The following is a 57,671-nucleotide window of genomic DNA, read 5'->3' on the forward strand; positions in this document are numbered from 1 at the left end:
GGTCGTGAACCCGCCGGCGCGGATGATTTCCACCATCGCGAGCGTCAGTTCCTCGATCGAATTGGGGAATTGGTCGGTGTCCCAGCCGTTCTGCGGATCGCCGCGATTGGCGTCGATCGAGCCGAAGATGCCGAGCGCGCCCGCGGTGGCGATCTCGTGCTCGAACGTGTGGCCCGACAGGGTCGCGTGATTGGCCTCGATGTTGACGCGCACCTCGTTCTCGAGCCCGTAGCGCTTGAGGAAGCCGTACACCGTCGCGGTGTCGAAGTCGTACTGGTGCTTCGTCGGCTCGTGCGGCTTCGGCTCGATCAGGATCGTGCCTGTGAACCCGATCTTGTGCTTGTGCTCGACCACCAGGTTGAGGAAGCGGCCGAAATTGTCGAGCTCGCGCTTCAGGTCGGTGTTGAGCAGCGTCTCGTAACCCTCGCGACCGCCCCAGAGCACGTAATTCTCGCCGCCCAGCCGGTGCGTCGCTTCGAGCGCGTCGCGCACCTGCATCGCGGCGAAGGCGAACACTTCCGGGTCGGGGTTGGTCGACGCGCCGGCGGCGTAGCGCGGGTGGCTGAACGCATTGGCGGTGCCCCACAGCAGCTTGCGGCCCGACGAGGCCTGCAACTGCTCGAGATGGTCGACGGCCTCGGCGAAGAACCGGCGATGCTCGGCGACGTTCGCGGCATCGGCCATCACGTCGACGTCGTGGAAGCAGTAGAAGGGGATGTCGAGCTTCTGGAAGAAGTCGAACGCCACCTCACGCTTGGACGCGGCGGCCGCGCTGTCGTTGGCGCCGGCGTGCCACGGGCGGTTGAACGTGCCGCCGCCGAACACGTCGGAGCCCGGCCAGCAGAAGGTGTGCCAGAAGCAGGCGGCGAAGCGCAGGTGCTGCTCCATCGTCTTGCCCATGACGACCCGGTTCTTGTCGTAGTAACGGTAGGCGAGTTCGTTGGTGCTGTCGGGACCTTCGAACGTGATCTGAGGAATGTCGGCGAAGAAATCGGACATGGAGACTTCCTAGGACTTGGATGTGATACGAGGATAAGCGTCGCGAAACGCGGCCTTTTTCTCGGCCAGCGCCGCGACGAGGGCAGGGTCGGGCTTGATGCTGTGCGACACGGGCGGTGCGGTGCAGACGGTTGCGGGATCGCCGCCGTCGACGCCGAGCTGCGCCAGCCGCGCGGCACCGAGCGCGGGGCCGACCTCGCCGCCGTGGAGATAGACGAGCTCGACCTCCATCGCGGCGGCGAGCACCTGTCCCCAGTAGCGCGACCGCGCGCCGCCGCCGATGACCGACAGGCGCTCAACCACCGTGCCCGCCTCGCGCAGCACGGCGAGCCCGTCGGCCAGCGCGAAGGCGACGCCCTCGAGCACCGCCTGCGACAGGCGTCCGGCGTCGCTGTCGTGATCGAGCCGCAGGAAGGCGCCGCGCACCGCGGGGTCGTTGTGCGGCGTGCGCTCACCCGACAAATACGGCAGGAACAGCTCGGGTCCGCTCGCCGGCCCCGCCGCCTCGGCGCGCGCGAACAGCTCGGCGGCGCCCGCCGCTCCGGTGAGGCGCGCGACCCAGTCGATGCACGACGCGGCCGACAGATGTACCGACATCTGGTGCCACAATCCCGGCAGTGCGTGGCAGAAGGCGTGAACGGCGCGCGCCGGATTGGGGCGGAAATCGTCGGTCGCGACGAAGATTACGCCGGAGGTGCCGAGCGACAGCAGCGCGTCGCCGTCCGACACCACGCCGACGCCGACCGCGCCCGCCGCATTGTCGCCGCCGCCCGCCGCGACCGGGACGCGCGGCATGCCCCAGCGCTCCGCCACGTCGGCGAGCAGCGTCCCGGTGATCTGCGATCCCTCGAACAGCGCGGGCATTTGCGCCTGCGTCAGCCCGCAGGCGGCGAGCAGTTCGTCGCTCCACGCGCGCGCGGCGACGTCGAGCCACAGCGTGCCCGCACTGTCGGACAGGTCGGACGCCTTGTCGCCGGTCATCAGCAGCCGGACGTAATCCTTCGGCAGCAGGACGGTGGCGATCTGCGCGAACACGTCGGGTTCGTGGCGGCGGACCCAGGCGAGCTTGGGCGCGGTGAAGCCGGGCATCGCGATGTTGCCGGCGATCCGGCGCAGATCGGCCACCGCGCGTTCCAGCTCGGCGCACTCGGCGGCACTGCGCCCGTCGTTCCACAGGATCGCGGGGCGTAGCGGTTGATCGTCGGCACCCAGCAGCGTCGCGCCGTGCATCTGCCCGGCGAGCCCGATGCCGCGCACCGACCGCCGGATCGCCGGATCGATCGCGCGCACCGCGGCCTCCGTCGCGTTCCACCACGCCGCCGGGTCCTGTTCGGACCACAAGGGCTGCGGGCGCTGGACGGTCAGCGCCGCCACGCCCTGCGCCGCGACGCTGCCCGCCTCGTCCAGCACCACGGCCTTCACGCCGGAGGTGCCGATATCGATGCCGAGGAACATCAGTTCAGGAACGGGTCGCTGGTGGGGATCGAGCCGTCGGGCGCGAACTTCAGCTCGGTGACCTTAACGTTGCGCAGGTGGTTCTTATTGCTCAGCTGCGTGTCGGCGTAGAACAGCCACCATTTGCCGCCATGCTCGATGATCGAGTGGTGCGTGGTCCAGCCCTGCACCGGCTTCAGGATGTGGCCCCGGTAGGTGAACGGGCCGTAGGGGTTGCTGCCGGTGGCGTAGTTCAGGAAGTGCGTGTCGCCGGTCGAGTAGGTGTAGTAATAGGTCTTGCCGCGCTTGAAGACCCAGGAGGCTTCGAAGAAGCGCCGTTCATGGTCGCCGCCGAGCACGGGCTTGCCGCTCTCGTCGAGGATCTGCACCTCACGCGGCGTCTCGGCGAAGCTCTTCATGTCCGGGTTAAGCCGGGCGATCCTGCCCGAAATCGCGGGCTTGTCGTCCTGCATCAGGTCGGTGTCGGACCCGTTCGAATCGAATGTGCCGTTTTTCCAACGCTGCAGCTGTCCACCCCAGATGCCGCCGAAGTACATGTAGCTCTTGCCATCGGCATCGGTGAACACCGCCGGGTCCATCGAGTAGCTGCCGGCGATCGGCTTGGGATCGGCCTTGAACGGGCCGGTCGGGCTCTTGGACGTGGCGACGCCGATGCGGAACGTGCCGAGCCCGTTCTTGTCGAGCTGTTTGTCACGCGCCGGGAAGTATAGGTAATAGGTGCCGTTCTTGTACGCGGCGTCGGGCGCCCACATCTGCTGCGACGCCCAGGGCACGTCTTTCACGTCGAGCGCGACCGGGCCGACCGTCACAGGGCCGCCGATGCGGTCCATCGACAGGACGCGGTAGTCGCGCATCGCATACTGGTTGCCGAGATCGTCGTCGGGCGTTGCGACCTCGATGTCGTGGCTCGGATAAACGTAGATCTTGCCGTTGAACACGTGCGCGGACGGATCGGCGGTGTAGATGCTGGTGACGAGCGGCTGGGACCGGTAGCGCTTGCCCTCGGGGCTGCGCGCGCCGGGTCCGTAGTTGAGCTTGGTGGTCTTGGACCCATGCTTGGCGGGTGCCTGCGCGATAACCGCAGCGGAGGTGAGGGTGGCAGTGGCCGCGCACAGCAGCAGCAAGCGGGAACGCATCAAGTTATGGGTCCTCTCTGATAAAGCGATCTTCTGACGAGACCTGTCCGCGTCGGAGCGTTAGATAGCGCTATCATAGCCGTTCGCGCGCTTGCCGCAAGACACAATCCATTGCCCGGAGCGCGTGAACGGAGGGTGTCGAAACGGGCCGGCGGCGCGCGTGCATGGGACCTTTGCCACCGATCGCGTTTGCGTTACCGATGCGCGATGCAGCCTTCTTCACCCCCTGCTGGCAAGGTTTCTCGGCGCGCGGGTGGAGCACCCACGATCAGCGACGTCGCCCGGCTCGCCGGCGTGTCGCCGATGACGGTCTCGCGCGTCATCAACGGTGAGAGCAACGTGCGCCCGACGACGCGCGATCAGGTCAATGCCGCGATCACCACGCTCAACTACGCGCCCAATTCCGCGGCGCGCAGCCTGGCGGGCGCGGGCCAGATCAGGATCGGGCTGTTGTACAGCAACCCGAGCGCCGGGTTCCTCAGCGAGTTCCTGCTCGGCAGTCTCGACCAGGCGGCGCGCAGCGACGTGCAGATCGTCGTGGAGAAGTGCGAGCTCGGCGAACATGAGATCGAGGTGACCAAGCACCTGATCGCGGGCCGGATCGATGGCATCGTCCTGCCGCCGCCCTTGTGCGAGGCGCGCGCCGTGCTGGACCTGCTGGCCGAGGCGAGGATACCGACCGTGTCGGTAGCGAGCGGGGTGCCCTCCGACGAAGTGCTGGCTGTACGGATCGACGACCGCGAGGCCGCGCTGACGATGACGCGGCATATCATGGCGCTGGGGCATCGCCGCATCGGCTTCATCACCGGCAACCCCAATCTGTCGGCCAGCGAGCGTCGACTGGAGGGCTACGCCGCCGCGCTGGAGGAAGCGGGGATCGCGGTCGATCCTTCGCTGATCGCGCACGGCCTCTATACCTATCGCTCCGGGCTCGACGCGGCGGAGGAGCTGCTCGGGCTGGCGGACCCGCCGTCGGCGATCTTCTCGTCCAACGACGACATGGCGGCGGCGACCGTCGCGGTGGCGCACCGCCGCGGGCTCGACGTGCCGGGCGACCTGACGGTGTGCGGCTTCGACGACACCACCTTGTCGACGACGATCTGGCCCGAGCTGACGACGATCCATCAACCGATCGCCGACATGTCGCGCGCCGCGCTGGAATTGCTGCTGTCCGAGATTCGCGGCGCGCGCGGGCTCGATGCGTCGCTGCGTCATCGCTGGCTCGATTACACGCTGATCCGCCGTCAATCCGACGCGGCGCCGCGCCAGCGACCCAGGCACCATCCCGCTTGACGAACCGTGTTTTGATGGTAGCGATAACAGCTTAGGGGTGGGTGGCGAAGCAGCGATGCCCCGGCAGGAGAGTATCGCGTGCAGCGTCAACCGGTCCGTCCCTTCCGCTCCCGCGACTGGTTCGCCGACCCGTCGCGGTCGGACATGACCGCACTCTACCTCGAACGCTTCATGAACTATGGGCTGACCCCGGCCGAGCTGCGATCGGGACGGCCGATCATCGGCATCGCGCAGACTGGCAGCGACCTGTCGCCGTGCAACCGTATTCACCTGGACCTCGCCCGGCGCGTGCGCGACGGCATCCGCGACGCGGGCGGGATCGCGATGGAGTTCCCGGTCCACCCGATCTTCGAGAATTGCCGCCGCCCGACCGCCGCGCTCGACCGCAACCTCGCCTACCTCGGGCTGGTCGAGTTGTTGTACGGCTACCCGATCGACGCGGTGGTGCTGACCACCGGGTGCGACAAGACGACGCCGTCCGGGATCATGGCGGCGTCCACCGTCGACATTCCCGCGATCGTGCTGTCGGGCGGGCCGATGCTCGACGGCTGGCACGACGGCGAGCTGGTCGGATCGGGCACGGTGATCTGGCGCTCGCGGCGCAAGCTGGCGGCGGGCGAGATCGACGAGGAGGAGTTCCTGCAACGCGCCACCGACAGCGCGCCGTCGGCGGGGCATTGCAACACCATGGGCACCGCGTCGACGATGAACGCGGTGGCGGAAACCTTGGGCCTGTCACTGACCGGGTGCGCGGCGATCCCCGCGCCCTATCGCGAGCGCGGGCAGTACGCGTACGAGACCGGCCGGCGCATCGTCGACATGGCGTACGAGGATCTGCGCCCGTCCAAGATCCTGACGCGCGCGAGCTTCCTGAACGCGATCCGCCTCGTCACCGCGATCGGCGGATCGTCGAACGCGCAACCGCACATCCACGCCATGGCGCGCCACGCCGGCGTGGAGATCACCGCGGCGGACTGGTCGGAGGTCGGCTACGACCTGCCGCTGCTGGTCGACGTGCAGCCGGCCGGGCGCTTTCTGGGAGAGCGCTTTCACCGCGCGGGCGGGGTCCCCGCGGTGCTCGCGGAGCTGCTCGACGTGGGCAAGCTCGACGGCGATTGCCTGACCGTCACCGGGCAGACGCTCGCGCAGAACATCGCCGGCCGCACCGCGCGCGACCGCGAGGTGATCCGCGCCTTTGACGCGCCGCTGATGGAGCAGGCGGGCTTCCTGGTGCTATCGGGCAATCTGTTCGACGTCGCGATCATGAAGACCAGCGTGATCTCGCCCGCCTTCCGCGATCGCTACCTGCGCACTCCCGGATCGGAGGACGTGTTCGAGGCGCGCGCGATCGTCTTCGAAGGATCGGACGACTACCATCACCGCATCAACGATCCCGCGCTCGACATCGACGAGGGCTGCATCCTGGTCATCCGCGGCGCCGGACCGATCGGCTGGCCCGGATCGGCCGAGGTCGTCAACATGCAGCCGCCCGATTACCTGATCCAGCGCGGCATCACCGCGCTGCCGACGCTGGGCGACGGGCGGCAGTCGGGCACGTCGGACAGCCCTTCGATCCTCAACGCCAGCCCGGAGAGCGCGGTCGGCGGCGGGCTGTCCTGGTTGCGGAGCGGCGACACGATCCGCATTGACCTGAAGGCGGGGCGCTGCGACGCGCTGGTCGACGAGGCGGAGATCGCGCGCCGTCGCGGCGGTCCGCCGCCGCCGGTGCCGCCGAGCAACACGCCATGGGAGGAATTGTACCGCGAGAAGACCGGGCAGCTGGGCGACGGCGCCGTGCTCGAATTCGCGGTGCCGTACCGCGGGATCGCGGCGCGCACGCCCCGGCACAATCACTGAGGTTCAACAATCGGGCGACACGGCCGACAACAACGGCACACGGGAGAGGGACGATGACCGACACGCGCATGATGGGGGCGGATACTCCGCGGGAAGGGGAGGCGATGGTCAACCACGGCTTCATCGCCGCGATCGTCGCGGTGGCGACGATCGGCGGCTTCATGTTCGGCTACGATTCGGGCGTGATCAACGGCACGCAGAAGGGGCTGGAGGCGGCCTTCGGGCTCGGTCGGCTGGGGATCGGCGTCAACGTCGGCGCGATTCTGGTCGGCTCGGCGGTGGGTGCGTTCGGCGCGGGGCGGATGGCCGACGCGATCGGTCGCCGCAACGTGATGATGGTGTCCGCCGCCCTGTTCCTGTTCAGCGCGCTGCTGGCGGGTGCGGCGACCGGATCGGCAATCTTCATCTTCGCGCGCATCATCGGCGGATTGGGCGTCGGCGCGGCGAGCGTCATCTCGCCGGTGTACATCTCCGAAGTGACCCCGGCCTCGATCCGCGGCCGGCTGTCCAGCGTGCAGCAGGTGATGATCATCTCCGGCCTGACCGGCGCGTTCGTCGCCAATTTCGTGCTCGCGCGCTACGCCGGCGGCTCGACCGCGCCGTTCTGGCTCGGCTACGCGGCGTGGCGCTGGATGTTCTGGCTGCAGGCGATCCCGGCGGCAGTCTATTTCCTCGGGCTGCTGGTCATTCCGGAGAGCCCGCGCTTCCTGGTCGCCAAGGGGCGCGACGAGCAGGCGCGCGCGGTGCTGACGCGACTGTTCGGCGCGGGCGAGGCCGATCGCAAGGTCGTCGAGATCCGCAACTCGCTCGCCGCCGACCACCACAAGCCGAAGCTGAGCGACCTGGTCGACAAGACCACGGGCAAGATCCGCCCGATCCTGTGGGCGGGCATCGGCCTGGCGGTGTTCCAGCAGCTCGTCGGCATCAACGTCGTGTTCTACTACGGCGCCGTGCTGTGGGAGGCGGTGGGCTTCACCGAGGACAACGCGCTGCAGATCAACATCCTGTCTGGCGTGCTGTCGATCGCGGCGTGCCTGTTCACGATCGCGACCGTCGACCGGATCGGGCGCAAGCCGCTGCTGCTGGTCGGATCGGCCGGGATGGCGGTGACGCTGGCGATCGTCGCCTACGCCTTCTCGACCGCGGTGACCGACGCGGCTGGCGCGGTGTCGCTGCCGGGCAACAACGGGCTGATCGCGCTCGTCTCCGCCAACCTGTACGTCATCTTCTTCAACGCGAGCTGGGGCCCGGTGATGTGGGTGATGCTCGGCGAGATGTTCCCCAACCAGATCCGCGGATCGGGGCTGGCGGTGTCTGGCTTCGCGCAGTGGATCGCCAATGCGGCGATCTCGGTCAGCTTCCCCGCGCTGGCGGTCTCGCCGGGGCTTGCGGTGACCTACACCGGCTACGCCTTCTTCGCGGCGGCGTCGTTCTTCTTCGTGCGCGCGATGGTCAACGAGACGCGCGGGCGCGAGCTGGAGGACATGGCCGGCTGAGCGACGGTCGACCGGGCGGATGCTCGGTCGACACAGAAAGGGGCGCCGCGGTGATCGCGACGCCCCTTTTTTTCGTGCAACTCGCTCGCGGTTTAACCGGGCAGATGCGTGATCTGATAGGCTGGCTGGCCCGCGACCTGCGCGTCGAAGGCGAAGATGTCGCCGGCGCGCGGCTGGCGCGCTAGCTCGTCGGGCGACAGGCCCTTGGTGGCGGTGGTGGCGTAGGCGGTGCGCCCGTCGGGGCCGCCGATCACGATCTTGGTGACGTTGGACGCCGGCAGGCGCACCTCGGCGTCGAGGCGCCCGTCGGGCGCGTAGCGCCGCACGCACCAGCCGCCGAAGAAGGACACCCAGACGTGACCCTCGGCATCGACGATCGGGCCGTCGGGATAACCATCGCGCGAGACGTCGAGCTGCACGAACGGCCGCGTCGACGCGATGCTGCCGTCGTCTTCCAGCGCGCAGGCGTGGATGACGCCGCCTAGCGTGTCGCAGTGATAGAGCGTGCGTCCGTCGGCTGTGACCGCCGGGCCGTTGGTGATGACGATGCCGTCGATCACCGGCGCGACGCCGACGGCATCGGCGCGGTAGATCCGACCGCTCGGCGCCAGCTCGGCATCGTCCATCGAGCCGAACCACAGCCGCCCGCGCGCGTCGACCGTGGAATCGTTCAACCGGTTGCCGGGCAGGTGTGCCTCGTGCGCGACGACGAAGGTGAAGGTGCCGCTCGCCGGATCGAAACGGTGCAACCCGCTCTGCAACCCCGCGAGCATCCCGCCATCGGCGAGCGGCTGGACCCAGCCGACCTGGCCCGGTGCGCTCCACGAGGCGTGGTCGCCGCTCGCGGGATCGAAGCGGTGAACGCGGTGCTGCTTGATGTCGACGAACCACAAGGCGTCGTCGAACCAGATCGGACCCTCGCCCAGCGTCGCGCCGACGCGCAGCACCGGCTCGGCGGTGTAGCTCAGCGCCATCCGGCGTCGACCCAGTAGTTGTGACCGGTGCACATCCGGGCATCGTCTGAGGCGAGGAACAGCGCCATGCCGGCGATGTCCGACGGCTGGATGCGGCCGTTCAGGCACTGCGCGGCGACGATCTCCGCCTCGCCCTCGGGCGTGTACCACTTCTCCTGCCGCGGGGTCTGCACGTTGCCGGGGATGATCGCGTTGACGCGGATGTTGTCGCGGCCGAGGTCGCGCGCGAGGCTGCGCGTCATGCCCTCGATCGCCGCCTTGGCAGTCTGGTAGAGGATCAGGTCGGCGAGCGCCAAATGCCAGCTGATCGAACCGAAGTTGACGATCGCGCCGCCGCCCGCGTCCTTCATCGCCGGGATCACCGCCTGCGCCGCGAAGAACAGGTGACGCAGGTTCACGTTCATCCGCTCGTCCCAGTAAGCGGGCGTGACCTCGGCGACATCGTGCCGGTCGTCGTTGGCGGCATTGTTGACCAGCACGTCGACCCCGCCCAGCCGCTCGACCAGCGTCGCAAACGTGTCGCGCAGCGCGTCGAGGTCGGTTAGGTCGAGCGGGAGGAAGATTGGTGCGTGCGCGGCGTGGCGTGACAGCCGCTCGACCAACGCCCTGCTGTCGCCCTCGGCCACGTCGACGAACGCGACGCGTGCGCCCTGTGCGACAAAGGCTTCGACGATCCCAGCACCGATCCCGGATCCGCCGCCGGTGACGATCACGCGCCGGTCGCGCAGCGATGGGTAACGGGCGCCGGTGTGTTCGTCGTTGCTTGGCAAGGAAAGCTCCTGGGTCATGCGGACAACAGCCCGCGCTGCGCGAGGTTGCGGAAAAGGGCTACGACGCCGAACGTCCAGGGCGGGGCGGCCTTCGACGTGGTCACGGTGTTGACGAGCCGACCGAGGCCGGGCGCGCTGATCGACACGGTGTCGCCGACCTTATGAGTGAAGCCGCGCCCAGGTTCCTCGCGGTCTTTGGTCGGGGCGAACAGCGTGCCCAGGAACAGCACGAACCCGTCGGGATATTGATGCTCGCTCAGCGCCTGTCGCACCAGCTCCAAGGGATCGCGGCTGATCTGGCCCATCGAGCTGGAACCGTCGAGCACGTAGCCGTCGTCCCCCTCGATCCGCAGCGCGACTTCGGCTCGGCGGACGTCGTCCATCGTGTAGCGCTCGTCGAACAGCCGGATGAACGCGCCGAGCGAGCACGACGCATTATTGTCCTTCGCCTTGCCCAGTAGCAGCGCCGAGCGGCCCTCGAAGTCGCGCAGGTTGACGTCGTTGCCGATCGTCGCGCCGACCGCGTTACCATCGGGTGCGACCAGCAGCACGATCTCCGGCTCGGGGTTGTTCCAGGTCGAGTCCGAGCGGATGCCGATCTCCGCGCCCCAGCCGACCGTCGACAGCGTCGGCGCCTTGGTGAAGATCTCCGCGTCGGGACCGATCGCGACCTCGAGGTACTGCGACCACAGGTCTTCCTCGATCAAGGCTGCCTTGAGCGCCGCGGCCTCGTCGGTGCCGGGCACCACCTGCGCCATGCCGCCGCCGATCCGTTCCTCGATCCGCGCGCGCACCGCGGCCGCCGCGCCCGCGTCGCCGCGCGCGCGCTCCTCGATCACGCGTTCCAGCGCGGACACGGCGAAGGTCACGCCCGCAGCCTTTACGCAGTGCAGATCGATCGGGCTGAGCAGGCGCGGCACCGCGTCGACCGAGAGACCCAGCGCGTCGAGCGCGCCGATCGGTTCGCCCGCGGCCGGGTCGAGCGCGCCGCGCGCCGCCAGCTCGGCCACCGTCGGCGCGACCATCGCCATGTCGTGGACAATCCCGTCCGAGACGATGACCGGCGTCGGCCCGTCGCCGCGGTCGATCCGCCCGAGCCAGCGGCCCGCGCGCCAATCGGGGCCGAGCGCGTCGGCGGGGTCGAAAACGAGAGTATCAGTGCTCACGGCTATCTCCGAGCTGGGATCAGCGATCGATGGGGGTGGCGAGGATCAAACTTCGGATCGGCGACGGTGCGGCGCTTCGCCGCGGCGGCGTGGCAGCGGTGACGCGCCGCTCCGCGGCGATGCGCCCACGACGCCCCCGAACCGCGCGGGCCGGACGTGCGTCGTCGAACAGCGTCAGCGACACCGCTTCTCCCATCGCGCGATAGCCCGCCTCGGACGGGTGCAGGTGATCGCCCGAGTCGTACGCCGGCGCCAGGCGGTCGGGACGCGCGGGGTCGCGCATCACGCGGTCGAAATCCACCACCGCGTCGAACGTGCCCGAGCGGCGGATGAAGCGGTTGATCGCCTGGCGATCGGCCTCGGTCGCGGCACCCGGGTGATAGTAATCATTGCCGACGAACGGCATCAGCGTGCCGCCGATCACCTCCATACCGTGCGCGTGCGCGCGCTGCACGACCTGCGCGTAGGCGGCGGTCACCTGCGCGACGATCGCGGCGTGCTGCTCCGATGTCGCGGGTGCGTCGCGCGTCAGCACGCCCAGGTCGTTGATCCCTTCGAGCACGATCGCCCAGCGCACGCCCGTGCGCGCCACCACGTCGCGGTCGAACCGCGCGAGCAGGTTGGGGCCGAGCCCGTCGAGCAGCACGCGGTTGCCGCCGATCCCTGAATTGACCACGCCGATGCCGCGCGACGACGGTCGTGCCCGCAGCCGCTCGGCCAGGATGTCGGGCCAGCGCATGTTGCGGTCCGGCGCGACGCCGTAGCCGTCGGTGATCGAGTCGCCGATCGCGACGATCGTCGCCGCGCCGCGCGCGACCTCGACGTCGGACAGCACGTACCAGTGCGTCGCGCGCGCCGCACCCGCCATCACCGGATCGGCGACGTGATTGCCGGGGAGGGTGAAACTCGTCGCGCGCGCGCCGGGATGGCCGGTCTGCGGTCCGTCAATCGCGGGCAGGAACAGGCTGACGGCCACGTCGGCACCGGGGGCGACCATCAAAGCGACGGGGTCGGAATATATTTCGGCGCCCGGCGGGATCACCGCGGCGGCGGCACCGGCGAAGGTCAGCCGCTTGCCGCCGGTGATGCGCGCGCTGCCCGGCGCGGCGCTGAGCGCCAGATGTGCCGCCTGGATCCTGAGTGGCGCCGATCCGTGCGCGTTTGACAAGCGCACGCGCACGTGGTCGCCACCCGCCGATAGGCGCACGACTTGGCGCAGCGTCAACGATGTCGCGCGCTCGGGCGGCAGCGCGTTGTCGCCGTCCGCGACCATCTGCGCCGAGCCCCAGGACGCGATCCAATGCGCGCGATCGTGCTGCGGCGAGGCGTCGCGCGCGCCGGCCACGCTCGCCGTCGCTACCGAGCCTAGCAGCAGCGCCGCCCGCCAACCGATCATCCCACCCCCGCTTATATCCGTTAGCGTTACCATTAACGCTGCCCATCCTTGGTCCGCAAGCGTTTCCGAGCACGTGGACGATCGATCCGGTTGTATGGCGCGCGGCGCACGGTTGCGGTAACGTGCTAGGCATGAAGATCGACCATCCTGCCGCCACCGACGTCCGGGTCGAGGAGCGCGCCGCCGTCGACGCAGCGACGTTCGCGGCCGAGATCGATCCGCGCGCGACACCCATCATCCTGCGCGGGCAGGTGGCGCATTGGGCGAGCGTGCGCGCGGCGAGCGACGGTGATCGCGCGGTCGCCACCTACCTGTCCGGCCTCGGCAACGGTGGCCGCCCGCTCGACGTGCTGGTCGGGGGGCCGGAGTACCGTGGTCGCTTCTTCTACCGCGGCGACAATCTGGAAGGCTTCAACTTTCACCGCGAGCAGGCGCCGCTCGAACTGTTGTTGAGCGAATTGCTGCGGCTCGCGACCGTGCCCGAGCACGAGCGGCACATCCTTTACGCGAATGCGGCGCTCGCGCCCGAGCATCTGCCGGGCTGGGAGGCGGCGAACCCGCTTGACCTGCCGCTCGGGGGTGCGCAGCCGCGGCTTTGGATCGGCAACGGTTCGCAGACCGCGACGCACTACGACGGGTCGACCAATCTCGCCTGCGTGGTCGCCGGCCAGCGTCGCTTCACGTTGTTCCCGCCCGATCAGGTCGGCAACCTGTACGTCGGGCCGCTCGATCGCACGCTCGCCGGCCCACCCGCCAGCATGGTCGATCCGCTCGCGCCCGATCTGGCGCGCTACCCGCGATACGCCGACGCGCTGCAGCACGCGATGGTGGCGGACCTTGGTCCGGGCGACGCGTTGTTCATGCCCGCGATCTGGTGGCACCACGTGCAGGCGTTCGGCACGCTCAACATATTGTGCAATTACTGGTGGGCGTTCGATCCCACCGCGTCAGCCTTCAACGCCCTGGTACACGCGTTGATGGCGGTGCGTGACCGCCCGGCGGCGGAGAAGGCGGGCTGGCGCGCCTGGTTCGATCACTTCGTGTTCGACGAGGATGCGGCGCGGGCGGGCGACCATTTGCCCGCGCCCGCGCGCGGCGTGCTGGGTCCGGGCAGTTCGGAGCGAACCGAGCGCATTCGCGCGTACCTGCTGCGGGTTCTGCAACGGCACTGAGCGATGACGGGCAGGGGCGAAGTATTTCGCTACTGACCACCGGCGCCGGTGCCGATGACGTCAGCCCGACGGCTCAGACGCGATCCGACGCAGCGCCTCGACATGATACGGCATGTGCGCCAGCGATGCGGTGACCACTCGCTCGATCTGCTGCAAGCGATGCGACACCAGATCGGCGGAAACCGCGTCGCAGATCGGATCGTGCGCGTCGACGCTCGCGTGCTGCCCCGCGAACAGCGCCAGCCAGCTCGTCTCGTTGAACAGTTCGTCGGCTTCGCGAAAGATGCGCCCGCCGGCGCGGAACAGCGCCAGCTTCTCGGCCAGTCCGTCCGGAATCGGAGCATGCGCGCGCTCGCGCCAGAACGGTTCGGGGCGATCGTTCAGATGATAATGCGCGACAAGGAAGTCGCGAATGCGCGCGAACTCGCCCGACATGACGCGATTGTAGCGTTCGACGATCGCGGGCGGGGTCGGCGTGGCGGGCGGCATCATGCGGACGAGATGCTGGATGCCGCTCTGCACCAGGTGGATGCTGGTCGACTCCAGCGGTTCCATGAACCCGGCGGCGAGGCCGAGCGCGACGCAATTGCCGCTCCAGAAGCGTCGGCGGTGTCCGGTCGCGAAGCGGATCAGGCGCGGCTCTGCGAGCGGTTCGCCGTCGATCGCGTCGAGCAGCGCGCGCCGCGCCGCCTCGTCGCCCAGGTGCGCGCTCGAGTAGACCAGACCGTTGCCGGTGCGATGCGTCAGCGGGATGCGCCACCGCCACCCTGCCCCATGCGCTATCGCGCGCGTGAGCGGCAGAGGTGCTGCGTCGCTGGGCGAAGGCACCGTCACCGCGCGGTCACACGGCAGCCAGCGCGACCAATCCTCCCAACCGGCCGCGAGCGCCCCTTCAATCAACAGCGCGCGAAAGCCCGAGCAGTCGATGTACAGGTCGCCCTCAACCCGCGTGCCGTCGGCCAGATGGACCGCGGCGATGCCGTGCGGTCCGGGCTGGACGTGCTCGACCGTTCCCTCGCGGCGGACGACACCGTGTCGCTCGGCATGGTCGCGCAGGAAGGCCGCGTAACGCCCGGCATCAAAGTGGTAAGCGTAGCCGATGCGCGACAACGGCGAGTCGCCGTTGGCGATCGGGCGCGAGAAGCGTCCTGCCTCACCCGCGCGCGCTTCCAGCGAGTAGCGGTCGAGCGCCTCGGCTTGCCCACCCAGGCGCGCGCGCAGCCACTGCGCCGCGAACGGCGTGCCGGCGATATCGGTGCCAATCTGTCCGAATGGATGGATGTACGCCTCGCCCGCGCGCGTCCACCCTTCGAAGCGGATGCCCATCTTGAAGCTGCCGCCTGTCGCGCGCAGGAACGCGTCTTCGTCGATGCCCAGCATGGCGTGACAGGTGCGGATCGGCGGGATCGTCGCCTCGCCGACGCCGATCGTCGGGATCGCGTCCGATTCGACCAGGGTCACCTTGCCTCCCGCCGGCGCGAACAATCGGCCGAGCGCGGCCGCCGCCATCCACCCCGCGGTGCCGCCCCCGACGACCACGATCGACCGCGGCGCGGTCATCGGGAGAACGGGGCGGGGCAATGGCGCGCGAGATACTCCTCGTGTCGCGGCATGCGGTGCGCTGCATCAGCGAAGAGGGCGCGCAGTCGCTCGAACCGGGCATCGATCTCGCGGGCGGGGGTGGCGTCCGCCAGCCGGTCCCAACCCTCGGGCACCACGCCTTGCCCCAGCAGTACCGCGACCCAGCTCGCCTCGGCGAACAGGTCGTCCTCCCAGCGGAACAGCCGGCCGCGCCGCTGCCACAGCGCGATCTTCTCGCGCAGTTCGTCGGGGATCGCGCGCGCGCGCGCCTCGCGCCAGAACGGCGAGTCGTCGCGGCGCGTCGCGTGATAGTGCAGGATCAGGAAGTCGCGGACCTGATCGAACTGCGTCTCGGCCAGCCGGTTGTAGGCGTGGATCTCGACCGGCGAGAAACCCTGGTCGGGAAAGAGCGCGAGCAGCTTGGAGATGCCGCTCTGCACCAGGTGGATGCTGGTCGACTCCAGCGGCTCGGCGAAGCCCGAGGCGAGCCCCAGCGCGACGACGTTGCCGATCCACTGCTTGCGGCGACGCCCTGCGGTGAAGTGCAGCACGCGCGGGTCGGCGAGCGGTGCGCCTTCGATCCCGGCAACGAGCGTCGCCGCCGCCTCGTCGTCCGAACAATGCGCGCTGCTGTAGACGTAACCGTTGCCCGTGCGGTGCTGCAGCGGGATGCGCCACTGCCATCCGGCCGCGCGCGCGGTGGCGCGGGTGAAGGGCGGAATGGCGGTGCCCGCGCTGGCGGTCGGCATCGCCACCGCGCGGTCGCACGGCAGCCACCGCGTCCAATCCTCGTAGCCCGCGTGCAGCGCCTGCTCGATCAGCAGGCCGCGAAAGCCCGAGCAGTCGACGAACAGGTCGCCCTCGACCCGCTGCCCCCCGACCAGCGTGACCTGGCGCACGTGCCCGGTCTCACCGTCCAGCGACACGTGAATAACCTCGCCCTCAATCCGCGACACGCCGACCCGCTCCGCGCGATCGCGCAGGAAGCGCGCGTAGAGTCCGGCGTCGAAATGGTAGGCGTGCGCCATCTGCGACAGCACCGAGGCAGGGTCGGGGGAGGGCGGCACGAAGCGGCCGGCGCGTGCCGCCACCGCGCACAGCGAGTAACGCTCGATCGGCTCGTCCACCCCGGCCGCCGCGCGGCGGCGCCAGTAATGGTGAAAGCGCACGCCCTCGATGTCGAAGCCGTGACCGCCGAAGGGATGCAGGTAACGCTCGCCGATCGCACCCCAGTCGACGAACTCGATGCCCAGCTTGAAACTGCCGCCGGTCGCCGCCAGGAATGCATGCTCGTCGATGCCCAGCATCGCGTTGAAGCTACGGATCGGCGGTATTGTCGCCTCGCCGACACCGACGGTGCCGATCGCGTCCGATTCGATCAACGTTACGTCGGTCCCGAGCGGGATCAGTCGCGCGAGGGCGGCGGCCGCCATCCAGCCGGCGGTCCCGCCACCGACGATGACGACGCGGCGGATCGGTGCGGCGATCGTCATGCCGCGGCTCGCCACAGCGGTGCCATGGCGTCGATGTAGCGGGGCAGGGCACGGACCTGGGCGATAGCGCGGGTGCGCTGCTCGGCGAGATGCTGCTCGATCGCGGTCAATGCGATCCTGTCGGCGCGCGCGTCGTAGCGTCGCGGAACGAGCCCCAGTGCGTCGAACATCGCGGTCCAGTCGGCCTCGTCGAACGGTTCCTCGTCGAACATCGGCACGCGTCCGCGCGCGGCGAACAAGGCGCGCTTCGCTTCCAATCGCTCCGGCATCACGACAGCACGCCGCTCGTCCCAGAACGGTCCCGCCCGGCCCGCCACGTTGTGATGTGCGACGACGAAGTCGCGTGCACCGTCCCATGCCGCCGCGGTCGCCCGGTTGAATGCCACGGCCTCGACCGGGGCGAGGGAATTTGCGGGCCAGAGCTGGATCAATCGCGCGAGCGAGCTGAGCAGCAGCGTCAGAGCCGTCGGGTGAAGCGGTTTCAGCATGCCGGCGGCAGCGCCCAGCGCGACGCAATTGCCCCGCCACGCGTCGACGCGGCGACCGGCGCGGAACCGCTCCCCACTACCGTTCGCGCTGCAGGTTAGTCGAACGTCCATCCCATTCAGCGGCCAGGTCGCGGTCCAGCCGGCGTCGTTCGCGTCCACCTGCGAGTAGGGCGGAGGCGTGCCCCTCGCGGCGATCACTTCGACGTGTCGGCGATCGCACGGCAGCCAGCGAGACCAATCCTCTAGCGCCGGCGCGACCTGCTGGGCGATCCGCGCAGTGACGCCCGAGCAATCGAGCACCAGCAGCGGCGGGATCGTGCTGCCGTCCGCGAGCGCCAATCGTGTGACAATGGCAGCCGCGTCGATCGCGGCGCTCGCCAGCGGGGCAGGCGCGTGCTCAACGCCCGCCTTCAACGCCGCGGCGCGAATGAGCGCGCGGTAGCGCGCGGTCGGCAGGTGCAGCGCGTGCGGGATCGACGCGGGTGCGCATCGTCCTGCCTGCGCGGCGAGTGCTGCGACGCTGTAATCGGCCAGGCGGATTTCGCGCCCGGTCGCCCGCACGCGCGCGACGAGTTGATGGAAGGCGACACCTTCGAGCGGCGCGCCCGTCTCTCCGTACGGCAGGAACGCCGCTGCCCCGTCGCCTCTCCAGCCGCCGAACGCAACGCCGAGCGCGTGGCCGCCGCCGGTCGCGCGAAGAATGGCGTGCTCGTCCAATCCCAGACCGGCGTGGAAGGCCGCTGCCTGCGGCGGAACCGCGATTACCGGCGCGAAGTCGCCGAATCCGTCAAGCGCACCTTCTTCGCTGTCGGCGTCGGTGTCGACGACGATGATGCGATAGCGACCGCGTGGCAGCTGGTGAGCCAGCGCAGCCGCGGCGATCCAGCCGCACAGCGTCCGCCCCACGATCGCGACCGTTCGCGTCACGCCGCCGCCAGATGCGCGAGGTAATCCTCGTGCGACGGCATCGCCGCGGCCGCGTGACGGCAGGCGGCGGCGACTGCTGCGACGCGCGCGCGTGCCGTGGCGGCGGGCGCGTCGGCGACCAGCGGATGAACGCGCTCGGGCACGATCCCTTGTCCGTGATAGACCGCGAGCCAGCTGGCAGGTAGGAACATGCCCTCGCGGTAGTGCGCCACGATGCCACGGTCGCGGAACTCGCCCATCTTGTCGACGAGCGAGGGCGGCAGCTGCATCGTGCGAATGTGACGCCAGAACGCCGTGTCATCGCGCGTGGTGGCGCAATAGTGCAGCACGAGGAAATCGCGCACCCGCTCATATTCGAGCGCCATCGCACGGTTGAACTCGGTGACGTCCGCGGGATCGACGATGCCGTCGGTCGGGAAGAGCTCCAGCAGCTTGCCGATCGCGAGCTGGATCAGGTGGATGCTGGTCGACTCGAGCGGTTCGAGGAAGCCGGCCGACAGGCCGATCGCGACGCAATTGCCGATCCACTGACGCCGACGCAGCCCGGTGTGGAAGCGTAACAGGCGCGGCTCGGCGAGCGCTTCACCCTCCACGTTCGCCAGCAGCAGCGCGCGCGCCCGCTCGATGTCGGTGAAGCGCGTCGAAAAGACGTGTCCGTTGCCGGTGCGATGCTGGAGCGGAATGCGCCACTGCCATCCCGCCTCTCGCGCGGTGGCGCGGGTATAGGGCGTCAGCGGGCCGACGTTGGTGGACGGCATTGCCCAGGCGGCGTCGCACGGCAACCAGTGTGACCAATCCTCGTAACCCGCCGCCAGCCCGCCCTCGATCAACAGCCCTCGAAAGCCGGAGCAGTCGATGAACAGGTCGCCATCGATGCGGCGCCCGTCGCTCAGGTGCACCGCCGCGATGTGCTCCGCCTCCGCCTCGACGCGAACGACGCGTCCCTCGAGACGCTCAACCCTGCGCGCCTCGGCGTAGCGACGAAGATAGGCGGCGTAGAGCGACGCGTCGAACTGATAGGCGTAGGAGAAGGTCGAACCGATCGCGCGGGGATCGTCGGACGGCAGCGCGAAACGATTGGCGCGCGCGGCGACGATCGGCAGCGAGCAATCCTCCAGCGGCGGAACGTCACCACCCGAGCGCGCGGCATGCAGCCAGTGCTGATGGAACGGCAGGCCGTCGATGTCGTGCCCGAAATCACCGAATGGGTGAATGTAACTGTCGCCGATCCGGCCCCAGTCGCGGAACTCGATACCGAGCTTGAACGTCGCGTGCGTCCGCCGAATAAAATCGGCCTCGTCGATACCCAATCGTTTATTGAAGAAACGGATGTGCGGCACCGTCGCCTCGCCGACGCCCACCGTGCCGATCTCTTCCGATTCGATCAGCGTCACGTCGGCCAAATGTCCGGCGACGATACAGCCGAGCGTCGCCGCCGTCATCCAGCCCGCGGTTCCTCCTCCAACCACGACGATGCGCATGCGCGCCGACCTTGCCATTCCTCTCCTCCTGCGATGTTACCGTTACAAACAAACGGGAGACATTGTCGAGCTAATGCAATTTAGCGCTGGAAAAAGTCCTGTAGGCTTAGTAGCGATGCATCGGTCAACGCGCTGCGATGAACAATGATAGCGCTATCAACCTCTGGGGGGATGTTTGAGCATGAAGGTCAATCAATTCGATTCGCGCGCGTTCGGTCGCATGGCGGTGCTGAAGGGCGGCGCGTCGATCACCGCGCTTTGCCTCGCCGCCGCGCCGAACCTCTCGTTGGCCCGCCCGTTGCCGGCGAGCGCGATGCAGGAAGACGCGACCGCGCAGGCGGCGAGCCGTACCGCATCTTCTGATCCGGCCGCCGCGCCGCAGGATCAGTTGCAGTCGCTGCCGTCCGCCAACGCGCAGGTGCCGTCGGGTGGCGCGGAAGTGACGCCGGTCGAGGCGGCGACCGCTACCCCGCAGGAGGCGGCGGCGAACGAGGACATCGTCGTTACCGGTATCCGCCGTAGCCTGCAGAGCGCGCAGGCGATCAAGCGGAACTCGGAGGTGGTCGTCGATTCGATCTCGTCGGAGGACATCGGCGCACTGCCCGATCGCTCGGTGACCGAGGCGTTGCAGCGCGTGCCCGGCGTGTCGATCAGCCGCTTCTCCGCGGGCGTCGACCCCGACCACTTCTCGACCGAGGGTTCGGGCGTCGTGGTGCGCGGCCTGACCTACACCCGGTCGGAGATCAACGGCCGCGACTCGTTCAGCGCCAACAACGGTCGCGGGCTGTCGTTCGCCGACGTGCCGGCCGAGCTGCTCGGCGGCGTGGACGTGTTCAAGAGCCCGTCGGCCGATATGATCGAGGGCGGCATCGCCGGCACGGTCAACCTGCGCACGCGACTGCCGTTCGACTCGACCGGCTTCACCGCGGGTGGCACGCTCGAGAACAACTACGGCGATTTCGTCAAGAAGTCGGCTCCTACCGTGTCGGTCCTGCTGAGCGACCGCTGGCAGACCGGGATCGGTCAGTTTGGCCTGCTCGGCAGCTTCGTGCGGTCGCAGATCCGCTCGCGCGCCGACAGCGTGCAGATCTCCAACTGGGGTGAGCGCGTGCTGACGTCGACCGGGGCACTGCTCCAGCCGCTCGACGCCAACAACAATCCCAACGTCGGCACCACCGTATACGTGCCGCGCGGCGCGGCGACGCGTAGCCAGGAATTCAATCGCACCCGCTACGGCTACTCGGCCGCGGGGCAGTTCCGCAGCAACAACGAGCGACTGACCGCGACCGCGCAGTTCCTGCGCTCCGACTCGCGCGAGGCGTGGACCGAGAATTCGATCGAAGTCGCGACCGACAACGTGCTCGCGGCCGGCGACTCTCAGCCGTTCCCCGGCACCAGCTTCACCTTCGACGACGACAATGCGTTCACCAGCGGCCTGATCACCGGTCCGAACGGCTATCGCGCCGACCAGGACCCGGCGAACGGCGGTGATTTGCGCACGCCGACGAATGGTCTGCAGAGCAACAACATCGCGCGCGGTAACAATTCGCGGTTCATCACCAACGACGCCAGCCTCAACGTCAAGTGGCAGCCGACCGAGCGGCTGGGCGTAACCGTCGACTATCAGCACGTCTGGTCGAAGGTGAAGGTCACCGACCTGACGGTCTGGGGTACGACCTATCAGAATGCCGACATTCGCTTGGACGGTACGAACCCGGCGTTCGTCAATTTCGTGCCCGTAACCAACGAGCCCAACAATTACCAGAACGCCGCGCACCCAAGCTACCTAGACCCGTATAACAGCTTCTACCGCTCCGCGATGGATCACATCGAGGATAGCGAGGGCAACGAGGACGCGGCACGGATCGATCTCGATTACTCGTTCCCGGAAGAGAGCTGGATCAACTCCATCCGTGCCGGCTACCGTTTCGCCGACCGCCAGAACGAAGCGCGCTCGACCGCGTACAACTGGGGTGTGCTGAGCGAGATCTGGGGCGGCGGCACCGACGCGAGTGGTGCGACCGTTGGCCCAGGCGGCCCGGTCTGGTTCGACCGGCCGGTCGACGGCAATCCGGCGACGCGGACGGCGGGCAGCACCGCGCCGCAGGAAGCGTTCCTCTACGACAACTTCTTCCGCGGCAAGGCGAACGATCCGTCGAACGGCGGTCGCCTGTTCTACCCGGGCCGGTTGCTGCAGGACTATGACACCGCGGTACAGCAGGTCAGCCAGATCGCGTCGGAATGGCGCGGCTTCACCTCGACCAATTCGGGAGCCGACGGCTGGGTGCCGCTCGCCGCGCGCTCGGGCGTGATCGCGGGGACGCCGTTCCGTCCGGGCGAGGTCAACCCGGTCAGCGAGCGCAACAACGCGGCTTATCTGCTGGTGCGCTTCGGCAACCAGCTATCGAATGGCTGGAACCTGAGCGGCAACGTCGGCGTGCGCTACACCAAGACGCGCCGTATCTCGTCGGGCTTCTTCTCGTTCAACAATCAGGCGTTCAACTGCGTCGCACCGACCGACGGCAGTGCGATCTCGCGCTTCTGCGCGCTGCCCGACGCGACCAGGGCCGCGGCCGCCGCGTTCCAGAACGGCACGTTGGTGCCCAACAACGCGCGCGTGACCTACGACTATTTCCTGCCGAGCTTCAACGTGAAGCTGGCTGTCGGAGGCGGTCTCCAGTTCCGCGCTGCGTTCAACAAGAGCCTCGCGCCGCCCGACTTCGGCCTCACACGCTCGTTCTACAACATCGGGTTGAACACCAGCGACCAGACGATCCTGTTCAATGGTGGACCGGTCGCGATCTTCGACGTCGGCAATCCGAACCTGAAACCCGTCCGCGGCGACAATTACGACCTGACCGCCGAATGGTATTTTTCCAGCGTCGGTCAGCTGACCTTCTCCGCCTTCGCCAAGAACCTGTACGGGGTGCAGTCGGTCGGCACGCAGCGGCTGAGCTTCACCAACAACGGCGCGACGTTCGACGCGATCGTGACGACGCCGCTCAACTCGGACGAAACCGGCAAGGTTCGCGGGTTCGAGGTCGGTTACCAGCAAACCTACGGCTTCCTGCCTTCGGTACTTGGCGGGCTCGGCTTGTCGGCCAACTACACCTACGTCCACTCATCGGGCGTGTCGCAGCAGCAACTCGATCCCAACGACCCGAACGTGGCCGCGGGGATCATCTCGAACGTCGATACCAGCCGACTGCCGCTGCAGGGCTTGTCGAAGCACCAGTTCAACATCGGGCCGTTCTATCAGCGTAACGGGCTGGAGCTCCGCGCGGCGTACAATTGGCGCTCGCGCAACCTGCTGACGATCCGCGACGTGATCACGCCCAATGCGCCGGTCTACGCGGAGTCGTACGGCCAGTTCGATGCCTCCGCTTTCATCGCGGTGACACCGGAGGTACGGCTGGGCTTCCAAGGCGTGAACCTGACCAATTCGATCACGCGCACGTCGTACGTGATCAACGACGATCTGCTGACGAGACCACGCAACTGGTTCATCGCCGATCGCCGTATCACCTTCTCGGTTCGCGCATCGTTCAAGTAAGCGGGGGCGGGGGGCGCCGCCGTTAGCGGGCGCGGGGCAGCCGGTTCATTCCGGATGTCCCGCGCTCGCGCCATCCAAGCTTCAACCGCGCAGCGGAGGCGTCAGGCCCTAGGCGGAGCTGCAGCGATCGCGGCGGCGATGGCCGCGCGCATCGGCTTGGCACGAAAGGCCGCGTCGTATGGGCAGGGGCGCCGAGGGAGCTTGTCCTTGCGCGGCTCGAACCCCTCGATCCAGCTGTAGCGATCGGTCATGCCCCATAACAGCACGTCGCGCAGCGAGGGGTAGGACAGCATGATGTCGAGATAGCCTCTCGTGAACTCCGCGACTGCTCGGTCGCGCACGGCGATGTCGGCGGGCAGCGCATTGTCGCGCACGTCGAGCTCGGTGACGACGAGGCCGTATCCCATCGCGGTCACCGCATCCAGGAAGCGTCGCCACTCACCCTCGAGTGCCTGGACCGAGGCGCGCGCGTCGACGCCCTGCGTGACCAGGTGCGACTGCACGCCCAGTGCGTCGACGGGGACGCCGCGCGCCTTGAACCCTTCCAGCAGCCTCAGCACGCCGGCGCGGTGCGTGGCATTGCCCGGTTCCCAGCTCATATAGTCGTTGTAGACCAGCTGCGCGTGCGGCGCGGCGGCACGCGCGGCGTGGAACGCGAGGTCGAGCGTCGCCTGCGGGCTGCCCAGCGCGCGCGACAATGCCGTGTCGTAGAGCGTGCCGTCCGCGGGGTTCACCGCCTCGTTGACGACGTCGTAGCTGCGGATGCGGGCGCCGTAGCGCTTGCACACCGTGTCGACGTGCGTGACGAGCAGATCGTGCGCCGCCCGCGACGGGTTGGCGCCGAAATCGTGCGTCTCCTCCCACGCAGGCATCCACTTGGGCTGATGCCACAGCAGGTTGTGGCCGCGCACCGGCAGCCTCGCCTCGTCCGCCCAGTCGATCATCGCGTCGAGGCGGGCAAGGTCGAATCGCGTCGCGCTGGGGCGGATCGCCTGCCACTTCATCTCGTTCTCGGGCACCAACAGGCCGCAGTCGCGCAGCAGCAGCGCCGCATAGGCCGGGTTGGCGAACGATCCGCGGTCGGCGTCCGGTCGGCTCCACGCGAAGCACGAGCCCACGCGCAAGCCGCGGGTGGCGGCGAGCGCCTGTAGTCCGCCGGCTGGTGCGGTGCCGGTCGACGCGTCGTCAGCGAGCGTGGCCGCAGCCGCGCTCGCGCCCGGCAGCGCGGCGGTGGCTAGGCCGGCCAGCGCGTGTAATCCTTCGCGGCGGGTGATCGCCATCGTCATGCTCCTGTGATCGCGGGTTCGGGATCGCGCGGCGTCGCGATCGTCGGAAGGGGGCGGCGCGCTGCCCCGTGGATGCGCAGGCGGCCGCCGCCACGTCACTGCGGGTTGCCCGGCGCGTGAGGAAAGCGCTGCGCCTCGTACCAGCGCAGATCGTGCGCGGGTGGGCGCGTGCCCGCGGGGAGGGGCATGCGGTTGATTGATGACCAGTAAGCGATGCTGGCGTCGCGCCACCACGCGGCCTCGCGCGCCTGTATGTCCAGGAACGTCGCGGTCTTCGCCCAGCGCTCGGCGTCGATTTGCGAGCGCAGCGCGTTCCACTGTTGGCGCATGACGTCCACTTGCGCGACACCGGCGTCGTAGTGGTGGACGAGTTCGGCCCACAATGTCCGGCCCGACGGCATGGCATGATCCCAGCGCAGATGTTGGAACCACAGCAGCTCGTCCGTCGGCGTCGTCGCTGGGTCGGACAGGCGGCGCGCGAGCGGCGCGGCATATTGCGCGACCGCATTGCTGCCGCTCGCAGTACGATCGAAACCGATGCCGTTCCGGTCGGCGCGGTGGTAATAGACCGGGTTCCACTCAGGGCGCTTCAGGTCGGAGACCCACGGTCCCGGCCCATAGTGGTGCCCCGTCGCCATCAGGTGCGCGAGCCCCAGCGGCGTCATGTAATCGACCACTGCCTCGCGCGAGGGCATCATCATCGCCGCAATCCGGTCGGCGACCGCGGGCGCGAAGGTCATCGCCGCCCACTCGCGCGCGATCGCGCGCGGGTCGAGCGTCGGGTCCCACGCGAGCCGGCCGAACGCGTACCAGTTCGCCTGGTTGAAGGTCGATCCGCTCCAGTCGCGATCGCGCCCGACGTTGGCGACCCCGGCGATCCCCGTCAGCCCGTGCGGATAAAGCGAACCGTCGATGATCCGGGCCACGGTCGAGCCCGGACCCTGCGCCATCGTGTCCGCGCCCAAGGTCTCGGCGAACAAGGGGCCGAGGTATGCCAGGTGCGTCGCCTGGCCGAGATATTCCTTGGTGATCTGGAACTCGGGCATCAGCGCGGTGCGCGGCATCGCGCCGAACAGCGGGTGGAACGGCTCGCGCGGCTGGAAGTCAATGGCGCCGTTCTTGACCTGGACGATCACGTTGTCGGCGAAGCGCCCGTCGAGCGGCTTGAACTCGGTGTACGCCTGCTTGGCGCGGTCGTCGGGATCGGTGTCGGCGTAGACGAAGGCACGCCACATCACGACGCCGCCGTGCGGGCGGACCGCGGCGGCCAGCATGTTCGCGCCCTCGGCATGGGTGCGGTGGTAGTCGCGCGGACCCGGCTGGCCCTCGCTGTTGGCTTTGACCAGGAAGCCGCCGAAGTCGGGGATCGCGCGGTAGATCTCGTCCGTCTTGGCGCGCCACCAGGCGGCCACGCGCGGGTCGAGCGGATCGGCGCTCGCCAGCCCGCCGAGCTCGATCGGGGCGGAGAAACGCGCCGAGAGATAGACCCGGATGCCGTAAGGCCGGAACACGTCGGCGAGCGCCGCCGCCTTCGTGATGTAGCGCGCGGTCAGGCTGTCGGCGCTCGAATTGACGTTGTTGAGCACGACGCCGTTGATGCCGATCGAGGCGTTGGCGCGCGCGTAGTCAGTGTAGCGCGGATCGCGGTAGTCGGGCAGCGTCCACCACTCCCACAGCGACTGGCCCGCGTAGCCGCGCTCCACGCTGCCGTCCAGATTGTCCCAATGGTCGAGGATGCGCAGTCGAACGTGCGGCGCGGAGGACAGCGAAACGGCGCGCAGGTCGCCGCCGGCATAGGCGTGCCGCAAGAGCGCGAAGCTGCCGTACAAGGCGCCCTGATCGCTATTGGCGGTGACCAAGGTGACGCGCGCGCCGCCAAGCGTCACCGTCCGGACCAGATAGCCTTCGTCGCCCAACGGCGCGACGCGAAGGTCGAGCGCCCGCACCCGCGGGTCGCCGGCGGTCGCGACGACGATTGTCCCGAGCGCCGCCTGCTGCGCGGCACTCAGCCCCGCCACTCCGCGGCGCAACTCGTCGGCGGCGGCGATGATCGAGGGGGAGCGCGACCGCGCGTCGATCCGCGGAACGGCACGGTGCGTAGCAGTTGCTCCCACCGGGGCTCGGTAGCGCAGCCACAGGTCGTAGCCATCCTCCGCGTACACGTGCCCGGCCACCAAGCAAGCCACCGCGAACATCAGCAACCGTGAAGCGAGCCTTACCATCATCCTCCCCGCCGACCACCGATGCATTGACAATGCGCGGTCCGGTTCAGCATGGTATCGCTATCACGGCGACGGGCGCGTTAGCAATGCCGCCCAGGTCGCACAGGGGAGGATCGCATGTCAGGCATCATCACTTCGGCGACGCTGTCGCGGCGCAGCCTGCTGCGCTGGACGGGCTCCACCGCACTCGCCGCGCTCGCGCCGGGCGTGCTCGCCGCGGCCGAGCCGCGCGCCATCTACCGCGACCCGCGCGCGCCGACCGACCTGCGCGTGCGCGATCTGCTCGGGCGGATGACGCTGGAGGAGAAGGTCGCGCAGATGATTGCGCTATGGGGAACCAAGGCGGAGGTGATGCAGCCCGGCGGGTTGGCGTTCGACCCCGCGCGCGCGAGTGCCGCCTATCCGGCCGGCTTCGGTCAGGTGACGCGTCCGTCGGACCTGCGCGGCGGGCCGGAGATCGCGGCGGTGGCGGGGGGCACGGGCGCGCGCTTCCGCGGATCGGCGTCGACGATCGCCTTCGTCAACGCGGTGCAGCGCTGGGCGCGCGACCAGACGCGCCTGGGCATCCCGGTCATCTTTCACGAGGAAGCGCTGCACGGTTACATGGCGGCGGGCGCGACCATGTTCCCGCAGGCGATCGCGCTGGCGGGCACGTTCGACCGCGATCTGATGCGCCGCGTGCAGAGCGTGATCGGCGGCGAGGTACACGCGCACGGCAGCCATCTGGCCTTGTCGCCCGTCGTCGACATCGCGCGCGATCCGCGCTGGGGGCGGATCGAGGAGACGTTCGGCGAGGACCCGTACCTGTGCGGCGAAATGGGCGTCGCGGCGGTGCAGGGTCTGCAGGGCGAGGGCGAAACGCTCGCGCCGGGCAAGGTGTTCGCGACGCTCAAGCACATGACGGGCCACGGACAGCCGCAGGCGGGCAACAACATCGGCCCCGCGCCGCTGGGCGAGCGCGAGCTGCGCGAGAGCTTCTTTCAGCCGTTCCGCGCGGTGGTCACCCGCACCGGAATTGGCGCGGTGATGCCGTCGTACAACGAGATCGACGGCGTGCCGAGCCACGCCAATCGCTGGCTGCTGGGCGACGTGCTGCGCGGAGAATGGGGGTTCAAGGGCGCAGTGGTCAGCGATTACGGCGCGATCGAGGAGCTGGAGACGATCCACCACGTCGCGCCCGACCGCGAAGCGGCGGCGCGCGCCGCGCTGCACGCCGGTGTCGACAGTGCGCTGCCCGACGGCCTGGCCTATCGCACGCTGGCGGCGCAGGTGCGCGCGGGCACGGTGGCGATCGCCGACGTGGATATCGCGTGCGCGCGTATCCTGGCGATGAAGTTCCGCGCCGGCCTGTTCGAGAACCCCTTCGTCGACGCCGCCGCGGCCGAACGACTGACCGGCAACGCGCCCGCGCGCGCGCTGGCGCTGGAGGCGGCGCGCAAGTCGCTGTGCCTGCTGACCAACGACGGCACGCTGCCGCTCAAGCCCACCGGCCGCATCGCGGTGATCGGGCCAAATGCGGCGGTCGCGCGGCTGGGCGGTTATTCCGCGCCGCCGCGTCAGGCGGTGTCGCTGCTCGACGGCGTTCGCGCGCTGGTCGGCGACACGGCCGAGGTGGTCCACGCGCAGGGCGTGTTCATCACGCGGAGCGAGGATCGCTCGGCCGACGTGGTGCTGCTCGCCGACCCGGCGGCGAACCGCGCGTTGATTGCCGAGGCGGTCGCGCTGGCACGCGGGGCCGACGCGATCGTCCTGGCGATCGGCGACACCGAGCAGACCAGCCGCGAGGGGTTCGCCAGCACGCATCTGGGCGACCGCACGACATTGGACCTGCTGGGGGAGCAGAATGCGCTGTTCGACGCGCTGCACGCGCTGGGCAAGCCGATCGTCGTGGCCGCGATCAACGGTCGGCCGGCGAGCTGGCCGGGCGTCGTCGCGCGGGCCAATGCGATCCTCGAATGCTGGTATCCGGGGCAGGAGGGCGGGACCGCGATGGCCGAGGCGCTGTTCGGCCGGGTCAATCCCGGCGCCAAGCTGCCGGTCACGGTCGTTCGCGAGGTCGGGCAGGTGCCGTTCTACTACAACCGGAAGCCGTCGACGCAGCGCGGCTACCTGTTCGCGGACACCGCGCCCTTGTTCCCGTTCGGGCACGGGCTCAGCTACACGACGTTCGAGATCGGCGCGCCGCAACTGTCGGCGGCGCGGATCGGGCGCGCGGGGTCGGTCACCGTGTCGGTCGAGGTCGCCAACACCGGCACGCGCGCGGGTGACGAGGTGGTGCAGCTCTACGTTCACGACCTGGTCGCGTCGGTGGCGCGGCCCGTGCTGGAGCTGAAAGGGTTCGAGCGCGTGACGCTGGCACCCGGCGAGCGCCGCACCGTGCGCTTCACGCTGGGGCCGGACGCGTTCGCCCTGTGGGACGACACGATGCGCGAGGTGGTCGAGCCGGGCCGGTTCCACGTCATGGCGGGGCCGAGCTCGGCACAGCTCAAGACGGCGGTGCTCGAGATCGCCTGAGGCAGCCGGGATCGCGCCGGCGGGTCGGGGAAGGGCGGTTCCCCCGACCGACGGCGGCAGGCTACCCGGCTACGTCACCGGTACCAGGCGTAGGGCCCGATCAGCGTACCGACGAAGCCGCCCGCGACGTTGGTGCTGAGGAAGCGGACGTCCACGTCGCGCGCCACGCTGCGCGTGGCAGCGCCCGTGGTAACGGAGAACGACATCTGCCCGCCGTCCGCCTCGATCGTCAGCGTGGCCGGACCGGTCCGGAGCGGGGCTGAGGCGACGAGCCGTTCCTCGCCCGCGTCGCTGGTGTAGAGCGCCAGCACCCGCTTGCCCGCCAGTCGCGTAACGCCGAAGAACAGGTAATTGTCGTCGCTCTGCATCGCGACCAGCCCGGCGCGGTCGCCGTCATGGTCGGGTGTGAAGCGCAGGGTGGTCGAGATCGTTGCGTTGTGGTGCTGCTGTCGCCGCGCGACGAACGCGGGTGCGCCCGAGCGGTCGCCGATGCGCTTGCCCTGCGCGAGCACCAGATCGCCGCCGCTGAGCGTGTAGAGCGGCGCCTTGGGCGTCCGCACGCCGATCCACGGCAGGCCCAGCGTGCGGCCGTCGAACTCGTCGACGTAGGCGAACGCGCCGCTGGTCGGCAGCGCTGGCGCGGGGCTGGCCGACAGGATCGGTCGCGCCGCGACCAGCGGCACCGGCGTGCGCTTGGGCAGGATCACCGGCCAGCCGTTCGTCCACGTTACTGGCAGCAGGAACGTCTCGCGTCCGATGTTGTAGTAATCGCCCGCGTACGGACGCGTGCCGAGGAAGGTCGCGTACCAGTCACCCTTGGGCGTTTGGACGAACTCGGCGTGTCCCGTCGAGGTGACCGGGTTCGGGCGCGCCGGGTCGAGGTCGCGCTGCGTCAGTATCGGGTTGCCGGGGCCGGGCACGTACGGCCCGCGCAGGTCCTTCGCGCGAAACACGACCTGCGAGTGGTTGACGCTCGTCCCTCCTTCGGCCGCGGTCAGATAGTAGAAACCGTCGCGGCGCAGGATGTGCGGGCCTTCGATCCACACCGGTTTCTTCGACAGATCGACGCCGCCGTTGATCAATTGCGTGCTGGGGCCGACCATCTTGCGCGCGCGCCAGTCGAACTCCTGTATCCAGATCGCGCGATGACCGTCGTAGCGCGACGGCTCCTCGGGCGCACGATTGTTGACGATATACGCGCGGTCGCCCTCCCAGTAGATCGACGGATCGATCCCCTCGAACGGCAGCCACGTCGGGTTCGACCACGGACCCGCCGGGTCGCGCGCGGTGATGACGTAGTTCCCGCCGCACTCGACGCAGGTGTTGACGATGTAGAACAGCCCGTCGTGGAACGAGATGTCGGGCGCGAACGCCGCCTGCGACGTGCGCATGTTGGTGAAATCGAGCTGGTCCGGTCGGTTGATCGCGTTGCCGATCTGCGTCCAGGCGACGAGGTCGCGCGAATGAAAGACCGGCAGGCCGGGGAAGTGCGCGAACGACGAGAGAACGAGGTAGTAATCGTCGCCGACCCGGGTGATCGAGGGATCGGGATAATAGCCTGACAGGATCGGGTTGCGATACTGGTCGGGGCCGACCGCCACACGCCCCTGCGCGCGACCGTCGTAGCTGAAGCGGCCGAACCGCGGCGCCTCGCTCGCGGCGGCGAGCGTGCCGGTGCCGGCGAGCAGCAGCGCGAGCAGCGGGCGGAGCGCGGCCCTCACTTGCCGGCCTTCGCGGCGGAGAGTTCGTCGATCGCGTGCGCCAGCTCGATCCACATCGCGCCTTCGGGGATCACATATTCGTTCTCGCCCCAGAAGAACGGCCAATCCTCGTGGTTCTCCGGGAAGTCGGGCTTGATCACCAGTACGCCGGGCACGACGCCGCCCGCGATGAAGGAGAAATCGGCGCGGTTGTTGCCGTAGGCGACCTCCTTCGACCGGGTCCCCACCGCCGACACGAACGAGATGTCCGATCCCGGATGGTGGCCGAGCAGGAACTCCGCGCCGCGGAACACCGCGTCGGCGGACACGATCTCGGGAAACGCCTTGTGCAGCGCGTAGGCGTTGAGCGCCTGGCCCAGCACCGTGCCGCTGCCCGCCCAGCCGCCGGTGGTGATCGTCACGCCGAACGGATTCGCCTTGGTCGCTTCCTCCATCTTCGCCGCATAGGCCCTGACCGCGGGGACCATCGCCGCGCGGTAGCTCGCCGGCATCGCCGGGATCGCCGCCACCGCGTCGCGCAGCGTGAAGGCGAAGCGCTGCTCCATCGCGGGCCACGACGCCTGCACCGCGGCGGCATAGGCCGGATCGCGCGTGGTGCGCAGCAATTCGACCGCGGCGGAGAACTTCTCCGCCTCCAGCGGTCCGCCGGTCGTGTTGCCGTGCTGGTACAGATCGGGCGCGTGCGACTGTTCCTCGGCCCAGGTCCTGACCGCCAGGTCGCGCGCCTTCTTCGACAGGGCGGGATCGACCTCGGCCAGCGCGCGCGACGCCGCGGCCAGGCCGGCGATCGACCCGTAGTTGAGCGCCGACGCCTTGGTGGTGAAGGCCCAGCGATCGTCGGGCGTCCCGCTGCGCCCGCCGCGCTCCTCGCCGGGTTTGAGCGCGGGATCGTAGATCAACCCGTCGGTCTTGGTCGAGGCGTCGCCCAGATGGGTATATTGTGCAACGTCGGGCTCGACGATGCCGTGGATCGCGTGGCCGACCGAGTCGAACTGCGCGATCAGCTGCAGCGTGCCGTGACGGATCTGCTGAAGGAGATCGGGGGTGCCGTCGGGCACGTGGATCTCCGTGCGGCGGCGCGACCAGTCGACCGCGGTGGTGTCGCGCGTCGGGTGCCAGCGTTCCCAGCTATCCACCAGCGAGCGGATCACCTGATATTGCGACTGGGTGCGGATGTCGAAATCGCCCGCGTCGAACCAGCCGCCGACCGCCAGGCCGGGGATGTGCTCGCCCGGCTTGAACGGCGTGTCGGTGGTCGGCCCCTGCGCGTAGAGGTCAATATGCTCGTGGTTGACGGGTGCCTGGCGCGCGTCGTCGCGGTGCGCGTCGCCGTGCCAGACCCGATAGCCCTCGTTAACGAACATGTGGTCCATCGCGACCGGGAAATAGACGTCGAGCGTCGGGTACCACGCACCGGCGTAGACGTCGGCGGCGATGCGGAACGGCGCGGTGCGCGTTTGTCCGTACTCGAGCACGTAGGTGCCGGGCGTGCGCACCGCGCTGAAATCGAGCTGGCGGTAGCTGTAGCGCAGGTAATCGCCCCAGCGCGTCGTCGGCGCGGTCGCGACCGGGGTCATGGTGCCGTCCTCGCCGACGCGCAGCAATCGCGCGGGTAGGGCGCGTTTGTCGCTGCGGTCGAGTTCGATCGTCGCGACCTTGCGCGCCTGCGGCGTGTAGCCGAGTTGCGAGTGCGCGATCACCGGCGCGCGCAGCCACCCGGGTACTGCGTTCGGCTGCACGACCCACTCGAGCACGCGTCCGGTCTTCCCCGCGGGCAGCAGCGAGCGCAGCACGAACCAGCCGTTCTGCGCCTGGTTGCGCCCGTCGAACAATTGCACGTCGGCGGTGGAGCGGATCGTCACGCGCCGCGCCGGGTCCTCGGGCGCCAGCACGAAGCGCGTGCCGTGCGCGATCGCGGTCGGCTCCGCACCGGGCCCCTCCGCGCGGCCGCTCGCGGCGTTGCGCTCGGGCGTGCGGATCATCGCGTCGGCGGGATAGAGCGGGAAGGTGCCGCCGGCGCCGTCCGCCATGAAGCTGTGATGGAAATAAGCGGCCGGCAGGAATTCGAGGTTGAACCCCGCCTTGCCCGCGAGCGCCGCCGGCACCGGCTGGTCGAGGAGCACCGCGATCGCCACCGCCGCGCCGCGCTTCTCCGAACGGATGCGGTAGCGCCACTGATAGTCGGGATATTCGAGCGTCACGGTGATCGCGCCGGTGGCGGCATCGACCTGCCGGTCGACCAGCCGGCCGATCGCGTCCCATTGTCCCGGCGTCGCTGACAGTCGCACGTCGCCGTTGGTGGCGATCCGCTCGCCCTGCTGGATGATCTCCACGCCGCTGATTTTCGAATCGGCGAACAGGCCGTCGTACCAGTTGGAGAAGACGAGCACGTTGGCGGCGGGCGCCTCGTAATAGCCCTGCGCGTTGAGCGTCAGTTCGGGCGCCGCTGCGGCGCGGCCGGCGCCGGTCTGCGCGAGTGCGGGAGCAGCCCCCGCCAGCAGCATCGCGATCGCCCGCGCGACATGTTTGGTGGCCTTCATGTGCGATCCCCTCATCTTCGTGCGGCGTGTACGCCACCGCTCCGTCTGAGTTCACTATAGCGCTACCATTGCGTCCCGCCAGTGCAAGGATGGTCAAGTTCGTTGCCAACTGCTTTCTCGTTGACCTGAGTGGGTAGCGGTATCATCCTGCCGCCGACAAGCCGGTGATGGCAGTAGGTTCGCGGACGACGAACCCCGTCACCCGATCGGCAAGGGAGCAGGAATGATCGGGCGATACAGCGACAATGATGGCGCAGCTCCGCGCCGACCACGCGTGTCACGCGCATGACGGGTCCGCAACGACGCGCGCGTCGCCTCGCGGCTCTGATGTCGCTGGCCGGGCTGGCGCTGGCGGCAACCGGCGTATCGGGGCAGCAGGTTGCGCCCCGAACGGGCGTTGGCGCTCAAGCTGTCGTGCCGCCCGGCTTTCAGCGGGTCACGCCGGGCGCGACGACGCCCGATCGCGACGGCTTTCTGCGCCGCTGGCTGCTGCTGGAGCCGATCAACAAGCCCAATCGCAGCAACGCCGGCTTCACCGGCAGCTACGTCCGCCAGGCGCTGACCACGCCCTACTTCCCCGGTCAGATGACGGCAATGCCGCGCGACGGGCAGGTGGTGCGCGCCGGTGCGCAGTCCCTCGAGTGGCACGCGCTGGGATCGACCGCGTTCAACGTCCGACTGTTCGACTTCGCCAAGGCGCTCGGCAAGCCGACCTACGGCGTGATCTTCTGGGCGGTGACGATCGTCGATTCACCGCGCGAGATGCGCGACGTGCGCATGGCGGTGGGCTCGAACTCGGCATCGATGTGGTGGCTGAACGGGCAGGAGGCGGTCGGACTGTTCAACGATCGCCGCATGGTGGTGGACGACGTGCTGTCCGACCGCATCACCTTGCGAAAGGGACGCAACGTCATTCGCGGCGCGGTGATCAACGGGCCCGGGCTCAGCGACTTCTGCGTCCGCTTCCTCGATGCCCAAGGGCGACCGATCACCGGGATCAAGAACGATGTCCGCTAAGCGCTCAACCATTATCGCGCTCGCGCTCGGCCTGACGGCTGGCGCGGTTCCCGCCGCGGCGCAACTCGCCGGCGACGTTTTCATCCACGATCCCTCCACCGTCACCGAATCGGACGGCAGTTACTATACGTTCGGGACGCGCGGCGGCGGTCTGGTTTCGCGCGACGGCTGGACGTGGCGCAGCGGACCGGAGCGGCCCGGCGGCGGCGTCGCGCCCGACGTGATCAAGATCGGCGAGCGCTACTACGTCGCCTACGCGGTCGGCGGCGGCGGCATGTCGGGCGAACATGCAAGCCAGGTCAAGATCATGTGGACGTTGTCGCTCGATCCGAAATCACCCAGGTTCAAGTATCACGACGTCGGCGTCGTCGCGTCGAGCGATGGGGTGGAAACGGCCGACGCGATCGACCCGGCGTTCCTCTACCAGGACGGTCGGCTGTGGCTGACCTTTGGCACCTATTTCGGGCCGATCCGCATCGTCGAACTCGATCCGAAGACCGGGCTGCGCGTGGCGGGCAACGAGCCTGTCGACGTCGCGATCGACATGGAAGCCACCGCGATGATGTTCCGCGACGGCTGGTACTATCTGCTCGGCACCCATGGCACCTGCTGCGACGGCCCGAACTCGACCTATCACATCCGCGTCGGACGCGCGCGCAGCCCGCTCGGCCCCTATCTCGACCACATGGGCACGCCTTTGCTCCGTGGCGGCGGCAAGATGGTGGTGAGCGCGCGCGGGCGGAATTTCGGCCCCGGTCACTTCGGGCTGATTCAGCTGGACGGCGGCGTCGAGAAATTTTCGATGCACTACGAGGCCGATCTCGATCGCAGCGGACGCAGCGTGCTCGCGATCGCGCCACTGCGCTGGACCGATGGCTGGCCGGTGGCGGGCGAGAACGTCGTGCCCGGCACCTACGAGATCAGCTCCGACCGCAGCGGCTACGCGCTGGGGCTCGCCACCGACGTAGTGCGCGTGCCGTTCGATCCGCGGCGCAGCTTCATGGCGAAGCCGACCGACCCGGTCGTGCCGCTGCCCGATCAGACGCTCGCGGAAGACTCGGCGGTGTGGCCGAGCGGGCGCATCCGCGTCGATCTGGCCGATTACATGAACCGCCCGCACCAGCGCTGGACGATCACGCCGGTCGCGGGCGCGGGCGGCTATTTCGGTGCGCCTTTCTACAAGATTGCCATCGCCGAGACTAACCGCGCGCTGGCCGCGAACGCGCGCGGCGAGGTGGAGACGGTGCCCGCTTTCACCGGCGCCGACGAGCAATTGTGACGGGTGGATCAGCTGACCGACGGCAGTTACCGCATCATGCCCAAGGTGACGCCGGGTCGCGACAGGCTCGCGCTCGTCGCGATCGGCGCCAGCACGCCGAGCCTCGCGCCGTTCGATCCCGCCAGCCCGGCGGGCCGGTGGTCGTTCCAGCGCCCGTGAAAAATGCTCGCACTCGGCAGATCGACCCGTTAGATTAGTCCGACAAATAAGGAGGGTCGTGTCCGTCTCCGGACCGAGGCGACCGAAAGGGAGAGCATGATTTCGCATCACCACGTCACCGGTCGGTCCACGCGCGCGGGGCACAAGCGCATGGCATCGCTCGCGCTGCTGCTGGCAGGAACGGTGCCGGTCGCGGCGATGGCGCAGGAGCCGGTCGCCACCACCACCGCGACGCTTGCCGCGGACAAGCCCGGCCCGGTCATGCACCCCGACGTGTTCGGCCAGTTCGCCGAACATCTCGGCCACGGCATCTACGGCGGTATCTGGGTAGGCCGCGGATCGCGCATCCCCAACGATGGCGGGTACCGCAGTGACGTGCTCGCCGCGTTGAAGGCGATCAACGTGCCGATGGTCCGCTGGCCAGGCGGGTGCTTCGCCGACGAATACCATTGGCGCGACGGCATCGGTCCGGCAAGCAAGCGCCCGACCAAGGTCAACACCAACTGGGGCGGCGTCAACGAGGACAACAGCTTCGGCACGCACGAGTATTTCGGGCTGATGGACCGGCTGGGCGGCAGCACCTACGTATCCGCGAACGTCGGCAGCGGCACCCCGGCCGAAACCTCGCAGTGGGTCGAGTACATGACCGCGCCCAAGGGCACCACGGTGCTGGCGAAGGAGCGCGAGCGCAACGGCCATCCCGCGCCGTGGAAGGTGCGCTACCTCGGGATCGGCAACGAATTGTGGGGTTGCGGCGGCAACATGCGCGCCGAATACGCGGCCGACCTGACCAACCGCTACGCGCAGTTCGCCAAGTCCGCCAACGGCCCGATGCTCAAGATCGCGAGCGGTCCCAGCGACTCCAACTACGACTGGACCGACGCGATGATGCGGATCGCGGGCAAGAACATCGACGGGCTGGCGCTCCATTACTACACCCGACCGCGCGACAAGGATTGGAACGACAAGGGGCCGGCGCTCGGCTTCCCTGAGCGCGAATGGGCCTCCACCATGGCGCACACGCTGATGATGGACGAGTTCATCACCAAGCACGCGGCAATCATGGACAAGTATGACGCCGCCAAGCGCGTGATGCTTGCCGTGGACGAATGGGGCACGTGGTACGACCCGACACCGGGCAGCAATCCCGGCTTCCTCGAGCAGCAGAACTCGCTGCGCGACGCGGTTGTCGCCGGGCTCAACATCAACATCTTCGCGCACCACGCCGACCGGGTACGCATGGCGGCGATCGCGCAGATGGTGAACGTGCTGCAGGCGATGCTGCTGACCGACGGCGCGCGCATGGTAAAGACGCCGACCTATTGGGTGTTCGACCTGTACAAGCCGTGGCAGGGCGCGACGACGCTGCCGGTCACGCTGACCTCGCCTTACTACCACAAGGACGAGTTCGCCTTGCCTGCGGTCAGCGCGTCGGCGGTGCGCGACACGGCCGGGCAGGTCCATGTCGCATTGGTCAATCTCGATCCCAACCGCGCGATGCCGGTCACGCTGTCGCTCGCCGGACTGCAGGCGACGCAGGCGAGCGGCCGGATCGTCACCGCCACCACGATGGACGCGCACAACAGCTTCGCCGCGCCCGACACGGTGACGCCGCAGCCGTTCACCGCCGCGCAGGTGGCGGGAGGCACGCTGAGCACGACGGTACCGGCGAAATCGGTGCTGGTGCTCGACCTGCGCTGATCAGACGGTCGCGACCGGAGCGGTGCCGAAGGGCGCCGCTCCGGTCACGGCGCTACCCGGTTCGCTATAACGCGCCGCCGGGCGGGTGAACGCTGCCACGGGACCGCGCACCCGCCGGCGGGATCACCGCAGCAGCGCGGCGTCCGCCCAGATCGCGGGGGCGGGGCGTGCACCGGGCGATGCACCGTTCGCGCGCGCGACCAGCTCGACGATCCTGACACCGCGGACGTCGGCGGTGAGCGGCGCGGCCGCGTCGCCGAACGCCATCGCGCGCGACCGCGCGAGCAGCCGGCCATCGCCCCAGACCTCGAACGTGGTCGTGCCCGAGCCGGGCTGACCCGAGTCGTTGATCCCGACCTGCGCGGCGAAGCGCGTATAGTCCTGGTTGCGCACCTCCAGCCGCGAGTTCGACAGCACGCCGATCCCGGTGTCATATTCCTTGCCCGCGACGCGCATCAGCTTGCCGTACGGTGCCCGATCGACCTCCGCGCCGCCCCAGCCGCCATATTGCGGGTGCTCGCCCGTGCCGCGCGTACCGATCCACGGCGTGATCGAGTGGTGGATGGTCGGATCGGGCTCGGGCACCACCACGCCGTCCACCGCCGCATTGACGCGGCCGGTCAGCTCGGACAGGTAGCGCCCCTGCGGTAGGCGGCGGGTACCCGATACGCGGAAGATGCGCGTCTCGTGCGCCGCGAGCGTCAGCGGCAGTTCGTCGCGGAACGTCTGCGTAGCCTTGCTCCACAGGTCGCGCAGGCGCACGTCCGCCGCCGGGTTTAGCTTCAACTGCGCGGCGGTAAGCATCGCCTTGACCGGCGCGGCGGTGCGGTTGAACACCGCCACGGCCTTGTCGCCGTCGGCCAGCGTCTTGACCAGGATCTGAACCTCGTCCGAATCGTAGGCGAGCACCGCCTGATTGCCGGCCGCGTCCTGGTTCAGCGCGACGATGTCGGCATTGCCGAAGATCGCCTGCAACTGCGGCGTCAGCGCGCGCAGGTCGTAGCCGATGATCAGCGGCGCGTTGACCATCGCCCACAAGGCGAGGTGCGAGCGCGCTTCGGTCAGGTGCGCCGCGTCGAAGTCGCCCTTGCCGACGAACAGCATGTCGGGATCGTTCCACGAGCCCGGATGCGCGTAGAGCGCGCGGTGCGTGACCGTGTCGAAGTTGGTCAGCATCCGCGCCCACACCGGCTGTATGTCGTCGCTGGTGCGCGACATGTTGCCGACGTCCTTGCCCCAGGCACGCACGTTGCCCGCCCCCCACAGGCACAAAGCGTAGACGTAATCGCGTCCCGCCGCGTGGATGCGCAGCGCCGCGTGCACCTGCTCGTAGAGCGCGCGGATGCCCGCCACGTCCGATCCGCCGAGCGACTGCATGTCGACCAGCGGCGGCAGCGCGCGGTACATTCCGGAGCGCACGCGCGGCGCATCCGCGGGCAGGCCGCGCGCGCCGCAGCCGTCGACCTTGATGAAGTCGAAGTTCCAGTCGGCGAAATACAGTCGGATGTCCTGATCGACGTGGCCGTACAGGCCGACCTCGCGCTCGGCGACGCTGCCCTCGGGCTGGTTCTTGAAATCGGGCGTGTAGATCTGGCCGCAGCTGTTGCGCCCGATGTCGGAGTAGATCCCCGTCTTCAGCCCCATCGCGTGCAGGCGGTCGGTGAGCGGGCGGAAGCTCGGGTCCGAGCCGGTCGCGGCGGATGGGAAGTGGCTGGTGCGGATCAGCATCCGTCCGTCGGGCTGACGCCGCTTGAGCCACCAGCCGTCGTCGATCACGACGTAGCGATAGCCGAGCGCCGCCAGCTTGGTGTCGACCAGCGCGCGTGCCGAGGCGAGCACCTTCTCCTCGTCGACGTCGCTGTTGAACGCGTTCCACGAGTTCCAGCCCATCGGCGGCAGGGGGGCGCTGCCCTCGGTATTGGCGCTCCAGCGGCCGGTCGCGGCGAGCGGATCGGTGCCTTGCGCGGTGGCGATCGACGCGGCGGACAGCCCCGCCAGCAGCATCGTCGCGAGTGCGCGGCGGATCGAGCGCGCGCTCACTTCGGCAACTCCGCCGACTGGCGGGCGGTAAAGGCGGCCGACTGGAACGGCGCGCCGGTGCCCGGCTGTCCCGCGCCCACCGTCACGCGGTAGCTGCCGCCCGCGACCGAACGCGCCCCAGCGGGTGTCACCGAACTGAGGTCCCGCGGGGAGAGCGCGAACGCGACCTCGCGCGTCTCTCCGGGGCGCAGCGCGACGCGGCGGAACCCGCGCAGTGCGATGCGCGGCACGCCGGGGCGATCGGGAAAGGTCAGGTACAATTGCGCCACTTCCTCGCCCGCGCGGTCGCCGCGGTTGCTCACCCGCGTGGTCACGCGCACGCCCGCTTCGGCGCCGCCGCGCGCCGGCGTTACCGTCAGCGGCGCGTAGTCGAACCGCGTGTAGCTCAGCCCGTGGCCGAACGGATAGACCGGCGTTCCGGTGAAGTAGCGATAGGTGCGCCCGTTCATCGCATAGTCGCCGAACGGCGGTAGGTCCGCGATGCTGCGATAGAAGGTGAGCGGCAGGCGCCCGGAGGGGTTGGTGCGACCGGTCAGGATGTTGGCGGCCGCCGCGCCGCCCGTTTCGCCGGGATACCATGCCTCAAGGATGGCGGCGGCATTGTCCTTCGCCCACGCGAGGTTGATCGGGCTACCGTTCATCGCGACGAGCACGATCGGCTTGCTGGTGGCGCGCGCGGCCTCCAGCATCGCGATCTGGTCCGCCGACAGGTCGAGCGTGGTCTTGTCCCCGCCCGCGAAGCCGGGCACCGAAACGCCCGTTTCCTCCGCCTCCAGGTCGGAAGTCAGCCCGATCACCGCAACCAGCACGTCCGCCGCGGCGGCGGCGCGACGCAGGTCGGCCACGGGCGTGCGCGACACGCGTTTCCACACCAGATCGACGCCGCTTCCCTCGACCCGGATCGCGTAGCGGCGACCACCCTGCAGATCGAGCGTGATCATGCCGGGCAGGTCGTTCCAGCGCGCCTTGCGCCGGTCCGACACCATGCGGCCGTCGAGCGTCATCGTCCCGCCCGCACCCGACAACCCGACGCGGTAGGTGCCGCTCTCGGGCGGCACCAGGAAACCGGTCCACTCGGTGCGGTGCACGTCGGCGACCTTCGGCAAATCGAGGTTGCGGTCGCCCACATCCGGCTCGATCCGCGTGGCGACGGGCGTGGTCTGGTACTTGGCCGCGGCGATCAGCTTCTCGCGCGTGCCGGGCGCGAAGCGCGTCGGCATCGGCGTGGCGGGATTGAAGTAGCGCGCGAGCACGCCGGGCTTGCCGTCGGGCGTTCGCAACGCGGCGGTCGGCACGCGATCGCCGTCGGTCACCGACTCGCCAAACGGCACCAGCGACACCTGCGTGGTCCCGAGCGCGCCCTGCAGTCCCTCCAGCACCGACACCGGCTGCCCGGACAGCGGCGACGAGTAGTTGCCGCGCAGCACGCGCGTCGCGTCGCCCAGCGGACCGACCACCGCGATCTTCACGCCGGGTCTGAAGGGCAGCACGCCGTCGTTCTTGAGCAGCACCATCGACCGCTCGGCCGCGGCCAGCGCCAGGCGGCGATGCTCGGGCGCGCCGACCATGCTGGCGGGCACCGCACCGCGCGCGCCGGCCAGCCCGGGCAGGTCGCCGACGCGGTAGCGCGCCGCGAACAGGCGGACGAGGCTGCGATCGATGTCGGCCTCGGTGATCAGCCCGCGACGCAGCGCCTCGCGGTAGCGGTCCTCCAGCCCGACCGTGTCGTTCAGCGTCTCGGTGTTGCACTCGTTGTCGACGCCCGCGCGCAGCGCCGCGGCGACGGCGGTGGCGCCGTCTGGAGCATATTTGTGGTTGTCGGCGATATCCTTCACCGCGTCGCAGTCGGACACGACGTAGCCGGTGAACCCCCAGGCGCCGCGCAGATGATCCTTCAGCAGCAGGTCGCTGGCGCAGGCGGGCTGGCCGTCGATCCGGTTATAGGCGCACATCACCGATCCCGCGCGTGCCTCGACCAGCGCGGCGCGGAACGCGGGCAGGTAGGTATCCTCCAGATCGTGCGCGGAGACGAAGACGTTGGCCTGGTGGCGCGTGCCCTCGGGTCCGCTGTGCACCGCGAAATGCTTGGGGGTCGCGATCACCTGCGGCCGGTCGGGGTTCGGCCCCTGCATGCCCGTCACGAACGCGACGCCCATCTGGGCGGTCAGGTACGGGTCCTCGCCGTAGGTCTCCTGGCCCCGGCCCCAGCGCGGATCGCGAAAGATGTTGATGTTGGGCGACCAGGTGTCGAGCCCGGTGCCGATCCGTCCGTTGCGCCCGGTCTGCCGCCCGAGCGTGTGCAGGCCGCGCACCTCGGTGCCGATCGCGCCCGCGACGTCGTGGACCAGCGGTGCGTCGAACGTCGCGGCGAGACCGATCGGCTCGGGGAAGTTCGTCGCGGCGAGCGGCCCCAGCGCGCCGTGGAGCGACTCGGTCCACCAATTGTATGCCGGCACGCCGAGCCGCGTGATAGCCGGCGCGACGTTCAGCATCTGCGACAGCTTCTCCTCGCGCGTCATGCGCGCCACGATCGCGCGCGCCAGCGTCTCGGCTCCGTCGCCACGTTGCGCCCCAAATGGCCGGGCAGGGGTATCTGCCGTCGAAGTCGTGATCGGTGCCGCTGCGGTCAGCGCCGGGATCGCCGCTGTCGTCGCCAGCAGCACCGCGCCGATGGTTGCGCGCATGGTCGTCATCTCCCGCTCGGGGCGCGTCACGCGCCGGTCATGATCGTCACGGCGTGCTCGTCACCGGCACCTCGAACGTGCCGACCGGCAGCCCGGCCTCGTCGGCTAGGTTGGTGACCGGCGCGTCGGCCCAGGCGTAGCGGACGCGGGTGACCGGACGGCCGTCGCCCGGCAACGTCATCTCGCTGCCCGACACGCTCCCCATCGCGTAGCGGCACGTGTCGACACCCGCGCCGCACAATTCGAACCCGATCGCCCGCGCCGCACTGCGCACGTGCAGCGCGCCGGTGACGCCGGTGAAGTGTAGCGTGACGCCACCGTCGGCGCTCGCGCGCGCCGCGGCGATCGCGGGTCCGGACGGCGCGATCGGCTCGCGGTAGACTGCGGCGCGCATCACGCGGGCGAGCCGCTGCCCGACCTCGTGCTTCTCGCCCGGATGGATGTCGAGCGGATCGCCGAGGTCGAGCGCCACCGCGATGCCCGCGTGCGCGTCGGCGGCAGCGACGCGGCGCTGCGCGTCCCGCACGTCGGCCCATCCGCTCTCGCCCGGCTGGATGGCGGGAGCGCCGTAGTTGGCGAGCTGGACGATCGCGAAGCCCGTGTCCGGCGTGCCGAACCGACGTCGCCAGTCGGCGATCAGCGCGGACAGCCGCCGATCGTAGCCCGGAATGCCGGTGTCCGACTCGCCCTGGTACCAGGCGACGCCGGCGAGCTGGATCAGGCCGAGCGGCGCGATCATCGCGTTGTACAGCGTGCCCGCGCCGTTGATGTCGTCCCACGGCACGCGCGGCGCGGCACCGGAGAGGCGCTTCGCCACCGCGTAGCGCCACCCGTCGCCGATCGCGACGCTGCTGCCATCGGCGAAGGACAGCCGCATCGTCTCCGCCGGGCCGGTCATCCCGCCATAGGCGTACACGTCGTCGTCGTTGACGGTGATGACGTTGCGGCCCGCCTTCAACGTACCCGCGGGCAGCGCGTAGACGCGCGACGCCGAAGCGAGGCTGCTGCCGCCGACGCCGACGCCGTTGACCCAGGTTCGATCGGCATCGTCGACGCGGCCCAGCACCAGCGTCGCCGCACCGCGCGCCTGCTCGGCGGTCACGTCGACCGTGCGCTGATACCACAGCATGCCGTTATAGTCGGCGAGCTCGGGCACGCCCCAAGTCTCGAAGTTGGTCATCGCCGGCACCGGGCGCCAGTCGAGCGCCGCGTCCGGTTGCCACGGTTCGCGACCCGCCGCGTCGCCCGACCCGGCGCGCCACCACCTTTCCCAGATGGACGACGCCTGGCGGTTCGCCGCCGCCGGGTCGCGCGCGTAGAGCCGCAGCAGGTCGGCGGGCGCGGCCATACCCGCCTCGCGCAGCGCCGGATCGCTCATCCACGCGCTGATCCGCGAGCCACCCCAGCTGGAATGAATCGCGCCGATCGGCACGTCGGCGCTGCGGCGCAGCGCCTGCACCATGTAGAAGCACGCGGCGGAGAAGCCGGGCACGCTCGACGGCCCTGCCACCGTCCACTCCGGTTGAGCGTCGAACCGCGCGGCCGGGCTGGCGGCGGAGACCTTGGCAACGGTCAGCAACCGCAGCTTCTCGTCGCCCTCGGGATGCGCGTCTGGGATCAGGTCCTGCGCCTGCGACACCTGCAATTCCATGTTGCTCTGCCCCGAACACAGGAACACGTCGCCGATCAGCAGGTCGTGCAGTGCCATCGCCCCGCTCGGCGCCGCGATCGTCAGGTCGTAGGGGCCACCCGCCGACATCGCGGGCAGGCGCGCGTCGAACCGCCCGGCCTTGTCGGTGCGCGCGGTCACGCTGCGATCCGCCAGCGATATCATCACCGTCTCGTTCGGCGCGGCCCGCCCGGTAAGCGCGATCGGTCGTCCGCGCTGGATCACCGCGTGATCGCTCACCACCCCGTCGAGTTGCGGCGCGGCCAGCGCCGGCATCGTTCCCGCGAGAAGCACTGCGCCTAGGCTCAGGCGGGCGAGGGTGGTCGGCATGGATGGGAGCTTTCGGTTGGTCAAAGCGGCTGCATCCCGTGCTGGACGATGCGCTCGATCAGCTGGCGGTGCGTCGGCAAACTGCGCGTCAGGCGCTCGGTGTTGAGCTGGTTCGCGCGCCGCGCCCGACGCGCCACCGCGGTATCGCGCTCGATCGTGCCCGGCGGCAACGCGGTCCGCGCACCCATGCCGTAGAGAACATGGCTGGCGAAACGGAACACCTCGTTGGCAATCAACACCACCTTGCCCGTACGATTTCGGATCGATTTCGAGCTCGCAGCCAGGCGGAAGCCGGAGCGGTCGAATTGATTGTGGCAGTCGCTATTGATCGAGGCGCGGGTCGGCACGCTGCCTGAACCCGATTGCTCGATCGACACGCCGGAAGGGCACGGCCGGCTGCCGCGCATTCGGCTGCCTGGCGGTGCTGTTCCAAAGGTTGCACCGATCCTGTGCCGTTGCCCGGCTCGCCTAGGCCAGCGCGGTAAGGCTGATGGCGTCGGCAGGAAGGCCGTTCCGCTTAGACGAATGGCGGGTTCCGGATCGCGTGCGAACGTCATGCTGCGTTTCTTCATCCCCTCACGCCAACCTGCTTCTCGCCTTCTATCGCGGCATATTGGCAGGTCTTCGATCCGGTAGCATCCCGAACCAATCGCGGTAGCGCTCCCATAGAGAGCACGGTCACGGCCTACAGTCAATTGCAGCGCGGCGAGCGGGTGGGAACGTCGCACGTCGATGCAACAGCGACGAGCGGGTGGGAACGTCGCACGTCGATGCAACAGCGACGAGCGTCTTCGAGGGAAATGAAGCGCTGGCGAGCGTGATGGTTGTCCGTTCTATGATCGGTGAACATCGCGGTTCCGGTTGCTCGTATTTCCCACGTGCTACGACCATCGAACGGATTGAACCTGTCCGACAAGTGCGCCACTCCTGACCGTCAACGTGGAGGGACGCCGATGACCATGCTGCGATTGCCTTGGCTGATATTCGCCGCGTCGTTGCTCGCCGCTGGTCCCGCGATCGCGCAGACCGCGCCCGCTCAAATGGCGAGCGCGGCGGAGATACGCGCGAAGGTCGCGGCGATGGCGGCGCGCATGGGGAAGAGCAGCTTCGCGTACGAACCGCTCGTTAGCGACGGGCGCACGGTCGCGGCGCTCGAATATTGGAAAGCGCCGGGCAAGCCCGCGGTCCATCCCGACGAGGCCGAGTACGCGATCGTCATAGAGGGAGCGGGCACGCTCGTGTCCGGCGGCACGATGGCGGACGCGAAGGAAACGCGGTCCGGGCTGGTGGAGGGCAGTCGCATCGACGGCGGAACAACCCGTCGGCTCGCGACCGGCGACGTGATCCTCGTTCCCGCAGGCGTGCCGCACTGGTTCGGGATCGACGGCAAGCTGGTGCTCCTGGGAATGAAGCTGCCGACCGCGCGGTAGCGGCGAAGCGGCATGGTGTTCCCGAGCGGAAGGGGTCGGATGAAGCTTCTGAGAACGGGCGCGGCGCTGCTGGCGCTCGCCGCCGCCTCGGCGCTCGACGCGCAGGACACCGGGCGCACCGACCTGCCCCGGCTGGAGAGCAGGGGCGGCCGTCACGCCTTGGTCGTCGACGGCGCGCCTTATCTGATGCTCGCGGCGCAGGCGAACAATTCGAGCAATTACCCCGCGATGCTCGATCGGGTCTGGCCGACGCTGGACCGCATCAACGCCAACACGCTGGAGATGCCGATCGCGTGGCAGCAGGTCGAACCAGTCGAGGGACGGTTCGATTTCTCGTTCCTGCAAGCATTGCTCGATGGAGCGCGCGCGCACCGCAAGCGCGTGGTGCTGCTGTGGTTCGGCACCTTGAAGAACACCGGCTATTCCTACACGCCCGATTGGGTGAAGCTGGACCCCGGCCGGTTCCCGCGCATGAAGACGCGCGCGGGCGAGGATCACGACGTGCTGAGCGCGCACGGCGACCAGACCCGTGCCGCCGACACCCGCGCCTTCGTCAAGGTCATGGAATACCTGCGCGACCACGACGCGCAGAACACCGTAATCCTGGTCCAGCCGGAGAACGAGACGGGCAGCTACCGCAACCCGCGCGATTACGGCGCGACGGCCAATCGGCTGTTCGCGCAGCCGATCCCGCCGGCGCTCGCCCGCCGAACCGGCAAGTCGGGCACCTGGGCGCAGGCATTCGGCGCGCAGGCCGATCGCGTGTTCAACACCTGGTACGTCGCCTCCTACGTCAACGCGGTCGCCGCCGCGGGGAAGAAGGCCAAGCCGCTGCCGATGTACGTCAACGCGTCGCTCGCGGGACCGTCAAACGTGCCCGATCCCGACGGCGTGGCGAGTGGCGGGCCGCAGCAGGACGTGCTCGACATCTGGAAGGCGGCCGCGCCCGCCATCGACTTCGCCGCGCCCGACATCTACGATCGCAAGTCGGCGAACGTCGCCCAGTATCTCGACAAATACGCGCGCCCCGACAACGCGCTGATGGTGCCGGAGATCGGCAACGCGCGCGAGTTCGCGCGCTTCTTCTACCCGACGATCGGGCGCGGCGGGATCGGCTTCGCGCCGTTCGGCATGGATGACACGGGCTATTTCAACTACCCGCTGGGCTCCGACCGTCTTGACGCGGAGACGCTCGACGCCTTCGCGCTGCCGTACGAGGCGATTGGCTCGATCATGCGCGACTGGGCGCGGATCGCCGCCACTCGCCCCACCTGGGGCGCGGCCAAACCCGACAACGGCGCCGCGGTGTCGACCACCCTCGGCGGCTGGAAGATTTCCGGCAGCTGGGGCGAGTGGCAGTTCGGCCGGAAAGAATGGGCCTGGCTGAAGTCCGAACCCCCGCCCTGGGCGACGCAGCCGGTCGGCGGTTTCGCCGTCGCGCACATGTCCGACACGGAGTTCCTGCTGGTCGGCGACCACGTCCGCGTCCGCTTCGAGCCGCAGGATCCGCGCGACATGGTGTTGCGGGTCGAGGAGGGGACGTTTGCGGACGCCCGCTGGGTGACCAGGCGCGTGTGGAACGGCGACCAGACCGATTACGGCATCAACCTGGTCGATCGACCGCAGGTGTTGAAAATCACGACGGGCCGCGCGCGCTGACGCGCGGACCCGACGATTGGGGAGGGGTATAACAGTGAACAGGGTTCTTCTCGCGACGCTGCTGACCGGCAGCGCGATCGTCGCGCCCGCCGCAGGACAGACCGGAGTGCGGGCCGCGGCACAGGCCGGCGTGCAGCGGATCGCGGGCGGCGTGGCGGTGACGCCGGCGTCGGGTCCGTCCGCGCGGGTCGCGGTCACGGTCCACGGCGACGGGATCATGCACGTGGTGGCGACGCCGCGCAGGCTGGCGACCGGGCCGCTCGCGCCGAGCCTGATGGCGCCCGATCCGCCCGCCGCCGGTGCGTTCACGGTGCGCGAGCAGGACGGCTACGTCACCGTCGCCGCCGCGCGCGCGTCGGCGCAGATCGCGCTCGCGACCGGCGAGGTCCGCTTCCTCGACGCAGGCGGCAAGGTGCTGTTGAACGAGGCCGGGGCGACCACCTTCGGCCGCACGACCGCCGACGGCAAGCCGTTCGTCACCGTGTCGCAGCAGTTCAACCGCGGCACCGACGAGGGCGTGTACGGCCTGGGCCAGCACCAGAACGCCTACATGGACAATCTGGGCGAGGACGTCGAACTCGCGCAGCACAACATGGACATCGGCGTGCCGTTCATGGTCTCGACCAAGGGCTACGGCCTGTTGTGGGACAACAATTCGATCACCCGCTTCGGCAATCCCGAACCGTACAAGCTGGTGGGTGAGGGGATGACGGTCACGTCGGGCGGCAAACCGGGCTGGCGCGCGCAATATTTCCTCGACGGCAAGCCGGTCGTCACGCGCCAGGAAGCGACGATCAACTACCAGTATATCAAGGATCAGGCGAACTGGCCCGCGGCTGCCAAGGCAAACACCGAGGCGTCGACCGGTGGCCAGAACACCGCGGGCAATGCGGTGCAGAAGCAGACGGTGATCTGGACCGGCGACGTCATGCCGGCCAGCACCGGCACGCACCGCTTCCAGCTCTACGGATCGAGCTATTTCAAGGTGTTCGTCGACGGCAAGGAAGTGCTCGATCGCTGGCGCCAGAACTGGAACCCGTGGTACGCGAACTTCAACGTGCCGATGACCGCCGGCAAGGCGGCGTCGGTGCGGATCGAGTGGGAGCCGAACGCGGGCTATATCGCGCTGCTCCACAGCGATCCGCTCGCACCCGCCGACCGCAAGTCGATCTGGTTCACCAGCGAGGTCGGCCAGGCCAAGAACTACTGGTTCATTCCCGGCAGCAGCATCGACGGCGCGATCGCGGGCTATCGCCAGCTGACCGGCAAGGCGGAGATGATGCCCAAATGGGCGTACGGCTTCTGGCAGTCGCGCCAGCGTTACGAGACGGCAGACGAACTGACCGGCGTGGTGGCGAAATACCGTGAGCTGAACATCCCGCTCGACAATATCGTGCTCGACTGGCGCTACTGGCGCGACGACGATTGGGGCAGCCACCGGTTCGATCCCACGCGCTTCCCCGATCCAAAGGCGATGATCGACGCGGTGCACGCCGACAACGCGCACTTCATGATCTCGGTATGGCCCAAATTCTATCCCACGACCGATAACTACAAGCAGCTGAATGCGGCTGGCGCGGTGTATCAGGGCAATCTGAAGCTCGGCAGCAAGGACTGGGTCGGCCCCGGCTACGCCAACACCTTCTACGATCCCTATTCGCCCGCGGGTCGGCGCATCTTCTGGCAACAGATCGAGGATCGCATCGCCAAGCTCGGCGCCGATGCGTGGTGGGCGGACGCGAGCGAGCCCGACATGCATTCGAACCAGTCGATCGCGGAGCGCATCATCACCATGGGCCCGACCGCGATCGGCCCCGCGGCGCAGTATTTCAACAGCTACCCGCTGATGAACGCGCGCTCGTTCTACGACGGCTGGGCCGCGTTCAAGCCCGACGTCCGCCCGTTCCTGCTGACGCGGTCCGGGTTCGGCGGGCTGCAGCGCTACGGCGCGGCGATCTGGTCGGGCGACGTGGCGAGCCGCTGGTTCGACCTCAAGGCGCAGATATCGGCCGGGGTGAACGCGTCGATGTCGGGCATCCCCAACTGGACCCACGACATCGGCGGCTTCGCGCTGGAGGATCGCTACGCCAGCAAGACGCCGGGCGCCGCCGACCTGGACGAGTGGCGCGAGCTCAACCTGCGCTGGTTCCAGTTCGGCGCGTTCAGCCCGCTGTTTCGCAGCCACGGCGAGTATCCGTACCGCGAAATCTACGAGATCAGCCCCGAAGGCTCGCCGATGCGCGCGTCGATGCTGTGGTACGACCAGCTGCGTTATCGGCTGATGCCGTACATCTACACAGTCGGTGCCGACACCTATATGAAAGACGGCAGCATCATGCGAGCGCTCGCGGCCGATTTCCCGAGCGACGTCGCCGCGCGCAAGCTGAACGACGAGTATCTGTTCGGCGACGCGTTCCTGGTCGCGCCCGTCACCGACTACAAGGCGCGCCAGCGGCAGGTGTACTTCCCCGGGACCGCGCGCTGGTACGATTTCTCGACCGGCCAGGCGTATCGCGGCGGGCAGAGCGCGACCGTCGCCGCGCCGTTCGAGCGGATGCCGCTGTTCGTCCGCGCCGGCGCGATCGTGCCGATGGGGCCGGTGATGCAGTACGTCGACCAGGATCGTGCCGCGCCGCTGACCATCACCGTCTACACCGGGGCGGACGGGCAGTTCTCGCTCTACGAGGACGACGGCACCAGCGAGCAGTACAAGAAGGGCGCGTTTTCCCGCATCCCGATCCGCTACGACGATCGCACCGGCGCGGTGACGCTCGGCGCGCGCGAGGGCAGCGGCTGGGCCGGAATGCCCGCCAGCCGGCAGGTGCGCGTCCGCTGGGTCAGCGAGGGCAAGCCGGTCGGCGACGACGGTGCCTTCGACGCGGCGGCGACCTATAGCGGCAAGCCGGTGACGATCGCGCGACGATAGGCCGCGCGCGCAATGAGGCAGCAGCGCGGCAGCGATTATGGGCGACCATGGTCTAATGTTCCCGCGTCGCCCGCCCTGCTACTCGTCCGATCGTTCGGGCAGCTGGAGGAACGAGAATGCGGCGATTGTTACTCGCGGCCGTGGCAAGCATCGCCGCGACGACGGCCGGGGCGGACCCGCAGTACAAGCTGCTCGTCCTCGCGATGCCCAGCAAATATCACTACGAGTACATCCCGGTCGCGCGCGACGAAATGAAGCGGCTCGCCGAACTCCACGCCTTCGACATGGAATGGACGCGCGATCCCAAGATGCTGGAGCAGGACCTGAGCGGCTATGCCGCGGTGATGCTGCTCAACACGCCCGTCGAGGAACTCGACGCGGCGGCGCGGCGCGGGTTCGAGCGCTACATGAACGCGGGCGGCAACGCGATGCTGGTGCACCGCGCCGCCATCTCCGCGCCCGGCAATTGGACGTGGTACGAGAAACTGGTCGGGCGCACCGTGGGTAACCACCCGATGCTGCAGACCGGCGTGGTGACGGTCGCCGACAAGCGGTTCCCCGCGACCTTCGCGCTGCCCGACCGATGGGTGTGGAGCGACGAATTCTACACCACGACCAATCCGTACAAGGTGCGGATCAACACCGTCCTGAGCGTCGACGAGAAGAGCTACGATCCGACGAAGATCTGGCCGGGGCAGGTGTCGAAGCCGATGGGGCCGGATCACCCGATCGCCTGGTACCAGCGCTACGGCCGAGGGCGGGTGTTCGTCACCACCTTGGGTCACAACGGCGCGACCTACCGCGACGAGCGGTATCTCGCTCACCTGATGGGCGGCCTTTACTGGACCGCGACGGGGTTGGGGATGACGCCGTCCTAACCTTTCTCGCACGTCGCGGCGGCGCGCGGGGCAGGGCGGCTATCATCGGCGGGCCTACATGCGAAGATCGCTGGCGTAGCCGGTCAGCTCGAGATAGCCGCGCCCGCCCGCGGTGCTGACCGCGCCTTCCCAGTAGACCGGCTGCCCCGCGGCGCGCGCGTCGACCTCCTGGTCGGCGAAGACTGGTTGCAGGCGAAAGCGCTTTACGCCCTCGGGCAAGCGAATGCTGACCACCTGCGCCACCGGGTAACGCGCCCCGGTCCGGCGCGAGCGCCACGTCGCGGTCGGGGTGAAGGAAACATCGCCGGGGTCGAGCCGGGTCACCCGCCCGTCCGCGCGGCGGAACGAACCGCCTGCCCACAGCACGCCGCCACCCTTGCGGCGGATGCGGAACGCCATCAGCGCGCTGCCGTCGTCGAGGTTGAGCCCGGTCCAGTCCCACCCGGCCGCCGCGGGTGCGAGATAATCGGACGACCACTCGCGGTCGAGCCACGCCTCGCCGGTCACGCGCTCGGACCGGCCCGCGCGGACGATGCGCCCGGTCACCGCCAGGTGCGGCATCGAGTAATAATAGCTTGCCTGCTCTGGTTTCGGACCCTTGCGGCTGTACCCGTTCTCGCCCTGGAGCAGCGGCGACTGCGTCGCGCGGAACGCGAGGTCGAGCGCGAAGTCGGCGCCCGCGACGCGCGTGGTGAAACGTCCGTCACGCGCCCGGCGAAAGGTCCAGCCGTTCAGTCGCACGTCGGCGTCCCCGGTCGCCGCGCCCGCCAGCCCGAACCCCGCGCGCGCCGCGCGCTCGGCGTGGAGGATGCGCCCGACCGCGGGATCGGACAGCGCGGCGTGCGCGAAGATCACCTGGCGCGGGGCGAACCGGCTCGGATTGTCGGTGCCGGCGTGCGGGTTGACGCGGAAGAAGGTCACCTGGAACCCGCGCGGCCGTCCGTCGGTCCCCTTCACCCAGCCGGTGACGTACCACCATTCGGTCCGGAACGCGGGATGCGCGCCGTGGTCGGCGGGAAAGGCTAGGCGTATGCCGGGTCGGACGACCGGGTAGGGCGGCGCGGCGGCGAGCCCGGCGAGCCCGGCGAGCGCGGCGGCGGCGAGCAGCGCGCGCATCACCAATCCTCCCTGACCGCGGCGATCGCCTCGGTCGCGGTCGCGCGCCGGCCCGCGATGATCGCGGTCAGCGTCGCCGCGCCGGTCAGCGCCGCGGTCACCCCGACGATCGTGCCGACCGGCCAGCGCGTCGTCATGGTCCAGTTGAACGACTGCGGGTTGATGACGTGGATCAGCACCTGCCCGAGCAGCACGCCCAGCGCGACGCCCGCCACCGCGCCGATCAACCCCAGCAATGCACCTTCCACCGCCAACATCTCGGTAATCTGCCCCCGCGTCAGCCCCAGGTGCCGCAACATGCCGAACTCCTTGGCGCGCGCGATCGTCTGCGCCGACATCGTGGCGGCGACGCCGGCCAGCCCGACCAGGATCGCGACTGCCTCCAGCACGTAGGTGATCGCGAAGCTGCGGTCGAACAATCCCAGCGCGAAGCGGCGGAGCGTCGCCGGCTCTGCGATCGATACGCCGGCGGGCAGCACGGCCGTCATCCGCCCGCGCAGGGTCGCCGCGTCGGTGCCGGGCGCCAGCGTGACCGCCACCTCGTCGCGGCGGCGGTCGCCGGTCAGTCGGACGTAGTCGCGGTTGCGGATGACGATGGCGCCCTGCTGCCGGGCGTAGTCGCGCCACACGCCCGCGACCCGGAACGTGGTGCTTCGTCCTCCGATCGGCAGCGCGACCGCGCGACCGGGCGTCCAGCCGTACAGCCGGGCGGCAGGCTCCGACACCCAGATCGGCGTCGCGCCGGCGGGCACCGGCGCGCGGTCGATGAGCACCAGCGACGGATCGCGCGCGCCCTCGCGCACCGGTCGCGCGATCAGCGTCACCGGGGGGCGGTCGGCGGCGATCGACAGCGGCAGCTGGCGGCTGAACGCGACCTCGCCGACGCCGGGCAGCGCCGCGATCCGGCGCTGCGTCGCTCCGTCCAGCGCGGCACCGTCGGCGCGAAGGTAGAGGTCGGCCGACAGCACCTGCGTCAGCCACTCGTCCACGGCGCCGCGGAAACTGGTCACCATCGTCGCCATCGCGATCATCAGCGCGGTGGAGGCGACGATGCCGCACAAGGCGATGGCGGCCTGACCCGGCGCGCCTTGAACGTGGCGCAGCGCCAGCGCGCGCGGCACGCCCGCGATCTCGCGCGTCCGCCACGGCGCGAGCACCCATCGCACCAGCCACGGCACGCCCGCCACGCCGCCCGCGAGCAGCAGCGCCATCGCGACGAACCCGAACACCGGCAGCCCCGCCACCGCCGGCAGCAGCGCGGCCGCACCGCCCGCGAGGAGCAGCAGCAGCGCCGCGCGCCACCGCACCGGTGCGCGCGGGTCGAGCAGGTCGCCCGCGTTCTTCAGCGCGGCGGCGGGCGCGGCACGCGCGGCGGCGCGCGCGGGCAGGATGCTGCCGAGCATCGCCGCCGCCAGCCCGAGCAGGAAGAAGCTCGCCGCTGCGACCGGCTGGAACACGACCGCCGCGCTCCCACTTGCGAAGTACCCGCCACCCAGGTCGCCGCCGAACCATCGCAGCGCCAGCGCCGCCAGCGCGTAGCCCGCCGCGAGCCCCAAGGCGGCACCGACCACGCCGATGACCGCACCTTCCAGCGCGACCGCGGCGATGATCCCGCCGCGCGGCAGGCCGAGCGTGCGGATCAGCGCGAACGCGCGCAGCCGGCGCGCCACCGACAGCGACTGCGCGGAGAACACCAGGAACCCGCCGGTCAGCAGCGCGACCAGCGCGAGCATGTCGAGGTTGACGCGGTACGCGCGGCTGAGCGCATTGCCCTGTTGTGCCTCGCTCTGCGTGGTGGCGACGACCGCGTTCGCGCCGATCAGGCCGGGCAGCGCGGCCTCGGCGGCGGCGCGATCGTCGACCTTCAGGTCGAGCCGATCGAGCCGGCCCAGCCGATCGAACCGCCACTGCGCCGCGGCGATGTCGATCGTGCCGATCGCCTGTCCGTCCGCCACGCCGGGCAGGGTCCCTGCGACGACGAACGATGCAGCGCGCCTGTTGGCGGTGACGACGACCCGCTGCCGGACACGCGCGCCCGTCGCCGTCATCACGGCGCGCGAGAGGAACAAGGCGTCGGCGGCGAACACGTCGTCGCCTCCGGCGTCCGGCCCGGTCGCGCGCGCGCCGATCAGGCCCGGCGTGACCGCGGCAGCGCGGATGACGTCGAGCCCCAGCAAGGTGAACGCGCCGCGTCCCGGCCGATCCCCGATGCGCGCCGACAGGCTGACCACCGGGCTGGCGTCGGCGACCCCCGCGGCGGTCGCGACCCGCGGGTAGAGCTGCTCGTCGAATCCGAGCGGGGAGCGTGCGCGCACCCGCAGGTCGGCGGCGCCGTTGACCCCGCTCACCGCCTGCTCGAACGAGGCGAGCGCCGATCCGTTGACCAGGTGCACCGCGAAGCCGAGCGCCACGCCGACCGCGATCGCGATCGCGATGGCGGCGAAGCGTCCCGGATGCCAGCGCCACTCGCCCGCGACCAGCCAGCCGATCGCGAGCCTCGACCGGAGCAGCCCGGGCTCAGCCACCGCCCACCATTGCGTCGCGCGGCGGCGCGGTCAGGCCCGACCGGGTCAGGGTCAGCACGCGGTCGGCGACGGCGGCGGTGGCGGCCGAGTGCGTGACGATCACCGCCGCCGCGCCGCGCGACCTAACGGCGCGCGCGAACAGGTCGAGGACACGCCGCGCGGTGTCGGGATCGAGGTTGCCGGTCGGCTCGTCGGCCAGGATCACCGCCGGCTGATGGACCAGCGCGCGCGCGATCGCCACGCGCTGCAACTCGCCCCCGGACAGGTCGCGCGCGTAGTCGCGTCCGCGCGTCCCCAGCCCGACCTCGCCCAGCATCTCGCCCGCCCGCGCCCGCGCGGCCGTAGCATCTGGTGCGATCAGCGCGAGCGGCAGCGCGACATTCTGCTCGAGCGTCAGGTAGGGCAGGATGTGAAAGGCCTGGAACACGAAGCCGATCCGCTCGCGCCGCAGCCGCGTCCGCGCCGCCTCGTCCAGCGGCGCCAGCGCGACCCCCCCGACGCGCACGTCGCCGGCATCGGCGTCGTCCAGCCCGGCCAGGATGTTGAGCAGCGTCGACTTGCCCACGCCCGACTCGCCGGTGATCGCGACGAGCTCTCCCGGGTCGATCGCCATCGCCAGGTCGGCGAACAGCCGCCGGTCGCCGCCGACCGTCTTGGTCAAACCAATTACCTCGATCGCGCGCATTGCCGCTGAACGAGCGACGCCCGACTTCGGTCCGCGCGCGTGCCCGTTGACGCAGCCCGCCGGACGCGGCTTAGATCGGCTACCCAGCGCCGCGAAACAGGAGAGACCGCGCCGATGAACGCAATCGCCAAGCTGCTCGGTGCGGCCGCCGCCGTGTCGCTCGCCGCCGCCGCGCCCGCGCAGGATTACGCCAAATATTCCGACGCCGCGATCGCGCGCGAGCTGGCGCAGAAGGCAAGCGTGGAGATGATCGCCATGGTGCCGATGCGCGACGGTGTCGGGCTCGCCACCAACATCTACCGTCCGGCGAATGCCAGGGGGCCGCTGCCGACGGTCCTGTGGAAGACCCCGTACAACGAACTCGCCTACAAGACCGCGACCAGCCGCCGCGCGCTGGAGGCGGTGAAGCGCGGCTACGCCTTCGTCGTGCAGAGCGAGCGCGGCCGCTATTTCTCCGAAGGCAAATACGAGATCCTCGGCTTGCCGCAGACCGACGGCTACGACACGCTGACCTGGATCGCCAAGCAGCCGTGGTCGAACGGCAAGGTCGGCACGCTCGGCTGCTCGTCGTCGGCGGAATGGCAGCTGGCGCTGGCGGGGATGAACCATCCCGCGCACGCCGCGATGGTGCCGATGGCGTCGGGCGCGGGGATCGGCAAGGTCGGCGCGTTCGAGGAACAGGGCAATTGGTACACCGGCGGCGTGCCGCGCACGTTGTTCCACGTCTGGCTGTACGGGATCGACAATCCGTTGCGCGCCCAATTGCCGCATGGACTCGACCAGCCGACGCGCGCGCGCATCGCGCGGTACAACGATCTCGACGCCAAGAAGCCCGAGGTGAACTGGCCGACGCAGATCAAGCATCTGCCCTATGCCGACCTGCTCAAGGATCTGGGCGAGCCGCCGGCGACGTTCGAGCAGTTCACCGCGCGCAAGGGACCCGCCGATCCGGCGTGGCGCACGGGCGGGCTGTACCACGACGATAAGGGCTGGGGCGTGCCTGCCTTGTGGTTCAACAGCTGGTACGACGTGTCGATCGGGCCGAACATGGCGCTGTTCAACCACGCGCGCGCGGTGAAGTCCGACGCGGAAGCGAGCGCGAACCAGTACGTCGTCGTCGCGCCCAACACGCATTGCGCCTTCTCCAGGCTGGGTCCGAATTTCACCTCGGGCGACCGCGAGCTGGGCGACACCAGCTTCGACGTCGACGGGCAGGTCTGGGCCTTTTTCGACCGCTGGTTGAAGGGCGAGCGGCAGGCGTTCCCCCCGACCACGCCGGCGGTGCGCTACTACAACATGGGGGCGAACCGCTGGACCAGTGCCGCGCAGTGGCCGCCCGCGGGCACGACGACGATGCGGCTCTACCTGCGCTCGGGCGGGCGCGCCAACGGACTGGCGGGCGACGGGCGCCTCGACGCGGCCGCGCCGCCCGCGGGTGAGACCGCGGATCGCTTCACCTACGATCCCGCGGACCCGGTGCAGACGATCGGCGGCGGCGATTGCTGCAACGGCGGGCTGGTGACGGCGGGTGCGTTCGACCAGCGAGTGATCGAGGCGCGCGATGACGTCTTGGTCTATACCAGCGACGCGCTGACGCAGCCGACCGACGTGACCGGCTTCGTGCAGGCGGTGCTGAAGGTGTCGTCGGACGCACTCGACACCGACTTCGCGGTCAAGCTGGTCGACGTCGCGCCCGATGGTACCGCCTATATACTGGGCGACACGATCCTGCGCGCGCGCTACCGCGACGGCTTCGCGCAACCGGTGATGATGGCGAAGGGTCAGGTGTACACGCTGAAGCCGACGCCGATCACGACCAGCAACACCTTCCTGCCCGGGCACCGGATCCGCGTCGAGGTGACCTCGTCCAACTTCCCCAAGTTCGTGCGCAACCTGAACACCGGCGGCGACAATGAGCGGGAGACGCGGATGGTGGTCGCGCACAACCAGGTCCATCACGCGGGCGACGCGTCATCGTACATCGACCTGCCCGTGCTGCGCCGTTGATCGGGCGGGGCGGTCGGCCGTGATCGCAAGGGCAGGTCACGGCCGA

The 57,671-nt window shown here is 69.4% G+C and carries 37 protein-coding genes; 15 read left to right on the forward strand and 22 right to left on the reverse strand.

The window, feature by feature from the left end; translation table 11 throughout:
• From xylA to ACFDS6_RS05175, 3 genes are all read right to left on the reverse strand, one after another.
• A partial coding sequence (xylA, locus tag ACFDS6_RS05165) for a xylose isomerase (RefSeq protein ID WP_375271046.1) occupies positions 1-999 on the reverse strand: 999 nt, incomplete at its 3' end.
• 9 nt (positions 1,000-1,008) lie between these two features.
• Entirely contained in the window at positions 1,009-2,454 is a 1,446-nt protein-coding gene (xylB, locus tag ACFDS6_RS05170; protein ID WP_375271047.1) for a xylulokinase, read from the reverse strand.
• Positions 2,454-3,590, reverse strand: coding sequence for a glycoside hydrolase family 43 protein (locus ACFDS6_RS05175; protein ID WP_375271106.1), 1,137 nt, complete (start codon positions 3,588-3,590; stop codon positions 2,454-2,456). Before ACFDS6_RS05175 ends, xylB begins: the two co-directional genes overlap by 1 nt.
• Before the next feature lie 207 nt (positions 3,591-3,797).
• On the opposite strand from ACFDS6_RS05175, the gene ACFDS6_RS05180 reads away from it, so the two are divergent.
• The 3 genes from ACFDS6_RS05180 to ACFDS6_RS05190 all read left to right on the forward strand — a co-directional run bounded on the left by ACFDS6_RS05180 (position 3,798) and on the right by ACFDS6_RS05190 (position 8,236).
• On the forward strand, positions 3,798-4,883 hold the full coding sequence (locus ACFDS6_RS05180; RefSeq protein ID WP_375271048.1) for a LacI family DNA-binding transcriptional regulator: 1,086 nt from the start codon (positions 3,798-3,800) through the stop codon (positions 4,881-4,883).
• A 78-nt stretch (positions 4,884-4,961) separates the two neighbouring features.
• Entirely contained in the window at positions 4,962-6,740 is a 1,779-nt protein-coding gene (locus tag ACFDS6_RS05185; RefSeq protein WP_375271049.1) for an IlvD/Edd family dehydratase, read from the forward strand.
• A gap of 53 nt (positions 6,741-6,793) precedes the next feature.
• Positions 6,794-8,236: a sugar porter family MFS transporter gene (locus ACFDS6_RS05190; RefSeq protein WP_375271050.1), complete on the forward strand. Its 1,443-nt coding sequence runs from the start codon at positions 6,794-6,796 to the stop codon at positions 8,234-8,236.
• Between the two features lie 92 nt (positions 8,237-8,328).
• On the opposite strand, the gene ACFDS6_RS05195 is transcribed toward ACFDS6_RS05190, so the two are convergent.
• Genes ACFDS6_RS05195 through ACFDS6_RS05210 form a run of 4 tightly spaced genes read right to left on the reverse strand, consistent with a single transcriptional unit; the run spans position 8,329 to position 12,542 of the window.
• Positions 8,329-9,210 (reverse strand): SMP-30/gluconolactonase/LRE family protein, encoded by an 882-nt coding sequence (locus ACFDS6_RS05195; RefSeq protein ID WP_375271051.1) that lies wholly within the window; start codon positions 9,208-9,210, stop codon positions 8,329-8,331.
• Positions 9,201-9,980, reverse strand: a complete 780-nt coding sequence (locus ACFDS6_RS05200; protein WP_375271052.1) for an SDR family NAD(P)-dependent oxidoreductase — start codon at positions 9,978-9,980, stop codon at positions 9,201-9,203. The genes ACFDS6_RS05195 and ACFDS6_RS05200 overlap by 10 nt, the downstream gene beginning before the upstream one ends.
• A 14-nt stretch (positions 9,981-9,994) precedes the next feature.
• Positions 9,995-11,146, reverse strand: a complete 1,152-nt coding sequence (locus tag ACFDS6_RS05205) for a fumarylacetoacetate hydrolase family protein (protein ID WP_375271053.1) — start codon at positions 11,144-11,146, stop codon at positions 9,995-9,997.
• A 19-nt stretch (positions 11,147-11,165) separates the two neighbouring features.
• Positions 11,166-12,542 carry an SGNH/GDSL hydrolase family protein gene (locus ACFDS6_RS05210; protein WP_375271054.1) on the reverse strand — a complete coding sequence of 459 codons (1,377 nt, stop codon included), beginning with the start codon at positions 12,540-12,542 and terminating at the stop codon, positions 11,166-11,168.
• A gap of 131 nt (positions 12,543-12,673) precedes the next feature.
• Here ACFDS6_RS05210 and ACFDS6_RS05215 point away from each other — a divergent pair, with 131 nt between their 5' ends.
• A complete protein-coding gene (locus ACFDS6_RS05215) occupies positions 12,674-13,714 on the forward strand; it encodes a cupin-like domain-containing protein (protein WP_375271055.1) in 1,041 nt (346 codons plus the stop codon).
• Between the two features lie 60 nt (positions 13,715-13,774).
• Here the strand turns inward: ACFDS6_RS05215 and ACFDS6_RS05220 are convergent, their stop codons facing one another.
• The 4 genes from ACFDS6_RS05220 to ACFDS6_RS05235 are packed head-to-tail and all read right to left on the reverse strand — an operon-like array spanning position 13,775 to position 19,684.
• A complete protein-coding gene (locus ACFDS6_RS05220; RefSeq protein ID WP_375271056.1) occupies positions 13,775-15,274 on the reverse strand; it encodes a tryptophan halogenase family protein in 1,500 nt (499 codons plus the stop codon).
• Positions 15,271-16,788: a tryptophan halogenase family protein gene (locus ACFDS6_RS05225; RefSeq protein WP_375271057.1), complete on the reverse strand. Its 1,518-nt coding sequence runs from the start codon at positions 16,786-16,788 to the stop codon at positions 15,271-15,273. The genes ACFDS6_RS05220 and ACFDS6_RS05225 overlap by 4 nt, the downstream gene beginning before the upstream one ends.
• A complete protein-coding gene (locus ACFDS6_RS05230) occupies positions 16,785-18,203 on the reverse strand; it encodes a tryptophan 7-halogenase (protein WP_375271058.1) in 1,419 nt (472 codons plus the stop codon). Before ACFDS6_RS05230 ends, ACFDS6_RS05225 begins: the two co-directional genes overlap by 4 nt.
• Positions 18,200-19,684: a tryptophan halogenase family protein gene (locus ACFDS6_RS05235; protein WP_375271059.1), complete on the reverse strand. Its 1,485-nt coding sequence runs from the start codon at positions 19,682-19,684 to the stop codon at positions 18,200-18,202. Before ACFDS6_RS05235 ends, ACFDS6_RS05230 begins: the two co-directional genes overlap by 4 nt.
• Positions 19,685-19,865: 181 nt before the next feature.
• On the opposite strand from ACFDS6_RS05235, the gene ACFDS6_RS05240 reads away from it, so the two are divergent.
• Entirely contained in the window at positions 19,866-23,237 is a 3,372-nt protein-coding gene (locus ACFDS6_RS05240) for a TonB-dependent receptor (protein WP_375271060.1), read from the forward strand.
• Between the two features lie 101 nt (positions 23,238-23,338).
• On the opposite strand, the gene ACFDS6_RS05245 is transcribed toward ACFDS6_RS05240, so the two are convergent.
• Both ACFDS6_RS05245 and ACFDS6_RS05250 read right to left on the reverse strand, forming a co-directional pair.
• The gene (locus ACFDS6_RS05245; protein WP_375271061.1) at positions 23,339-24,517 is read right to left on the reverse strand and encodes an endo-1,4-beta-xylanase; all 1,179 of its coding nucleotides are present in this window, start codon (positions 24,515-24,517) and stop codon (positions 23,339-23,341) included.
• Positions 24,518-24,618: 101 nt separating this feature from the next.
• Positions 24,619-26,745, reverse strand: coding sequence for an alpha-glucuronidase family glycosyl hydrolase (locus ACFDS6_RS05250; RefSeq protein ID WP_375271062.1), 2,127 nt, complete (start codon positions 26,743-26,745; stop codon positions 24,619-24,621).
• A 117-nt stretch (positions 26,746-26,862) separates the two neighbouring features.
• On the opposite strand from ACFDS6_RS05250, the gene ACFDS6_RS05255 reads away from it, so the two are divergent.
• Entirely contained in the window at positions 26,863-29,259 is a 2,397-nt protein-coding gene (locus ACFDS6_RS05255) for a glycoside hydrolase family 3 N-terminal domain-containing protein (RefSeq protein ID WP_375271063.1), read from the forward strand.
• A 74-nt stretch (positions 29,260-29,333) separates the two neighbouring features.
• On the opposite strand, the gene ACFDS6_RS05260 is transcribed toward ACFDS6_RS05255, so the two are convergent.
• Positions 29,334-30,980 (reverse strand): glycoside hydrolase family 43 protein, encoded by a 1,647-nt coding sequence (locus ACFDS6_RS05260; protein ID WP_375271064.1) that lies wholly within the window; start codon positions 30,978-30,980, stop codon positions 29,334-29,336.
• The gene (locus ACFDS6_RS05265) at positions 30,977-33,520 is read right to left on the reverse strand and encodes a glycoside hydrolase family 9 protein (protein WP_375271065.1); all 2,544 of its coding nucleotides are present in this window, start codon (positions 33,518-33,520) and stop codon (positions 30,977-30,979) included. Before ACFDS6_RS05265 ends, ACFDS6_RS05260 begins: the two co-directional genes overlap by 4 nt.
• Positions 33,521-33,847: 327 nt before the next feature.
• On the opposite strand from ACFDS6_RS05265, the gene ACFDS6_RS05270 reads away from it, so the two are divergent.
• The 4 genes from ACFDS6_RS05270 (at position 33,848) to ACFDS6_RS05285 (ending at position 37,676) form a co-directional block, all read left to right on the forward strand.
• Positions 33,848-34,537, forward strand: coding sequence for an acetylxylan esterase (locus ACFDS6_RS05270; protein WP_375271066.1), 690 nt, complete (start codon positions 33,848-33,850; stop codon positions 34,535-34,537).
• Positions 34,527-35,816, forward strand: a complete 1,290-nt coding sequence (locus ACFDS6_RS05275) for an arabinan endo-1,5-alpha-L-arabinosidase (RefSeq protein WP_375271067.1) — start codon at positions 34,527-34,529, stop codon at positions 35,814-35,816. Before ACFDS6_RS05270 ends, ACFDS6_RS05275 begins: the two co-directional genes overlap by 11 nt.
• Before the next feature lie 3 nt (positions 35,817-35,819).
• Positions 35,820-35,975, forward strand: coding sequence for a hypothetical protein (locus tag ACFDS6_RS05280; protein ID WP_375271068.1), 156 nt, complete (start codon positions 35,820-35,822; stop codon positions 35,973-35,975).
• Positions 35,976-36,071: 96 nt separating this feature from the next.
• On the forward strand, positions 36,072-37,676 hold the full coding sequence (locus ACFDS6_RS05285; protein WP_375271069.1) for an alpha-N-arabinofuranosidase: 1,605 nt from the start codon (positions 36,072-36,074) through the stop codon (positions 37,674-37,676).
• Between the two features lie 123 nt (positions 37,677-37,799).
• Here the strand turns inward: ACFDS6_RS05285 and ACFDS6_RS05290 are convergent, their stop codons facing one another.
• The 4 genes from ACFDS6_RS05290 to ACFDS6_RS05305 are packed head-to-tail and all read right to left on the reverse strand — an operon-like array spanning position 37,800 to position 44,806.
• A complete protein-coding gene (locus ACFDS6_RS05290) occupies positions 37,800-39,680 on the reverse strand; it encodes an NPCBM/NEW2 domain-containing protein (protein WP_375271107.1) in 1,881 nt (626 codons plus the stop codon).
• A gap of 32 nt (positions 39,681-39,712) precedes the next feature.
• Positions 39,713-42,400 (reverse strand): glycoside hydrolase family 3 N-terminal domain-containing protein, encoded by a 2,688-nt coding sequence (locus ACFDS6_RS05295; RefSeq protein ID WP_375271070.1) that lies wholly within the window; start codon positions 42,398-42,400, stop codon positions 39,713-39,715.
• Between the two features lie 46 nt (positions 42,401-42,446).
• On the reverse strand, positions 42,447-44,399 hold the full coding sequence (locus ACFDS6_RS05300; RefSeq protein ID WP_375271071.1) for a sialate O-acetylesterase: 1,953 nt from the start codon (positions 44,397-44,399) through the stop codon (positions 42,447-42,449).
• A 20-nt stretch (positions 44,400-44,419) separates the two neighbouring features.
• Positions 44,420-44,806 carry a hypothetical protein gene (locus tag ACFDS6_RS05305; protein ID WP_375271072.1) on the reverse strand — a complete coding sequence of 129 codons (387 nt, stop codon included), beginning with the start codon at positions 44,804-44,806 and terminating at the stop codon, positions 44,420-44,422.
• A gap of 546 nt (positions 44,807-45,352) precedes the next feature.
• Between ACFDS6_RS05305 and ACFDS6_RS05310 the strand changes: the two genes are divergently transcribed.
• From ACFDS6_RS05310 to ACFDS6_RS05325, 4 genes are all read left to right on the forward strand, one after another.
• Complete coding sequence (locus ACFDS6_RS05310) at positions 45,353-45,829, forward strand: cupin domain-containing protein (protein ID WP_375271073.1); 477 nt, start codon at positions 45,353-45,355, stop codon at positions 45,827-45,829.
• A gap of 39 nt (positions 45,830-45,868) precedes the next feature.
• Positions 45,869-47,488, forward strand: a complete 1,620-nt coding sequence (locus ACFDS6_RS05315) for a DUF5597 domain-containing protein (RefSeq protein ID WP_375271074.1) — start codon at positions 45,869-45,871, stop codon at positions 47,486-47,488.
• A 34-nt stretch (positions 47,489-47,522) separates the two neighbouring features.
• Positions 47,523-50,414: a TIM-barrel domain-containing protein gene (locus ACFDS6_RS05320; protein WP_375271075.1), complete on the forward strand. Its 2,892-nt coding sequence runs from the start codon at positions 47,523-47,525 to the stop codon at positions 50,412-50,414.
• 116 nt (positions 50,415-50,530) lie between these two features.
• A complete protein-coding gene (locus ACFDS6_RS05325; RefSeq protein ID WP_375271076.1) occupies positions 50,531-51,292 on the forward strand; it encodes a ThuA domain-containing protein in 762 nt (253 codons plus the stop codon).
• A 54-nt stretch (positions 51,293-51,346) separates the two neighbouring features.
• Here the strand turns inward: ACFDS6_RS05325 and ACFDS6_RS05330 are convergent, their stop codons facing one another.
• The 3 genes from ACFDS6_RS05330 to ACFDS6_RS05340 are packed head-to-tail and all read right to left on the reverse strand — an operon-like array spanning position 51,347 to position 55,594.
• Entirely contained in the window at positions 51,347-52,408 is a 1,062-nt protein-coding gene (locus ACFDS6_RS05330; RefSeq protein ID WP_375271077.1) for a lipocalin-like domain-containing protein, read from the reverse strand.
• Positions 52,408-54,933, reverse strand: a complete 2,526-nt coding sequence (locus ACFDS6_RS05335; protein ID WP_375271078.1) for an FtsX-like permease family protein — start codon at positions 54,931-54,933, stop codon at positions 52,408-52,410. The genes ACFDS6_RS05330 and ACFDS6_RS05335 overlap by 1 nt, the downstream gene beginning before the upstream one ends.
• A complete protein-coding gene (locus ACFDS6_RS05340; RefSeq protein WP_375271079.1) occupies positions 54,926-55,594 on the reverse strand; it encodes an ABC transporter ATP-binding protein in 669 nt (222 codons plus the stop codon). The genes ACFDS6_RS05335 and ACFDS6_RS05340 overlap by 8 nt, the downstream gene beginning before the upstream one ends.
• A gap of 138 nt (positions 55,595-55,732) precedes the next feature.
• On the opposite strand from ACFDS6_RS05340, the gene ACFDS6_RS05345 reads away from it, so the two are divergent.
• Positions 55,733-57,625 (forward strand): CocE/NonD family hydrolase, encoded by a 1,893-nt coding sequence (locus tag ACFDS6_RS05345; RefSeq protein WP_375271080.1) that lies wholly within the window; start codon positions 55,733-55,735, stop codon positions 57,623-57,625.
• Positions 57,626-57,671: the final 46 nt, after the last annotated feature.

Origin of the sequence: Sphingomonas sp. (assembly GCF_042095875.1) — a bacterium.
Taxonomy (GTDB): Bacteria; Pseudomonadota; Alphaproteobacteria; order Sphingomonadales; family Sphingomonadaceae; genus Sphingomonas.

Coding starts and splice junctions, on each gene's coding strand:
- xylB (WP_375271047.1), bottom strand. CDS start 2,454: ATGTTCCTCGGCATCGATATCGGCACCTCCGGCGTGAAGGCCGTGGTG.
- ACFDS6_RS05245 (WP_375271061.1), bottom strand. CDS start 24,517: ATGGCGATCACCCGCCGCGAAGGATTACACGCGCTGGCCGGCCTAGCC.
- ACFDS6_RS05195 (WP_375271051.1), bottom strand. CDS start 9,210: ATGGCGCTGAGCTACACCGCCGAGCCGGTGCTGCGCGTCGGCGCGACG.
- ACFDS6_RS05250 (WP_375271062.1), bottom strand. CDS start 26,745: ATGGTAAGGCTCGCTTCACGGTTGCTGATGTTCGCGGTGGCTTGCTTG.
- ACFDS6_RS05325 (WP_375271076.1), top strand. CDS start 50,531: ATGCGGCGATTGTTACTCGCGGCCGTGGCAAGCATCGCCGCGACGACG.
- ACFDS6_RS05305 (WP_375271072.1), bottom strand. CDS start 44,806: ATGCGCGGCAGCCGGCCGTGCCCTTCCGGCGTGTCGATCGAGCAATCG.
- ACFDS6_RS05310 (WP_375271073.1), top strand. CDS start 45,353: ATGACCATGCTGCGATTGCCTTGGCTGATATTCGCCGCGTCGTTGCTC.
- ACFDS6_RS05215 (WP_375271055.1), top strand. CDS start 12,674: ATGAAGATCGACCATCCTGCCGCCACCGACGTCCGGGTCGAGGAGCGC.
- ACFDS6_RS05265 (WP_375271065.1), bottom strand. CDS start 33,520: ATGAAGGCCACCAAACATGTCGCGCGGGCGATCGCGATGCTGCTGGCG.
- ACFDS6_RS05180 (WP_375271048.1), top strand. CDS start 3,798: ATGCAGCCTTCTTCACCCCCTGCTGGCAAGGTTTCTCGGCGCGCGGGT.
- ACFDS6_RS05330 (WP_375271077.1), bottom strand. CDS start 52,408: ATGCGCGCGCTGCTCGCCGCCGCCGCGCTCGCCGGGCTCGCCGGGCTC.
- ACFDS6_RS05240 (WP_375271060.1), top strand. CDS start 19,866: ATGAAGGTCAATCAATTCGATTCGCGCGCGTTCGGTCGCATGGCGGTG.
- ACFDS6_RS05300 (WP_375271071.1), bottom strand. CDS start 44,399: ATGCCGACCACCCTCGCCCGCCTGAGCCTAGGCGCAGTGCTTCTCGCG.
- ACFDS6_RS05235 (WP_375271059.1), bottom strand. CDS start 19,684: ATGCGCATCGTCGTGGTTGGAGGAGGAACCGCGGGCTGGATGACGGCG.
- ACFDS6_RS05175 (WP_375271106.1), bottom strand. CDS start 3,590: ATGCGTTCCCGCTTGCTGCTGCTGTGCGCGGCCACTGCCACCCTCACC.
- ACFDS6_RS05290 (WP_375271107.1), bottom strand. CDS start 39,680: ATGCTGCTGGCGGGGCTGTCCGCCGCGTCGATCGCCACCGCGCAAGGC.
- ACFDS6_RS05275 (WP_375271067.1), top strand. CDS start 34,527: ATGTCCGCTAAGCGCTCAACCATTATCGCGCTCGCGCTCGGCCTGACG.
- ACFDS6_RS05345 (WP_375271080.1), top strand. CDS start 55,733: ATGAACGCAATCGCCAAGCTGCTCGGTGCGGCCGCCGCCGTGTCGCTC.
- ACFDS6_RS05270 (WP_375271066.1), top strand. CDS start 33,848: ATGTCGCTGGCCGGGCTGGCGCTGGCGGCAACCGGCGTATCGGGGCAG.
- ACFDS6_RS05210 (WP_375271054.1), bottom strand. CDS start 12,542: ATGATCGGTTGGCGGGCGGCGCTGCTGCTAGGCTCGGTAGCGACGGCG.
- ACFDS6_RS05220 (WP_375271056.1), bottom strand. CDS start 15,274: ATGACCGCGCCGCGGTCGATCGTGGTCGTCGGGGGCGGCACCGCGGGG.
- ACFDS6_RS05315 (WP_375271074.1), top strand. CDS start 45,869: ATGAAGCTTCTGAGAACGGGCGCGGCGCTGCTGGCGCTCGCCGCCGCC.
- ACFDS6_RS05255 (WP_375271063.1), top strand. CDS start 26,863: ATGTCAGGCATCATCACTTCGGCGACGCTGTCGCGGCGCAGCCTGCTG.
- ACFDS6_RS05225 (WP_375271057.1), bottom strand. CDS start 16,788: ATGACGATCGCCGCACCGATCCGCCGCGTCGTCATCGTCGGTGGCGGG.
- ACFDS6_RS05285 (WP_375271069.1), top strand. CDS start 36,072: ATGATTTCGCATCACCACGTCACCGGTCGGTCCACGCGCGCGGGGCAC.
- ACFDS6_RS05190 (WP_375271050.1), top strand. CDS start 6,794: ATGACCGACACGCGCATGATGGGGGCGGATACTCCGCGGGAAGGGGAG.
- ACFDS6_RS05295 (WP_375271070.1), bottom strand. CDS start 42,400: ATGCGCGCAACCATCGGCGCGGTGCTGCTGGCGACGACAGCGGCGATC.